Consider the following 56,419-nt stretch of genomic DNA (forward strand, 5'->3'; position numbering starts at 1 on the left):
TAGCCGCCGGGCTCGGCGGCCTCGGCGCGCAGCACGTTGGCCGAGAAAGCGCACAGCTGGCCGGGCAGATCACGCTTGTCGAGGCCGTCGAACGGCCCGGCCACCACGTGCCGGACCAGCACGCCCGGGGCGGCGTGCACCACCGGCGCATCATCGGACGACGTCGCCCGCGTGAAGATCTCGACCTCGATCCCGCGGCGCGCCAGGCGGGTCGCGGTCTGCCACACGTAGACGTTCATTCCACCGGCATCGCCGATACCCGGCTGCGCGAGGGGCGAGGTGTGCACCGAGATCAGCGCGAGGCGTCGCGGCCGCAGTCCACCGGTCATGGATCCAGCCTATGGCATGTCGCCCAAGTCTCTTTCCGGTCCTCGGCGCCCCGGCCCCACCGCGAACGTCTTCCCCGGGCACATCTATGCACGGTTGGAGATTAGTGGTGCACCGCACCTCTCCCTAGACTGCTGTCAGCAACGATTGTCATTATCGGAAGGTTCGGACTCGCTGATGAAAGCCACCCTCACCCGGCGCGTCGCGCTGCGTCGTCTCGCCGCCACCACTCTGATCGCCGCGACCGGCTTCGCCGCCGTCGCCTGCGGCAGCGACAGCGAGGTCCCGAAGGAGACCGACAACCCGACCGTCGTCGCCTCCACCGACGTCTGGGGCTCGGTGGCGAGCGCGGTGGTCGGCGACCACGGCACCGTCACCTCGCTGTTCCACTCGCCCGGCTCCGACCCGCACGAGTTCGAGCCGTCGATGGCCGACACCGCCAAGATCGAGGACGCCGACGTCCTGGTGTTCAACGGCCTCGACTACGACGCCTACATGGAGACGGCCGCCAAGAACTCCAAGGCGTACAAGGTGAACGCCGTCTCGCTGCTCCCCGGCGGCGCGGGTGACGCCACCCAGGACGACCACGACCACGGCGACGAGGGCCATCACCACGACCACGGCGGTGTGAACGAGCACGTCTTCTACGACCTCACCGTCGTCGGGAAGGTGGCGGACCAGACCGCCGAGAAGCTCGGCAAGGTCTCCCCCAAGAACGCCCAGTACTACAAGGACAACGCCGCCAAGTTCAACACCGGGATCACCGGCCTGCGCGATCGGCTGGCCGCGATCAAGGCCCGCCACGACGGCGCGAAGGTCGCCGCCACCGAGCCGCTGGCGGGCTACCTGCTGACCGAGGCCGGCCTGGTCGACGTCGCCCCGGCGTCGTTCACCGCCGCCGTCGAGGACGGTCAGTCGCCGTCGGCCGCCGACGTCGCCAAGTTCAACGATCTGCTGACCGGCCGCCAGGTCCGCGCCCTGATCTACAACACGCAGGCCGTCGATCCGGCGACCGAAGCGCTGCTGAAGGTGGCGCGCACGTCGAACGTTCCGGTGGTCCAGGTGACCGAGTCGCTGCCCGCCGGTGTCACCGACTATCTTGCGTGGCAGTCCGCGCAGATTCAGCAACTGGAGCAAGCACTCAACGCATGAACCCCGTCATCGAGTTCTCCGGGGCCACCCTGGCCATCGGCGACCGCGTCCTCTGGCACGACCTGAACCTGGACGTGCGACCCGGCGAGTTCATCGCCGTGCTCGGCCCCAACGGCTCGGGCAAGACCACCCTCCTGCGGGCGATCCTGGGGCGGCTGCCGCTGACCTCGGGATCGCTCGCGGTGCACGGCCGACTCGGGTACGTGCCGCAGCAGCACGCCGACGACTCCGACACGATGGCGCTGCGCGGCCGCGACCTGGTCGGCTTCGGCGTCGACGGCGCGTCGTGGGGCATCGGTCTGCTGCGCCGCACCGAACGACGCCGGCGGATCGACGCCGCCGTCGCCGAGGTCCACGCACAGGACTTCGTGGATCGCCCGTTCGGGCTGCTCTCCGGCGGCGAGCAGCAGCGTCTGCGTATCGCGCAGGCGCTCACCGACGATCCGGCGGTCCTGCTGTGCGACGAGCCGCTGGCCAGCCTCGATCTGCGGAATCAGCGCACGGTCGTCGATCTGCTGGACGAACGTCGGCGCCGCCGCGACACCGCGGTGCTGTTCGTGACGCACGAGATCAATCCGGTCCTGCCGTTCGTGGACCGCGTCCTCTACCTGGTCGACGGCCGGTTCCGGATCGGTACCGTCGCCGAGGTGATGAACTCGGCGACGCTCTCCGAGCTGTACGGCAGCCGCGTCGAGGTGATCGAGGTGGCCGGCCGCCTGGTGGTGGTCGGCGGCGAGGGCGAGCACTATCACTGCGAGGAACACCCCTACGACGAGAACACGGAGGAGCCCCGGGTGATCACCCGATGACCACGTACACGGTGGCCGCCCAGATGGGCCAGTTCTGGAACTTCTCGCAGACCGGCGATCTCCTCTCCCGCACCTTCGTCCAGCAGTCGCTGTTGGCACTGGCCCTCCTCGGACTGGTCGGCGGCCTGCTCGGGCCGATGATCGTGTCCCGGCAGATGAGCTTCGCCGTGCACGGCGCCTCGGAGCTGAGCTTCACCGGCGCGGCCGCGGCCCTGCTCGTCGGGATCAACGTGAACCTGGGCGGCGTGATCGGCGCGGTCGTGGCCGCCGCCGTCTTCGGCTGGCTGGGCAACCGTGCGCGTGAACGCGACTCGGTGATCGGCGTGGTGATGGCCTTCGGGCTCGGTCTCGGCGTGCTGTTCCTGCACCTGCACGGCCGTACCGGCACCGGTTTCGCACTGCTGACCGGCCAGGTGGTCAGCGTCGGCTCCGGCGGCCTGCTGGCGGTCGCCGTCACCGCGGCGGTGGTGGTCGCGGTTCTCGCGGTGATCTATCGCCCGCTGCTGTTCGCCAGCCTCGATCCCCGGGTGGCGACCGCGTCTGGTGTCCCGATGCGCGGCCTGTCGGTGGTCTTCGCCGTGCTGGTCGGCCTCGCCGCCGCGCAGGGCGTGCAGATCATCGGCGCGCTGCTGGTGATGTCGCTGCTGATCACCCCGGCCGCCGCGGCCGCACGCCTCACCGCTTCGCCGGCCAAGCAGGTCGGTCTGTCGGTGCTGTTCGCGCTGATCGCCTCGGTCGGCGGCCTGATCCTGTCGCTGGCGCCGGAACTGCCGGTGTCGGTGCTGGTCACGACCATCTCGTTCGTGATCTATCTGATCTGCCGCGCGGTGGGCATGCGCGCCCGCGACTGAACCGAGTAGCGGGCCCGGCTGACCGTACTGTGACGTCCAGGCAGTACCGGCACTCTCGCCACCCGCACCGACCACGGCGTTTCCGTTCGGGTCGGCCGTCCGCGGCGAAGTTACGTCACGGTTGGGACAGATTCGTCAGGCGCTCCTCGGCGAAGCCGGGATTGCAGCGGGTGGCGATCATCTCGGCCACCCCGACCACCGGCCGGTTCGGCTCCAGATTCCAGCTCGCCTTGTTCGGATCGACGAGCCGGGCGAACACCCAGTGGCAGTCGAACTGCGCCCGCATACCCGGGCCGCCGCCGTCCGGAGCGAGCGCCAGCACCTCGCGCCACGCCGCATCCGGGACGCCCCAGCCCGTCGCACGGCGGCCGGCCGCGGTGGGACGGATCTGCAGGCTCGGCCCGGTCGGCAGCGTCACCCACGTGACGGCGGCGACGTAGGGACCGGGACGGGTGGCCGGCCACGGCAGACCGGGGAAACCGCGCTCCCCGGAGTTCCCGGCCCGGTAGGCGTCGAACTCGGCGGCCAGATCGCGCTGCTGCTGGGTCCGCGGAACGGCAGCGGCGGGCGCGCCGACCACCACCGGCACGCCCACGAGCAGCCCGCAGGCGAGAAGGCCGCTCACCACGCGGCCGGACAAGGTTCGCATCGATCTCACTTCGTCCCCACATCGTCCACCAGGAAAATCTGCAGAAACGGTCTCACGGCCGAGCGGTCGACACGCGGGATTCGGCCGAACCGCCGGCCGTCACTCCTCGGCGAAACCGGGGTTGCACCGGGTGGCGATCATCTCGCTCTGCGACACCACCGGCCGGCCCGGTTCCAGATTCCAGCTGGGCTTGTTCGGATCGACCAGCCGCGCGAAGGTCCAGTGACAGTCGAACTGGGCGCGCATACCCGGGGTGTCGGCGTTCGGTGACAGTTTCAGCACCTCGGACCAGGCCTCGTCCTGCGTGCCGTCCCCGGTGACCGTGCGGCCGGCCTGCGTCGGGTGGATCTGCAGGCTCGGGCCGACGGCGGTCTGCACCCACTCGGTGTAGTCGATGTACGGCGGCGGGAGACTGGGCGGCGTCGACGTGGACGGATACTCCTCGGACTCGGCAGCACTCGTCTCGGACGACGGCGCGACGGCGCTCGTCGACGACGTGGCGGGCGACGATGCCGGCGCCGAAACCGGGCCGGAGTCCGACCCGCAGCCGGCCAGCAGTGCGGCCGCCGCGGCGAGTGGCACCGCGACGGCGACGAACCTCGACCGGCGCACGTTCACGAGTTCCGCAGTTCCAGGTGGACTCGTTCCCAGGCGGCGCGACGGGCGCCGTCCGGGTCGTCCTCGACGGTCACCGGGTGATCCAGCACCAGCACGCGGCGGTCGTCCGCGCTGTATCGCGGCCAGTTCTCCGCGGGCACTCCGGTCCGGGCGAACCACGTCCACATCGACTGCATGGTGCCGGTGATGCGCTTGGTGGAGAACCAGCTTCCAGCAGCGGCCAGCCCGATGCCGATCGGGTGCCGGTAGACGCCGAAGATCGCGAGCAGTTCGGTGGCGTGCGTGGCCCCGATTCCGGTGAGTTTGAGCGCGCGGACGGCGTAGTCGTACCGGTAGACGTACGTCGGCGAGTGCTTGGCGTGGTTCTCGGCGAAGATCATCGTCGGGATCCAGAACACCGCATCCGCCGACAGCCGCACCTGATCGCGGGTGCCCGGATAGAGCCTGGTCAGCTCCTCGCGGACCTCCGGGTCGTGCACACCGACCAGGTAGTGCGTGGGCTCGGGCAGGATGCTCCAGAACCGGGCGAACAGCTCGCCCTCGTCGCGGTTGCTGCCGGCGATCAGCGGCACGCGGTGCGTCGTCCCGGCGCGGGCGGCGTCGACCGGGGCCAGCGGCAGATAGTCGCCGTCGACGGCCGGCGCGAACGGCATCGGGTCGGACAGTTCGGCGTGCTTGGTGAACCCGAGGAGCCGGTTCCCGGCGGCGAGCAGCGCGTACGGGTCGGCATCGTCGATGAGCGCGGCCACCTTCTCCGGGGACATCGGCGGTTCGGTGCGCTGCGGCCCGCTGCGCCGTCCCGGGTTCTCCAGCTGACGCACGAATTCGTCGGCGAGGACGGCACGGTTCTCCTCGTGCACGACGAGCTCGGCGGCCGGGCTCTGCGCGATCGCCCGCGAGAAGAGCCCCTCGGCGGCCGGGGTGGACAGCAGGGTCAGCACCGCCGCACCGCCCGCGCTCTCGCCGAAGACGGTCACTCGGTCCGGATCACCGCCGAAGGCCGCGATGTTGCGCTGCACCCACTCCAGCGCGGCGACCATGTCGCGCAGGCCGCAGTTGCTGTCGAACCTGCGCTCGGGCGTCGAGTACTCGGACAGGTCGAGGAAGCCGAACGGCCCGAAACGGTAGTTCACGGTCACCACGATCACGTCGCGGGCCCGGGCCAGGAACGACCCGTCGTAGATGGGCGTCGACGATCCGCCCAGCACGTAGGCGCCGCCGTAGTTGAAGACCATCACCGGCCGCGGCGTCGCCGACACCGTGTCCGGCGCGAAGACGTTGACCGTCAAGCAGTCCTCGCTGCGCGGCTGGAACGTCCCGTCGGCGCGGGCCGTGAAGAGCTTGTCCTGGATCGGCGAGAAGCCGTAGTCGAAGCACTCGAGCACGCCGTCCCACGGCTGCACCGGCTGCGGGGCGCGCAGCCGCAACGGCCCGACCGGCGGCGCCGCGTACGGGATGCCCAGCCACGACACCGTGCCGCGCCTGCTGCGCCGGCCCCGCTTGCCGTCGACCGTGCCCTCGACCGTGTCGACCGTCGTGTCCATCTGCGTCATGGACACCAACCTTATCGCCGGACGATGACAGCCTCCCAGCCGTCTCCGGCGTTCGTGATACGCGCCGCACGACACCGCCCGCGGGACGCACGACACCGTCCCGATCGGGGCGGGCCTACCATGAAGCAATGGCCATCACCAGCGTCGATCTGAACGCGGATCTCGGCGAAGGCATCGGCGACGACGCCGCCATGGTCGCCCTCGTGACCAGCGCGAACGTCGCCTGCGGCTTCCACGCCGGCACCCCTTCCCTGCTGCGCCGCACCTGCGCGGAGGCGGTCGCCGCCGGGGTGCGGATCGGCGCGCAGGTGTCCTATCCGGACCGGGACGGATTCGGCCGCCGCTTCATGGAGATCGAGCCCGACGACCTGGTCGCCGATGTGCTGTTCCAGATCGGCGCGCTGTCGGAGATCGCCCGCTCGGTGGGCGGCACCGTCGACTACGTGAAACCGCACGGCGCGCTCTACAACGCGATCGTCGGGCACCGGGAGCAGGCCCGGGCCGTGGTGTCCGCGGTGGCGCAGGCCGGGCTGCCGCTGATGAACCTGCCCGGGTCGGTGGCACTGGAGTTCGCGGTGGCCGCGGGCGTCCCGATCCTGACCGAGGCCTTCGCCGATCGCGCGTACACCCCGCAGGGCACGCTGGTGCCGCGGACGACGCCCGGTGCGGTGCTGACCGACACCTCCGCGATCGCCGAGCGGGTGGTGCGGCTGGTGACCACCGGCGAGGTCACCGCCATCGACGGCACCGACGTGGCCGTGCACGCGGACTCGGTCTGCCTGCACGGCGACACCCCCGGCGCCGTCGAGCACGCCCGCGCGGTACGGGCCGCGCTGGAGGCCGCGGGCATCGACGTGCGCGCCCGATGAGGGCCGAACGGGCGACGGCGGGCATCGCCGCCGGGTTCGCCGCGTACGGCATCTGGGGTGTCTTCCCGATCTACTTCGACGCCCTGCGCCCGACCGGCCCGTGGGAGATCCTCGCCAACCGCATCGTCTGGACCGCGGTCTTCTGCCTGATCGTGCTGGCGCTCTCCCGCGACTGGGCGTGGCTGCCGCCGCTCGTGCGCCAGCGCAGGCTGATGATCGGCGTGACCCTGGCCGCGCTCCTGATCGCCGTGAACTGGGTGGTCTACGTCGCCGCGGTGACGTCCGGGCACACCAGCGATGCCGCCCTCGGCTACTTTCTGAATCCGCTGGTCACCGTGGCGCTCGGGGTGGTCGTGCTGCGCGAGCGATTGCGGATGCTGCAGTGGATCGCGGTCGGGATCGGCCTGATCGCCGGCGTCTATCTGTCGGTGGCGGGCGGGTCGTTCCCGGTGACGGCGCTGACCCTGGCGACGTCGTTCGCCCTCTACGGTCTGGTGAAGAACCGGGTCGGCGCGACGCTGCCCGCGCTGCACAGCCTGAGCCTGGAGACCTTCATCCTGCTGCCGATCGCCGCGGGCATCCTGGTCTTCATCGCGGCCGACACCGGGCTCGACTTCGGCCGTCACGGGCCGGTCCACGCCGGGCTGCTCGTGTTCAGCGGCGTCGCGACCGCCGTCCCGCTGCTGCTGTTCGCCGCCGCGGCCCGCCGGATTCCCCTGACCACCGTCGGCCTGATCCAGTTCATCACCCCGGTGATCCAGCTGATATGCGCGGTGACCATCCTCGGTGAGCACGTCACCACGGCTCGCTGGATCGGCTTCGCGATCGTCTGGGTGGCGCTGGTGGTGCTGACCGCCGACGCCCTGCTGGCCGGTCGTCGACGCTCCCGCGCCCGCCGGATCTCCGAGTGCGAGGAACTGCCGGGCTGAGCGCGCGGCGCGTCGAGCTTTCGACCAGGTCAGGCGATCCGTTCGACACGGGGGCTGTCAGACGGCCCATTGAGCCGTCCCGAGCCCGCAGGGCGCCCTTCGACGCCGCGTCGTCGCGTGCGGTTCCCGAGTATGACAACGGCACTGTGGGCGGTCACGCGGGCATATATGGATCGTGGCTCGCTATGGTGCCGTTGTCGTGTGAGGCCCCCGTCCACCTCCTGGGTCCCTCCGACTCGTTCCAGCCCGATGAGTCGTTCCCGAACCCGCCCATCCCCTTAAGCCGATCCGAGCCCGTCCGGCCCGTTGCGTCGTTCCGGGCCCCGTCCAGCCCGTTGAGCCGATCCGAGCCCGCAAGGGCGCCCTTCGGCGCCGCGTCGTCGCACGCTCCGCCGCGCCAGCTCAGGACCCGGAGCGTGTCGAAACGCCCCCGGGTCAGGCGGAGGCGATCCGGCGCTGACGGGCGAACTCGGCGAGGACCACGCCCGCGGCGACCGAGGCGTTGAGGCTCTCCACATCGCCGGCCATCGGGATCGACAGGATCGAGTCGCAGTTCTCCCGGACCAGGCGCGACAGGCCCTTGCCTTCCGAGCCCACGACCACCACGGTCGGGCCGGTGCCGTCGTAGTCGTCGAGGGTCACATCGCCGTCGGCGTCGAGTCCGACGATCTGGCAGCCGGCCTTGGCCCACTCCACCAGGGTGCGGGTCAGATTCGGGGCCTGGGCGACGGGCAGCCGCGCGGCCGCGCCGGCGCTGGTCCGCCAGGCGACGGCGGTCACGCTGGCGCTGCGCCGCTGCGGGATCAGCACGCCCTGGCCGCCGAACGCGGCGACGCTGCGGATCACCGCGCCGAGGTTGCGCGGGTCGGTGATGTTGTCCAGCGCCACCAGCAGCGGCGGAGTCGGCGAGGCGAACGCGTCGGCCAGCAGATCGTCGGGATGGGCGTAGGTGTACTCGGGCACCTGGAGCGCGAGCCCCTGGTGCAGTCCGTTGGTGGTGAGCCGGTCGAGTTCGAGCTTGCTCGCCTCCAGGATCGCGATGCCCATGTCACCGGCGGTGGCGACGGCCTCGCGGACCCGGTCGTCGGCGTCGATCGTGGTCATCACGTAGAGCGCGGTGGCCGGGACGTCCGCGCGCAGGCACTCGACCACGGGATTGCGGCCGACCACGTACTCCGGGCCGCCCTCACCGCGCCGGCTGGTCTTGCGGTTGGCGACGGTCTTCGTCTTGGCCGCGGCCTTCGCCTTCTTGTGGGCGGGGTGATAGGTGCGGTCGACGGCCTTCGGCGTCGCGCCGCGGGCTTCCAGACCGCGACGACGCTGGCCGCCGGAACCGACGACCTGCCCCTTCTTGGAGCCACCCTTGCGGACGGCTCCCTTGCGCTGCGAGTTGCCTGCCATGTCAGGAGTCCTTCTCTGCCAGCGCCCACTGGGCGCCGTCGGGGGTGTCGGTCACTTCCACGCCGGCCGCGGCGAGGCGATCGCGCACCTCGTCGGCGACCGCCCAGTCCTTCGCCGCGCGCGCCGCGGCGCGTCGTTCCAGTTCGGCGCCGACCAGCACGTCGAGCGCGGCGGTCGCGGCCTCGTCCACGCCCGCCGACGCCCAGTGCGGGTCGAGCGGGTCGGTGCCCAGGATCGCCGTCATACCGCGGACCTGCGCGGCCAGTTCCCGCGCCCGCTCACCGTCGCCGGCCTCCAGCGCGGTATTGCCCTCACGCACCGTGTTGTGCACGACGGCCAGCGCGGCGGGCACACCCAGGTCGTCGTCCAGGGCCGCGGCGAAATCGGCGGCGACACCGCCGATCCCGACCTCACCCACCCGGTCGACGACGCGCTGGACGAACGACTCGATGCGCCGGTAGCCCGCGGCGGCCTCGTGCAGCGCGCCATCGGAGTACTCCAGCATCGAGCGGTAGTGCGCGCTGCCGAGGTAGTAGCGCAGTTCCACCGGGCGGACCTTCTTGAGCATCTCCGGGATCGCGACCACGTTGCCGAGCGACTTGCTCATCTTCTCGCCGCTCATCGTCACCCAGCCGTTGTGCAGCCAGTAGCGCGCGAAAGCGTCGCCGGCGCCGTGCGCCTGGGCGATCTCGTTCTCGTGGTGCGGGAAGATGAGATCCATTCCGCCGCAGTGGATGTCGAACTCACCGCCGAGCAGCGACGTGGCCATCGCGGAGCATTCGAGATGCCATCCCGGCCGGCCCGGACCCCACGGCGTCGGCCACGACGGCTCCCCGGGTTTGGCTGCCTTCCAGAGCGTGAAATCGCGCGGGTCCCGCTTGCCGGTGCCTGCGCTCTCGCCCTGATGGACGTCGTCGAGCTTGAAGCGCGAGAGGCTGCCGTAGTCCGGCTGGCTGCGGACGTCGAAGTACACGTTGCCGTCGGCGGCGTAGGCGTGCCCGCGCTCGATCAGTCGCTCCATGTATTCGACCATCTGCGTGACGAAGCCGGTGGCGCGCGGCTCGGCCGACGGCGGCAGCACACCGAGGGCGTCGTACGCGGCGGTGAACTCGCGCTCGTGCGTGGCCGCCCATTCCCACCAGGGCCGGTCGTGCTCGGCGGCCTTGCGGAGGATCTTGTCGTCGATGTCAGTGACGTTCCGGACGAACAGCACGTCCAGGCCGCCGTCCGCGCGATCGGGCGAGGCCAGCCAGCGCCGCAGCACGTCGAAGGCGATACCGCTGCGCACGTGGCCGATGTGCGGAACGCCCTGCACGGTGGCACCGCAGAGGTACACGGTCGCGATGCCGGGCCGGAGCGGAACGAAGTCGCGGACCTCGCGGGACGCGGAGTCGTACAGGCGGAGAGTCACGACCTGCAATGTTACTTCAGGGCCACCAGTGCCGTCGCCACCGCGGCGATGCCCTCGCCGCGGCCGGTCAGCCCCAGGCCGTCGGTGGTGGTCGCGGACACCGAAACCGGCGCACCGAGCAATCCGGACAGCGTGTCCTGGGCTTCGACGCGCCGCGGGCCGATCTTCGGCCGGTTCCCGATCACCTGCACGGCGCCGTTGACCGGGACCATGCCGTTCTCGTCGAGGAGACGGGCGACGTGGGTGAGCATCTGCGCGCCGGTCACCCCCCGCCATTCGGCGCGATCGACGCCGAACACCGAACCGAGGTCGCCGAGCCCGGCCGCCGACAGCAGGGCGTCACAGAGCGCGTGTACGCCGACGTCGCCGTCGGAGTGGCCCGAGCAGCCGTCCTCGCCCTCGAAGAGCAACCCGACCATCCAGCACTCCCGGCCAGGTTCGATCACGTGCACATCGGTGCCGATACCGGTTCTCACGACGACTGCTCCTCCGGGTCGGGTTCGACGACATCCGGTGTGCCGCACAGCAATTCGGCCAGCCGCAGGTCGAACGGGGTGGTGATCTTGAAAGCACGTGCCTCACCGGGCACCACGACCACCGGCTCACCGAGGGCTTCGACGAGGCCGGCGTCGTCGGTCGCGTCGGCGGCACTCGCGTGGGCCCTCCGCAGCAGTTCGGCGGTGAAACCCTGGGGGGTCTGCACGGCGCGCAGCTCGGCGCGATTCGGGGTGTCGATCACGACTTCGGTGTCGTCGACACGTTTGAGGGTGTCGGTCACCGGCAGGCCGGGGACGACGGCCCCGGCACCACCGCGCAGCGCCTCGACGACGCGAGCGAACAACGCGGGGGGAGTGAGGGCGCGTGCGGCGTCGTGCACCAGCACCAGTTCGGTGTCCGGGTCCGCCGCGGCCAGGCCAGCGCGGACGGAGTCACTGCGTTCGGCGCCACCGGCGACCACCGAAACCTCCGGAAAACGCGCGCGGACGTCGTCGACCAGTTCCGGTGGCACGATCACCACCACCTGGTCGACGACGCCGCTGGCGCGAACCGCATCGATACTGCGGTTCAGCAGGGTCTGGCCGTCGAGTTCGACGAAGGCCTTGGGCCGGTCGAGCCCCAGTCTGGTCCCCTGGCCGGCCGCCGGAATCAGTGCGACGATCCGGCCCTGTACATCGTCGGTCAGGACGCCGCAGCCAGGATCTCGCCGAGGATGCTGTCGGCGCGAGCCTCGTCGGTGTCCTGGGCGAGCGAGAGCTCGTCGACCAGCACGCGGCGCGCACGGGTCAGCATGCGCTTCTCGCCGGCCGACAGGCCGCGGTCCTGCTCACGACGCCACAGGTCGCGCACGATCTCGGCCACCTTGATGATGTCGCCGGAGATCAGCTTCTCCTGATTGGCCTTGAAACGACGCGCCCAGTTGGTGGGTTCCTCGGTGTGCGGTGCGCGCAGCACCTCGAACACCTCGTCCAGCCCCTCGGCGCCGACCACGTCGCGAACACCGACGTACTCGAGCTTGCTCGACGGGATCTGCACCGTCATGTCACCGTCGGTCACCTTCAGGACCAGATACTCGACTTCTTCGCCCTTGATGGTCCGTACGACGATGTCTTCTACCCTGGCAGCACCGTGATGCGGGTAGACAACGGTGTCGCCAACTTTGAAATTCAATGTTCCGTGCCCCTTTCGAGTGTTACCAGTCTAACACGCGCCCACCGACGGAGATCTCGACGGTGCAGGTCAGGGCACTGTGCGAGGCCCGAAGCAGCCGCGTCCGACCCGCCTCCGATGCCCCGATCACCGCAGGCCATCGGCCCGCGGACACGGCCCGTCACGCACCAATTCGGGCCAATGTGGCCACCCCGTCTGACTTTTGCCGGTCGCGCCCACTACGCTGCGTAGTGAAGCGTCACGCACGACTTGCGTGGCGCGCGAGTCGACTCTCGGAGGATTCAGGTGTCAGTCTTCACTCGGACCACCCGCCGCATCGCCAAGGGCGCCACGATCGGCGCGCTCGGCATCGCGGTCGCCATGGGCACCACCGCGTGTGGAGCAGGCAAGATCTCGCAGACCAATAACCAGGATGCGGCGATCAACGGCGCCAACGGCACCATCAAGCTCGATCCGGCCGAGCAGCTCGGCGATCAGACGGTCGAGGCCGGCACCATCGCGATCCGGAATCTGCAGATCATCTACCCGGTCGACAAGGCCTCGGAGATCTGGGGCGACGGCGGCCCGTTCAAGCTGGCCTTCACCATCGCGAACGACAGCAACATCCGCACGATCAAGCTGACCGGGATCACCGCGGGCAAGGGCACCGTCCAGTTCCTGACCCGCGACGCCTCGGGCAACGTGACCCGCTCGGCGACGCCGGGCGACGCCGGCACGATGGCGCCGAACACCGCGATCAGCACCGGCAATCCGCAGGATCCCGCCAACGCGGAGGCGCTGGCCAAGGCGGCGGATGTGACCTACATCGAGGCCGAGCTGTCCGGCACCGGCGACACCGTCGCCGCGGGCCAGACCACCCCGCTGACCCTGCACTTCGACGTCTACGACCTCGGCAAGGGCGGCGCGGCGCCGACCAAGCTGGGCCCGAAGCAGAAGACCATCGAGGTCCCCGTCGACGCCAGCGCGCTCGACCGCCAGGACGTGGTGCGCGACGCCCAGCCGGCGGAGCAGGAGGGCGAGGGCGGCCACTGAGCCCCTTCCCATCGCTCGTCGCCGCGGGCCCCGATCCACACCGGATCGGGCCCCGCGGTCGTCTCCGGCCCTGTCGGAGGCGGCCACTACAGTGAGCGCGTGGCGAAGACGAAATCGGTGTACCGGTGCGCGGCCTGCGGATACCAGGTCCCCAAGTGGGTCGGCCGCTGCCCCGAGTGCGGCGAGTGGGGCTCCATCGAGGAGGGCGCCCCGGCGGTCGCGGCGAGCGGCGCCGCCGCGGTGGCCCCGCGCAGCCCGGCCGTGCGCATCACCGAGATCGACGCGAACGCCGCGGGCGCCGTCCCGACCGGGATCGGCGAGTTCGACCGGGTCCTCGGCACCGGCGTGGTGCCCGGGTCGGTGATCCTGCTGGCCGGCGAGCCGGGCGTCGGCAAGTCGACGCTGCTGCTGGAGACCGTCAAGCACTGGGCGCAGGCCGGCCGGACCGCGCTCTACGTGACCGGCGAGGAATCCGCCGGACAGGTGCGGCTGCGCGCCGAGCGCACCGACGCCGTGCGCGAGAACATCTTCCTGGCGTCGGAGACCGATCTGGCCACCATCCTCGGGCATGTCGAACAGGTGCGGCCGACGCTGCTGATCGTCGACTCGGTGCAGACGGTGGTCGCGACCGGAACCGACGGGGTCACCGGCGGCGTCACGCAGATCCGCGCGGTCACCACCGCCCTGGTGTCGCTCGCCAAGAACAGCGGCGTGGCCGTCGTGCTGGTCGGACACGTCACGAAGGACGGGAACGTGGCCGGTCCGCGATCACTGGAACACCTGGTCGACGTGGTGCTGTCGTTCGAGGGCGACCGGCATTCGTCGCTGCGGCTGATCCGCGGCATCAAGAACCGCTTCGGGGCGTCCGACGAGGTCGGCTGCTTCGAGCAGCGCAGCGACGGTATCCACGAGGTGGCCGATCCGTCCGGGATCTTCGTCCAGGCCCGCAACGGGCCGGTCGCCGGCAGCGTCAACATGGTGGCGATGGACGGACGGCGCGCGATGGTCGGCGAGATCCAGGCGTTGCTGCACAAGACCGAGGCGCACAATCCGCGCCGCGCCGCGTCCGGGCTCGACACCGCGCGGATGGCGATGATGCTGGCCGTCGCGGCCAAGCACGCCGGCGTCCGGGCCCACGACCACGAGGTCTATCTCTCGACCGTCGGCGGCATGCGGGTGACCGAGCCGGCCGCCGATCTCGCGATCTTCCTGGCGCTGGCGTCGTCCAAACACGATTCCGCACTCCCGGACGGGACCGTCGCGATCGGCGAGGTCGGGCTCACCGGCGAGGTGCGCCGGGTGTCGTCCACCGCCCGCCGGGTGGCCGAGGCCAAGCGCCTCGGCTTCACGCACGCGATCATCCCGGCCGGGTGCGGCGAGGAGATGCCGCGCGGCATCCGGGTCACCGAGGTCAACACGCTGGCCGAGGCCGCCGCCGCGGCGAGGATCCGCAGCGGCGGCGGCCCGGCCGGGGACGACGATCACGACGAGGCACCGTTCTGAGGGCGCCTCGCCGTCGCCCGTTCGCCGGTCAGTACGACGGTTCCGGAATCTCGTCCTTGCCCACCTCGATGTGGTAGTTGACGTCGGTGCCCTCGACCGCGGTCACGGTCGCCGTGACCGGCAGCCACGAACCGCCCGATTCCAGCGCGCACTGCTGCGTCGCACCCACCCGCGCCTCGAGGTTCCCCGCGCAGCGCACCTGGTCGGGAGTCTGCCCGACCGTCTCGGTGAGCTGATCGCGAACGCCCGCGGCGAGCTTCTCGGTGCTCACCGCGGGCGCCGTCGAGGTGGTCGTCGTCGACGCGTCACCCACGCTGACATGTGCCTCGCACCCGCTCAGCGCGACGGCCGCCGCGACCAGTCCGGCCAGCGTGATCCCCTTGATCGCCTTCTTCATGTCGCACCACTCCGTCCACTTCGGCGTCCCCGACGATCGGAGACGGTCGACTATTGGACGGGTGCGGCGACCGGAAATGTTCCCCGCTATCCGGAGACCTGCTCCGGGTGATCGGCCTTGATGTCCCAATTCACGGTCTTGCCGTCGACCTTGGTCACGGTGGCGGTGTAGTCGACCCAGCGTCCACCGCCGACGTCGACCTTGCACTTCTGCGTCGCGCCCACCTCGCCCTTCAGCCCGCCGTCACAACGCACTTCGGGCTTGTGCTCGGGATCCAGCGCCAATTGCGTCGATGATCCGTCTTCGAGTTGCTTCTGCGACAGCTCAACCGATGTCGAGCACCCGGTGATGGCGAGGACGACGGCGGCGACGGCCGCGATACCGGCCCGGCTGACAAGACGATTCATGGCACTGCCTCCTGAGGATCGAGTCAGTGCCAAGTATCGCCGCGACGGCACGGAATCGGCGCGGAACGGAGCTTTCCGGCGGCTACCGCGCCACCTTCACCGCGGTGTCGCGGTACCGGGAGAAATGCTCGCGGACGTCGATCGTGACGAAGATGCCGTGCGCGGCCGCGACCGGCCGCTCGGGGTCGTCGAGGTGGGCGGTGGCGCGCAGGTAGACCTTGCGTCGCTCCTTGGCGAGCACCTCGCCCCGGAAGTGCAGGGTGGACCCGAGCGGAATGGGCTCGGCGAAGTCGATCTCGAGGTGGGCGGTCACCACGCCCGCGCCGATCAGCAGCGGCGCGGTGCCGAGGACCTCGTCGAACGCGGCCGCCAGCAGCCCGCCGTGGATCACACCGGGTCCGCCCTGCATCCACGGCTCGACCTTCATCGACGCGGTCACCGTGAAGCCCTCCCCCGCCACGACTCGCACACGCAGTCCCACCGGAGCGTCGTCGCCGCAGGCGAAGCACAGGGAGTGATGCAAGCGGATCTCTTCGCCCGCGGACGGCGCCTTCGGGTGGCGCGTCATCGGTTCGGGGTGTGCGGGCAGATCGAGGGCGTCGTTCACATCGGGCTACGCTAATCCATGTGGCTGTGCGACGGCCGCGCCGCCCGCGAACCGAAAGACGACGATGACCCTGAGCGAGCCCACGTCCGACGAGACGCGGTCCATGCTGCGCCGGGTGGCCCCCGGCACGGGGTTGCGCGACGGCCTGGAGCGCATTCTGCGCGGCGGGACCGGCGCGCTGATCGTCCTCGGCTACGACGAGGACACCGAGCGGCTGTGCGACGGCGGTTTCCACCTGGACGTCGAGTTCGCTCCCACCCGGCTGCGCGAGCTCGCGAAGATGGACGGCGCGGTCGTGCTCTCCGGCGACGGCACCCGGATTCTGCGCGCCAACGTGCAGCTGGTGCCCGACCCGACCATCCCGACCGTCGAGTCGGGTACCCGCCACCGCGCCGCCGAGCGCACCGCGATCCAGACCGGAACGCCGGTGATCACGGTCAGTTCATCGATGTCGATCGTCAGCCTGTACGTCGGCGGCAACCGGCGCGTCGTGGAGAACCCGGACGCGCTGCTGTCGCGGGCGAACGTCGCGCTGTCGACCCTGGAACGCTACAAGGCCCGGCTCGACGAGGTCAGCGCTCAGCTCTCCCGCGCGGAGATCGAGGATTACGTGCTGCTGCGCGACGCGTGCAGCGCCGCCCAGCGGATGGAGATGGTGCGCCGTGTCGGCGTCGAGATCGAGGAGTACGTGCTGGAACTCGGCGTCTACGGACGTCAGGTGGCACTGCAACTCGAGGAACTGAGCAGCGACAACGACATCATGCGCGAGTTGCTGGTCCGCGACTACCACTCCAGCCCCGAGGCCCCGAACACCGAACAGGTCCGGCAGATCCTGGACGCGCTGGAGAACCTGTCGAACGTGGACCTGCTCGATCTCACCCTGGTCGCCGGCGCCTTCGGCTACCCGACGAAGGTCGAAGCGCAGGACCTCCCGATGAGCCCGCGCGGCTACCGGCTGCTCGCCCGGATCTCCCGGTTGCAGTTCGGGCACATCGACCGGCTGGTCCGCGAGTTCGGGACCCTGCAGGCCCTGCTCGCGTGCAGTGCGGCCGACCTGCAGGCCGTCGAGGGCATCGGAAGCATCTGGGCCCGCCACATCCGCGAGGGCCTGTCCCGGCTGGCCGAGTCGAGCCTGGAACGTTTCGACTAGCTACTGCTGCGCCGGGGCGACGACGTTGAAGGTGATCGGCGCCGACTCCTTGGCACCGATCTTGGCGATCGCCTGGTAGGCGCCGACCGGGATCGCGACGCGCGGCTTGTTGCAGCCCGGGTTGCTGGTGGTGCCCGACCAGGTGAGGGTGTCGGTGACCTGCTGGCCCGGTGCGAGGACCTGCTCGTTCACCGTCTTGTCCGGGGCGCAGTCCTGCGCGGTCCACAGGGTACGAGTGCCGTCGAGCGAACGGACGACGACGTTCTGGCTGGCCTTGCCGACGTCGCGCGAGCACGCGGCCAGACCGGCGTTGGTGACGACGATGGTGAACACCGGCTGATCACCCTTGGTGTAGGTGGGCTTATCGGTGTAGAGCACCACCGAGATCGCCTGATCCGAGCAGGGAACCGTGCCCTGGCCGTCGGTCGGGGGCGTCTGCGCACCGGCGGCCGGATCGCTCGACGACGGCGGCGCGACCGGCGTGCTCTCCGGCTGCTGGCCGTCGCCCGGCTTCGGCGCCGCGGAGCTGTCCCCGGTGGGTGCGGGTGCGACCGGCGTCGTGCCGGTGGCCGACGAGGTGGCGGCGGTGTTGGCGGCCTTGTTGTCGCCGCTTCCCCCGGAGCCGGCCCACACGATCAGCCCGACGACCACCGCGATCGCGACCACCCCGACGGCGATGGCGAGCAGCCGGCGCCGCCAGTACACCTCGGGAGGCAGCGGTCCTTGTGGTTCGATCACGCCTGCCACGGTATCGCCGCACGCCAGAGGCCTCGCCGACCTGCGGCGGCGTGTCGCGAGTTGCCGGCACAGATCACAGCTTCACCTCAGGCGCGCGGCGCGGCCGAGCGGCTATTCTCCGATGTCGCCGATCTTCCCGGACATGCTGACCTTGCCGTCCGCGAGGTGGTAGTTGAGGCCGACGATCGCGAGCTTCCCGGCCTCGACGCGCTCCGCGATGATCCGGCTGCGCTCCATCAGCAGCTTGCCGGTCTCGTTCACGTGGCGCGCTTCGAGTTCGTCGACCCTGGTCAGGCCCTCGCTGCGACCCGCGATGACGCTCGGCGCCACCCGCTCGACGATGCTGCGGACGTAGCCGGACGGCAGTTCGAGCTGGTCGAGCGCGCGCAGCGTCGCCGAGATGGCACCGCAGCTGTCGTGCCCGAGCACGACGATCAGCGGCACGTCGAGGATGTCGACGCCGAACTCGATGGAGCCCAGCACCGACGAGTCGATCACGTGCCCGGCGGTGCGGACGACGAACATGTCGCCCAGCCCCTGGTCGAAGATCACTTCGGCGGCCACGCGCGAGTCGCCGCAGCCGAACAGCACGACGTGCGGCGCCTGGCCGTCGATCAGCTTCGCGCGGTCGGCGATACCCTGACTGGGATGTATCGACTCGCCCCGGACGAAACGCTCGTTGCCCTCTTTGATGACTTGCCAGGCCTGTGCGGGGGTGAGATTCTTCATGACTTCTAGTGTTACACCGCCCACATGCGACGACGTGAATGCGGGCCACTGGAACCGGGCGATTCTGGACTGGTTCCGTCTGGTCCGGCGCGATCTGCCGTGGCGCGCGGCCGGCGTCTCCGGCTGGCAGATCCTGATCAGCGAGATCATGCTGCAGCAGACCCCGGTGTCGCGGGTGGTGCAGCCGTGGCAGAGCTGGGTCCAGCGGTGGCCCGTTCCGTCCGCGATGGCCGCCGAGACCGGCGGCGAGGTGCTGCGCGCCTGGGGCAAGCTGGGCTATCCGCGCCGCGCCCTGCGCCTGCACGAGTGCGCGAAGGTTCTCGCCGCGGAGCACGACGACGTGGTCCCCCACGATGTCGGCACGCTGTTGGCACTGCCCGGCATCGGCGACTACACCGCCCGTGCCGTCGCGTGCTTCGCCTACGGCCAGGCGGTACCGGTCGTGGACACCAACGTGCGACGGGTGATCGCCCGCGCGATCCACGGCCGCGAGCCGGGAAACCCGTCGAAGGCGGACCTGGCCGATGCCGAAGCTCTGCTGCCCCGCGATTCGGCCGGTCTCCCGACCACCGAGGCGCCCGAGTTCTCGGCCGCCCTGATGGAACTCGGCGCACTGGTCTGCACCGCGCGGAACCCGAAGTGCGAGGTGTGCCCCGTCAGCGACTCCTGCCGGTGGCTGGCGCGCGGGCGGCCCTCGTACGACGGTCCGGCGCGCCGCACCCAGAAGTACGAGGGCACCGACCGGCAGGCCCGCGGCCGGCTGCTGGACGTTCTGCGCGGCAGCTCCGGCCCGGTCGAACGACCTGCTCTCGACATCGCGTGGACCCGGGATCCCGCCCAGCGCGACCGCGCCCTCGATTCCCTGCTCACCGACGGCCTGGTGGAGCTGACCGACGACGGCCTGTTCTGCCTCGCCGGCGAGGGATAGCCCCGTGGCCGTCCCCACTGCGGCGTACGAGCCCGAGCCCGTCGGTCCCGCCGGGGACGAGCATTTCGACGGAGCTCAATGTGAACTTCACGGGAAGCCGTGTCGAAATCCAGCCGCGCCGATCCGGAAGTCGCCCGAGTCCCAGCACATGTCGCGGCGTTTCGACTCGGAACTCCGCTAACGCTCCGTTCCGGCTCAACGGGCTTCAAGGGCCGTCGGACTCCTTTTTCAGCGGATTCCTAACGCTCCGTTCCGGCGGGGCGGGCTTCAAGGGCCGTCTCACCCGTATTTCAGCAGTCTCCAAGCGCTCCGTTCCGGCATGGGCGGGCCGTCGTAGGCCGCCCGCCCATCATCGCGGCACCGACCTCGGCGCAAGGCCACTTCGCGAGGCGTCACCAGCGGCCCTCTTCGAACCGACCGGCCAGCAGCCACGGCGCTGAGCCATGTCAGGGGGCGGCGGACGGCCGGGGTCGAATTCGAGCCCTCCGCAGCCCATCTAGCAGGCAGCGAGCCGGCTCGAGTCCAGTAGCGAGGACTGCCGAGAATCGACCCCGGCCGTCCGCCGCAGCCACTCAGGCAGACACAGCGCCGGAGACGGACAGGATCCAGGCGAGCTCGAAGGCCGCCTCCTCCCATTGCCGGTACCGCCCGCTCGGCCCGCCGTGGCCGCCGTTCATCTCGGTGCGCAGCAGGACCGGCTTGCCGGACGTCGTCGACTCCTGAAGGCGCGCGGCCCATTTCGCGGCCTCGGTGAAGAGGACCCGGGTGTCCTGGAACGACGTCAGGATCAGCATCGCCGGATACGGCAGCTCGGCGACGTTCTCGTACGGCGCGTAGCTGCGGATATAGGCGTAGATCTCCGGGTCGTGCAGAGGGTCGCCCCACTCGTCCCATTCGGTCACGGTCAGCGGCAGCGACGGATCCAGGATCGAGGTCAGCGGGTCGACGAAGGGCACCGCCGCCAGGATTCCGCCGAACAGCTCGGGTGCCAGATTGGCGACCGCGCCCATCAGCAGACCGCCCGCCGAGCCGCCGTCGGCCACCAGCTGTCCCGGCGTGGTCACCCCCGTCTCGACGAGGTGCCGGGCGACGGCGACGAAGTCGGTGAACGTGTTCTTCTTGGCCAGGACGCGGCCCTCTTCGTACCAGTCACGACCCATCTCGCCGCCGCCGCGGACGTGCGCGGTCGCGACCGCGACACCCCGGTCCAGCAACGACAGCGCCTGCACCGAGAAGCCCGGGTCGGAGCTGATCTCGTACGCGCCGTATCCGTTGAGCAGCACCGGCGCCGGCACGCCGCGGTCGGCGTCGGCCCGCCGCACGATCGACACCGGGATCCGGGTGCCGTCGTCGGCCACGGCCCACTCGCGTTCGGCGACGTAGTCGGCCGGGTGGTACTCGCCGAGCACGACGGCCCGCTTCAGCAGCGTCCGCTCGCCGGTGCTCACGTCCAGGTCGAGTACCTCGGTCGGGTCGACGTAGCTGCCGTAGACGATCCGCAGGTGCGGGGTGTCCCACTCCGGATTGGGTCCGAGGCCGACCGAGCACAGCTCCTGGTCGAAGGTGACCGGCACGAAGTCGTCCGCGCCGGGCAGCGCGTCGCGCCCCCGCAGGTCGGCGATCGCGAGCCGCGGCAGCGCGTCCTCCCGGTACGACAGCACCAGATAGTCGGCGAAGCAGTCGACGTCCTCGATCCGGAACGACGGCCGGTGCGGCAGCAGGTTCCGGCGCGCGGACGGGTCGTCGACCGGCATCACGTCGACGGCGAAGTCCACGGCCTTGACGCCGTCGATCTCATCGTTGTGCACGATCAGGAAGTAGTCGCGGCCACCCAGCCGGGCGTGCTCGGCGTTGTACTCGACGCCCTCGGTACGACCGGCGACGCTGGTGAACTCGCCGGTCGGGTCGTTCATGCTCAGCGCGAAGATCTCGCTGGTCAGCTTGGAGCCGGCCGCGATCATCAGGTATTCCTCGCTGTGGGTGGCGCCGAAGCCCACCCAGTAGCGCTCGTCCGGCTCGTGGAACACCCGGACGTCGTCGGTGCCCGATCCGGTTCGATCGGGCCCGCTCGCCGCATTCATGCTGAGCGAAGTCGAAGTGCTCCCGGCGCCCACGGTGTGGCGCCAGACGGTGTCGGGACGCCAGGCGTCGTCGACCGTCAGGTAGAAGAGGTACTTCGCGTCCTTGGACCAGGTGGCCCCGCCCGCGGTGCCCTCGATGACGTCGGGCAGCAGTTCGCCGGTCTCCAGGTCCTTGATGCGGAGCGTGTACCGCTCGTCGCCGACGGTGTCGGTGCTGTACGCGAGCCAGCGGCCGTCGTGGCTCACCGAGTGCGCGCCGAGCGAGAAGAACTCGTGCCCCTCCGCCTCGACGTTGCTGTCGAACAGGATCTGCTCGCCCTCGATGGGTCCGTCGCCGGCGATCTCGGGCGGCGTCCAGTCGTCGTCACCGGCGATCGGACGACGGCACCGGATCCCGTACGACTTCCCCTCCTCGGTGCGCACGTAGTACCAGAACCGGCCCGAGCGCACCGGCACCGACATGTCGGTTTCCTGTGTGCGGGAACGGATCTCGTTGTAGATGTCGCTGCGCAGCGGGGCCAGCGACGCGGTCTGCGTCTCGGTGTACGCGTTCTGGGCTTCGAGGTAGGCGACCACCTCGGGATCGTCCTTGTCACGCAGCCACTCGTAGTCGTCGACGAAGACGTCGCCGTGGTGCTCGCGGCGGGCGGGGATCTTCTTCGCGACGGGTGGGGCAGACGACGTTTCGACTCGGTTCGTCACTTCGTTCCTCACCGGCTCAACGGGCTGTTGCCACCCGGCCAGTCGGCGAAGCTGCGGCCCGAGATGCGCTCGTACGCGTCGATGTAGCGCGCGCGGGTGCGTTCGACGACGTCGTCGGGCAGCGGCGGGGGCGGAACCGTGCCGTGGCGGTCCCAGCCGGATTCGGCGGAGGTGAGCCAGTTCCGGACGATCTGCTTGTCGAAGCTCGGCTGCACCTCGCCGGGCTTCCAGGTGGCGGCCTCCCAGTAGCGGGAGGAGTCCGGGGTCAGCACCTCGTCGGCGAGGACCAGCGAGCCGTCCGGCGCCCGGCCGAACTCGAACTTGGTGTCCGCGAGGATGATTCCCCGATCACGCGCCAGGTCGGCGGCGCGGCTGTAGATGTCCAGGGTCACGTCGCGGAGCGTGCGCGCGAGGTCGTCGCCCACCTGCTCGGCCACCTGGTCGAAGGTGACGTTCTCGTCGTGGTCGCCCAGTGCGGCCTTGGTGGCCGGGGTGAAGATCGGCGCGGGGAGCCGGTCGGCCTCGGTGAGTCCGGCGGGCAGCCGGACGCCGCAGACCGCTCCGGTCGCGCGGTAGTCGACCAGGCCGGAGCCGGTCAGGTAGCCGCGCGCGACGCATTCGACGGGCACCATCGGGAGCTTGCGCACCACCATCGAGCGGCCGACCAGCCCGGCCGGGATCCGCTCGTCCTCCGGCCCGCCGGCGAGATGGTTCGGCACACCGAGTTCGTCGAACCAGAAGAAGCTGGCCGCGGTGAGGATCGCCCCCTTGTCCGGGATCGGGGTGTCCAGGATGAAGTCGTACGCGGAGATCCGGTCCGAGGTCACCAGCAGCAGCGTCTCGTCGTCGATCTCGTAGATGTCGCGGACCTTGCCGGAGGCGACGTGGGGGTAATCGGACAGTGCTGGACGCATGGCGGTCAATCCTCTGGTGCGGGAAGGGCTTACAGAATCGGTGCCGGGGCGTAGGCGGCGGCCTGCGGGTCGCTCTCGATGACCGCCGCCGCGGCGGCGAGCACCTGCCCGACCTGCGCCTCCGCGGCGCCGACGAAGGCGGACTTGTCGGCGATCAGCGCGTCGAGCGCGGCCCGGTCGAGCGGGATCCGCTCGTCGGCGGCGAGCCGGTCGAGCAGGTCGGGCTCGCGACCCTCCTCACGCATGGCGAGGGCGACCGCGACGGCGTTCTCCTTGATCGCCTCGTGGGCCGTCTCGCGGCCGACGCCCGCGCGCACCGAGGCCATCAGCACCTTGGTGGTCGCCAGGAACGGCAGGTACCGGTCGAGCTCGTTCGCGATCACCGCGGGGTAGGCGCCGAACTCGGCGAGCACCGTCAGGAAGGTCTCCATCAGGCCGTCGATGGCGAAGAAGGCGTCGGGCAGCGCCACGCGGCGCACCACCGAGCAGAACACGTCGCCCTCGTTCCACTGCGCACCGGCCAGTTCGCCGGTCATCGAGGCGTAGCCGCGCAGGATCACCGCGAGACCGTTCACCCGCTCGCAGCTGCGCGTGTTCATCTTGTGCGGCATCGCCGAGCTGCCGACCTGGCCGGGCTGGAAGCCCTCGGTGACCAGCTCGTGCCCGGCCATCAGCCGGATGGTGGTGGCGAGCGACGACGGCGCCGCGGCCAGCTGCACCAGCGCCGAGACCACGTCGTAGTCGAGCGACCGCGGATACACCTGGCCGACGGAGGTCAGCGCCCGATCGAAACCGAGATGCTGCGCCACCTTGCCCTCGAGGGCGTCCAGCTTGGCCGCATCGCCGTCGAGCAGATCGAGCATGTCCTGGCTGGTGCCCATCGGCCCCTTGATGCCGCGCAGCGGGTAGCGGGCGATCAACTCGTCGAGCCGGGTGAGCGCGGTCATCAGCTCGTCGGCGGCCGAGGCGAAGCGCTTGCCGAGGGTGGTGGCCTGCGCGGCCACGTTGTGGCTGCGACCGGCCATCACGGTCGACGAGTACTGCGCGGCGCGCTCGGTGATCCGGGCGAGCAGGGCGACACCGTGTCCGCGCACGTACCGCAGCGAGCTGAGGATCTGCAGTTGCTCCACGTTCTCGGTCAGATCGCGGCTGGTCATGCCCTTGTGGATCTGCTCGTGCCCGGCGAGATCGTTGAACTCCTCGATGCGGGCCTTCACGTCGTGCCGGGTGATCCGCTCGCGGTCGGCGATGGATTCCAGGTCGACCTGATCGACGACCCGCTCGTAGTCGTCGACGGCACCGTCCGGCACGTCGATGCCCAGGTCGCGCTGGGCCTTCAGGACCGCGATCCAGAGGCGGCGCTCGAGGATGATCTTGTTCCGCGGCGACCAGATCTCGGCGAGGCCTTCGGAGGCGTAGCGGCTGGCCAGGACATTGCTGATGGCAGGTTTACCCACGTCGAGCCAGTCTAGTGGCTCGACGGACGCTCGGGAGAATCCGCGATCCCGCGCGGCAGACGACCGCACCCGGCGCGCGGTCAGGAGACCTCCCGCGGACCGAGTCCGGCCGGCAGGTCGTCGATGTCCGCCGGTGCCAGGCACCCGAGTTCCAGCAGCTTCGGCGGGATCCCGAACATCGATCTGCACACCCGCGTGAAATGGGAGCCGTCGTAGAAGCCGGCGTCGTGGGCGGCGCGCGTGCACGACGCGCCGCCGGCGATCAGATCGATCGCCAGTCGAAGTCGCTCCCAGCGGACCACGCACGCGAAGTTCACCGCCAGCTCCTCGCGCAACGACCTGCTCACGGCGGCGCCGGAACGGTGGAAGTGCCGGGCGACGTCGGCGAGGTACAGCGGCGAATGCGGCGCGCGGCGTACCCGATCGCCGATCCAGAGCACGATCTCGTCGGCGATTCCGGCGCCGGCGTGGTCGTCGGGCAGCGTCCAGGCGTGCGCACCGCTCCGGGCGGCCGTCCGATCGGCGGTGGACACCAGCGCCTCGCCATCGCCGTCGGTGCGCAGCCGATTCCGCAGCGCCCGGCCGTGCGCCGAGTGCGGCGCGACGTACACGAAGGTGCCCTCGCCGCCGGAGGTCAGCCGGTGGGGCACGCCGGAACCGATGAGCGCGGCGGTCGCGCCGGTGTGGCTCGTCGCGCCGACGCGCAGCGACAGCCCGCCCGGGCAGTCGATCAGCTGGATCGCGTAGTGCCGGTGCTGCGCGGTCGGGCAGAAGGCGCCGACGTACATCGCCGCATTCGTCCCGTAGTCGACCACCTCGCCGCGCCAGGCCACCGTCATCGACAACTCCCTACTCGCCGCGTCCGGCACCCCGGCGTCCGGTCGCCGACGGTAGTCCCCCGCGGGCCGACGGCGCGACCGCCGGCGCCCCGCGCTCAGCGACCCAGCACCTCGTCGTAGGCCGCCCGCTCGGCGTCGTCGGTGTCGACGAGCGCCCGATCGGCACCGAGGAGGCCGAACACCCGGTCGCGGACGGCCGACGGGACGGCTTGCGCCAGACCGGACAGCGGCGCCAGGGTGCGCGGGATGTAGGTCGCCGGCGCCGGACTCGCGATCGCGGCCACGATCGCCTCGGCGATGTCCTCGGGATCGCTCTTGCGCACCATCTTCACGCCGGAGACGCCGGATCCCAGCCGGGTCTTGGCGATGTTCGGGAGCACGGTCGTGAACTCGATGCCGGTGCCGGAGTATTCGCTGCGCAGGGCCTCGGTGAAGCCGTAGACGAAGTGCTTGGTGCCGGTGTACGTCGCGATGTTCGCGAAGGCGTTGCGGCCCGCCACCGAGGCGATGTTCACGACATGCCCGGAGCCCCTGTCCTCGAAGACCTCCAGCGCGACCCGGGTGCCGTTCACGACGCCGCCGACGTTGACGGCGAGCTGCTTGTCCGTGAGGGCGACGGCCTCCTCGCGGAAGGGTCCGACGAGCATGATCCCGGCGTTGTTCACCATGACGTCGATGGCCGTGCCGTGGAAGTCCCCGGCCGCGGCCAGGAACCGCCGGAAGTCCGGTTCCGCGCGCACGTCCAGCTCCGCGGCGAAGCAGCGGCCGCGGCCGTGCGCGGCATCGATCGCGGCCGCCTGCGCGGCGGCCGCGGGCACGTCGACGTCGCCGATGCTCACGGCGGCGCCCCGCGCGGCGAGCCGGCGGGCGGTGGCCGCACCGATGCCCTGCGCTCCGCCGGTGACGGCGACGTGCAGGTGCGACAGGTCGTGCTCGGTCATGGGTTGCCTTTCTGTCGGTGGTGCCGCGCCGGTCGCGCGGCACCTCGTTGCGGTGCGATGTCGCCGGGCGGATCAGTCGGCCACGGCGGCGATCGGCTTGCGGCCGTCGCCGGCTTCCGGTCCGCACTCGGCGGCCGGTCCCGCACCGTGGGAGAGCCGGAAGCGCTGGTAGACGGGGTCGAGCCAGGACGGCCGATACCAGACGGCGTCGCCGAAGATGCGCATCGCGGCGGGCAGCAGATACAGGCGGACGACGAAGGCGTCGACCAGCACCGCCGCCGCCAGGCCGAACCCCAGGATCTTCAGGTACGTCAGGCCCGAGGTGGCCATCGCGGCCAGCACGACGGCGATCAGGACGGCCGCGGCGCCGATCACCCGGCGGGTCGCCGAGATGCCGACCTGGATGGCCTCCTCGCTGCTGCGTCCGGCGGATCGCTCCTCGGCGATCCGGGACAGGATGAACATCTGGTAGTCCATCGACAGCCCGTAGGCGATGCAGAAGAGCAGGATCGGGGCGGTCACGTTGATCGCGCCGAACGCGGTGAAGCCGCCGAGCAGCCCGGCGAAGTGCCCTTCGGAGAAGATGAACACCAGTGAGCCGAAGGTCGCGCCGAGCGACAGCACCGACAGCGCGACACCGATCAGCGGAAGCACCACCGAGCCGGTGAGCAGGAACAGCAGCACCGCCGTGACCACGACGATCGCCGCCAGGGCATAGGGCAGGTTCTTCTTGATCCCCTCGGTGCTGTCGACGAGGGCCGCGGTCTGCCCACCGGCCAGCCCGCCGTGCTCACTCACCACCTCGCGGATCGCGCGGACCGCGGCCGCCGCCCCGGGCGATTCGGGATCCACCGACAGGTCCACTCGCATCCAGCTCGCACCGTCCGGTGCCGTGAACACCATCGCGTCGAACGGACTGGGCGGCGCGGTCGCCGTCGTCGCCGGGCCGTGCGACGCCGGGACGGTCGTGGTCGTGCCACCCGCCCAGCGCACCGCGCGGACGTCGTCCACGCGTGCGAGCCGATCGGCGACCGCGCCCAGCGTCGCCGGGTCGGGCGTGTCCGGGAAGGCGATGTTCACCGCGTTCCGGCTCAGCTCGGGGAACTCGTCCGCCAGTTGCTCGGTACCGGCGCGAGCGAGGTCGCCCGAGGGCAGCTCGCGATAGTCGCGCAGGACGAAGTCGGCGCTCAGGAAGGGTGCGGCGACCGCCAGCAGCGCACCGGTGATCAGCACCGCGCTCGTCCAGACGCGCGCCCGGCTCGGCGGTCGCTGAACGACGACCGCGGACGGGTCGTGCTCGACGGCGGCCCACCGGCTCCACGCGTAGCGGCGGACGGCCCGCTGGTCGAGGGCGACCAGCATCCACGGGACGATCAGCACCGTCACGACCATCACGGTGGTCACCGTCAGGATTCCGCTGTAGGCCAGGGACTTCAGGAAGTAGCCGGGAAAGACGAGCAGGGCGGCCATCGCGATCACCACGGTGACGCCGGAGAACACGATGGTGCGCCCCGAGGTACGGATGGTCAGCGCCCGCGCCTCTTCGGCGGACATGCCGAGCATCCGGCCCTCCCGCCACCGGGCGATGATGAAGAGCGAATAGTCGACGGCCAGGCCGAACCCGATCGCGGTGGCGAGGTTCAGGGCGAAGGTCGACACCTCGGTCACCCGGGCGAGGACGCTCAGCCCCAGCATGGCGATGGCGACGGCCGCCCCTCCGGCCACCAGCGGCATCAGCGCCGCCCACAGCGACCCGAAGACGACGACGAGGATCAGCCCGACCAGTGGCGCCGCGATCAGCTCGGCCCGCACCAGCGATGCCTCGGCGATCGCGTCGATCGAGCCGTCGATCACTCCGTTTCCGCTGGCGGTGACCGTGACGTTCCGCGCATGCCCGGTGTCGCGAGCGTCGTCGACGATCGTCAGCAGATCGGCCGGCGAGGTCCCGGGCCGCACGGTGACGAAGGCGAGACCGGTGTCGCCGGAACGGAGTTCGTCGACGGGAAGATCGGTGAAGGAGGAGTGCACCTGCGTCACCTCCGGCCGCTTCGCCACCGCGTCGAGGACGCGCCGAGCCGCGGCGGAGTCGCCGCCGGCCGGGGTCAGGAGCAGAACCACGTCGGGGTCGGCCGCCGGGAACCGGTCCTTCAGCAGCCGCTCGGCCCGCACCGATTCGGCCGAGTCGGCGGTCATGCCGCCCGAGCCGAGCCGAGCGATCGTCGACGGCAACAGCAGCACTCCGGCAACCGCGAGCAGCAGCACCACGGCGGTCGTGACCAGCCGTTTCCGGCTCCTCCGGGTAGTTGATGTCAGCACCGACTCAGTGTTCATCGCCGGTGCTCGCGGCCGCTTGTACAGATCGCGCAACTGCCGCGGGACCTGCGTCACGGCCCGACGGCCGCCACGCGTCCAGATCGCAGCCTTGTCCCCCTATACCCTCAGGGGTATATTGGCCGTCAGTCATATACCCCCATGGGTATTACGAAAGGTCATCGCATGAGCATCGACGTCCCGCCGGCCCCGGCCGGCGACACCCCCGACGAACAGTCCGGCACCACAGCCACCACGACCGGCCCCGGCCCCCTCGCCCGGCTCGGAACCTGGGCGGCGACCCATCGCCGGTGGGTCTTCGGCATCTGGGCGATCCTGGTGATCGGCCTCGGCGCGGCGGCACCGTCGGTGTTCTCGTCGCTCGCCGGAGCCGGCTGGCAGGCGAACGGCTCCGAGTCGGTCCACGTCCGCGAACTCGCCCAGGAACACTTCGGCGGCAACTCCTCGGCGGCGATCCAAGTCGTCCTGCATTCCGAGTCCGGGCCGCTGAACCAGACCGGAGAGTCCCAGATCCTCGCCGGGCTCGACCGGATCGCCCACGCCGACGACCGCTTCGCGGCGGTGATCCCGCCGCAGCCCGGCATGACCGTGAGTCCGGACGGGCGCACCGCCATCGCGATCATCGGCGCGAACGCGAACACCGACGAGATGGTGAAGGCCGTCGACGACCACAAGAAGGAGATCACCGCGCTCTCCCGCGACGGGATCGACGTCTATCCGACGGGCTCGTCGGCGCTGTGGAGCGACTTCAACAAGGCCAACCACGACGCGATGATGAAGGCCGAGATGTTCTCGTGGCCGCTGACGCTGGCCATCATGATCGTGGCCTTCGGTTCCATCGTCGCCGCCGGACTTCCGCTGCTGCTGACGCTGGCGGGTCTGGTCGCGTCGGCGGGTGCGCTGGTGCTGCTCAACATGATCACGCCGATCTCGGTGTGGGCGATGAACTTCGCCATGATGTTCGCCCTGGCCCTGGGCATCGACTACGCGCTCTTCATGGTCGCGCGGTTCCGCGCGGCCTACGCGCTGCAGGAACCCGACGGGCTCGACGACGCCGGCAAGAGACGTGCCGCGGTCCGTGCGACCTCGGAGACGATGGACACCGCGGGTAAAGCGATCCTGCTGTCCGGGCTCACCGTTCTGGTCAGTCTGTCCGCGGTGCTGATGGTGCCCGCGCCGTCGGTCCGGACCATGGCGGTCGGCATCATGCTGGCCGTGGTCTTCGTCCTCGCGGCGAGCCTCACCCTGCTGCCCGCCACCCTGGCCGCACTCGGCGGCAAGGTGAACGCCGGCTCGCTCCCCTGGTCCAAGGGCCACCACGGCGCGTCGCCGCTGTTCACCAAGTGGGGACACTTCCTGCACCGCCACCCGTGGGGACCGGCCGTCATCGCCATCGGCATCCTGGTCGCCCTCGCCGCGCCCGTCTTCGGACTCAAGGTCGCCATGCCGTCGATCGCGGTGGTCCCCCAGGACGCCCCGGTCCGCCAGGGCTACGAGATCATCGCCCAGGAGATGGGCCCCGGCGTGCCGGGCATGCTGACCGTCATCGCCCCGGCCGGCGAGGCGGCGCAGGCGTCGTCCGTCGCGGCGAAGAACCCCGGGATCGCCATGGTGATGCCCGCCGCACCCGCCGCCGACGACTCCGGCCTGGTGATGATCCAGGCCGTGCCGAAGGCCGATCCGTCGGATCCCTCGATGCGCGGCACGCTGCACTCGCTGCGGCGGGCCATGCCGGACGGTGCGATCGTCGGCGGCCCGTCCGCGGAGAACCTCGACCTGCAGGACGCACTGAACACCTGGTTCCCCCGGGTGGCCGGAACCATCCTGGCGCTGGGATTCCTGCTCCTGCTGGTCGCCCTGCGCGCACCGGTGATCGCGCTCCTCGGCACCGTCGTCAGCCTGCTGTCGACCGCGGCCGCGTTCGGCGTCGCCAAGCTGATCTTCGGTGACGGTATCGGCGCCAGCCTGCTCGGCTTCCAGCCGCAGGGCTTCCTGAACGGCTGGGGCCCGGTGTTCTTCTTCGCGATGATCTTCGCGATCGCGATGGACTACACGGTGTTCCTGCTGGCCACCGCCAAGGAGCACTACGAACACCACGACGACCCGCACCAGGCCCAGGTCGACGCGATGGCCTACTCGGGCCGGATCATCTTCGCCGCCGCCGCGGTGATGGTGGCCGTGTTCTTCTCGTTCGCCCTCGCCGATCCGCTGCCGCCGAAGGAGATGGGCATCATCCTCGGCGTCGCGGTGCTGCTCGACGCGCTCCTGATCCGCCTGATCCTGCTGCCCGCCATTCTCCGGATCTCCGGGCACGGCGCCTGGTGGAGCCCGCGGTGGCTGGATCGGCTGCTGCCGAAGATCAGCTTCAAGCATTGAGACCGTCGGCGAACGACGCTCCCACCGTCGATACCCCGGCGGGCATAGAATGCGGGAGACGAACGAAAGGACTCACCATGATCGGCGACGACGAGGCCACCGCCACCATCATCAACCGCCTGCGCCGGGCGCACGGACAACTGGCCGGCGTCATCAACATGATCGAGGACGGCCGGGACTGCAAGGACGTGGTGACGCAGCTCGCCGCGGTGTCCCGGGCGCTCGACCGCGCCGGATTCAAGATCGTCGCCACCGGCCTGCGCGAGTGCCTCGCCGAGGACGAGCGGCCCGACGGCGAGAAGACCGGCGAGAGCCTCAATGTGGACCAGCTGGAGAAGCTGTTCCTGGCGCTGGCCTGACGCGCGCCGACCCCCACCTTCCGGAAATGTAAGGAGAACCCCATGCAGATCGCCCTCTCCACCGCCGTCCCCGGCACCGTTCCCGAGGTGGCCGGCCGCGTCCGCGCCGCCCTCGCCGAACAGGGTTTCGGCGTGCTCACCGAGATTGACATGTCGGCCACGCTGAAGAACAAGATCGACGTCGATATGGAGGACTACCTCATCCTCGGCGCCTGCAACCCCCCGATGGCGCACCGCGCGGTGAGTGCGGAGAAGCAGATCGGGCTGCTGCTGCCCTGCAACGTGGTGGTCCGGCAGGATCCCGCCGAGGCCGGCCGCGTGCTGGTGGAGGCGATGAACCCGCAGATCATGGTGACCGTCGTGGACGACAATCCGGCACTGGCGGAGGTCGCCGACGAGGTGACGACCCGGCTGCAGGCCGCGATCGACGCCCTCTGACCGTATCTCGGCGGACAGCTGTCCCTACTGTGGCGTAGATGTTCCGGCCGTGCGCATGACCTGGGGAGATCCCGGATCCGGCCGCGAGTCGCCTCGTCTACGCCACGGTCGGGACAGCCTGGCACGGCGCCCCGGGCACGGGGCCGCGCTCGTCCGCGCGGCACCGCTCGCCTACAGCGAGATCCGGCCCTCCTCGGCGGCGAGGCCGATGTCGGTGCGGAAGTGTGAACCGGGGAGCGTGACGGCGGCGAGCCGCTGGTAGGCCTGCGCGCGAGCGGCGGCCAGATCGGGGCCGCGGCCGACCACCGACAGCACGCGGCCGCCGGCCGAGAGCACCTCGCCGTCGGCGCCGAGCTTGGTGCCCGCGTGCAGGATCCCCTCGCCGTCCGCGCCGGTAATGGCGTCGCCGGTGCGCGGGGTGCCCGGGTAGTTCTCGGCGGCCAGTACGACCACCACCGCACTGCCGTCGTACCAGCGCAGCGGCGCCAGGTCGGCGAGAGTGCCGGTGGCGACGGCGTTCAGGGCCTCGCCGAGGGGGGATTCGAGCAGGTCGAGCACGGCCTGGGTCTCCGGGTCACCGAAGCGGCAGTTGAACTCGACAACGGCCGGCCCCTCGTCGTCGATCGCCAGACCCGCGTAGAGGAGACCGGAGAACGGGGTCCCGCGCCGGACGAGTTCGGCGGCGACCGGGGCCACCACCTCGTCGACGATCCGCTGGACCATCTCGGGCGGCAGCCACGGCAGCGGCGTGTACGCGCCCATGCCGCCGGTGTTGGGGCCCTGATCGCCGTCGCCGACGCGCTTGTGATCCTGGGCCGGCAGCAGCGGCACCACGGTGTCGCCGTCGACCAGGCAGAACAGCGAGACCTCCGGGCCGGACAGGAAGCTCTCCAGCAGCACCGGATGACCGTGCTCCAGGCAGTCCGCGGCGTGAGCGCGGGCGGCGGCGCGATCCGGCGTCACCACGACGCCCTTACCGGCGGCGAGACCGTCGTCCTTGACCACCCAGGTGGGGCCGAAACGGTCGAGCGCGGCGTCAAGCCCGGCCAGCTCGTCGACCACCTCGGCGCGTGCGGTGCGCACCCCGGCGGCGGCCATGACGTCCTTGGCGAAGGCCTTGGAGCCCTCGATCTGGGCGGCGGCGGCACCCGGACCGAAGGTCGCGAAACCGGCGTCACGCAGCGCATCGGCGACGCCGTGGACCAGCGGCACCTCGGGTCCGATCACCACCAGATCCGCCTCGACGGAACGGGCCAGCCCGACGACCTCCTCCGGTGACGCGACGTCGACCGGGTGGTTGACGGCCACCGCGGCGGTGCCGGCGTTACCCGGTGCCGCGTGCAGCTGCGTCACCGAAGGGTCGCGGTCCAGACCGAGGAGGAGGGCGTGTTCGCGGCCGCCCGAGCCGATCACGAGTACTCGCACGCAGGTCAGCCTAGGGCATCGCTCTCGTCGGTCGCGACCTCGGCGATCACCACCGGTATCAGTGGCGCCAGGCACACCACCACCGTGCCCACCAACACCGGTGCTCCCACCGCCGCGAGCACCAGACCCAGCACGATCGGCGCCGTCGCACCGATACCCATCGGCCACAGCACCCGATGTCCGCCGACCAGCCATCCGTGGATCCCGATCAGCCCCAGGCAGAACACCGCCAGCGGAACCGCCGTGGTCGCCACGACCGCGACCGGGCCGATGGTCGCGTGCCGCTCGATCCACAACGCCACCACGTGCAGGCCGCCGCCGACGGCCGCGCACGCCATGAACAGCGGCAGATAGCCGTAGCCGAATCCGAAGCACTTCTCCGGGCGCCGCGCCAGAATCGCACCGTTGGGCATCAGGAAGAACAGCCACCACATCATGAACGTCACGCCCATCGCGGCCAGTCCGAGAACCGCCGTCTCGTGACTCCAGCCCTCCCGGCCGACGACCGCCTGCAGCACCGCGACGGTGCCCACCACTCCTTCGCCGAGGGTGATCACCATCAGCGTGGCGTAGCGCTCGGCGATGTGCTCGGGATTCCACGGCGTGGCCCGGATGCGCGTCTCGGCGACGAACGGGCCGGCCATCTCCACTCCGACCAGCACCAGCCCGATCGCCAGGGTGGCCCAGAGCCCGGTCGGCAGGAATATCAGGATCACCCAACCGACCTGCGCGATCGCGGTGAACAGGGCGTAGGCGAGTGCGGTCCGCCGGTAGTCCGGGGCCTGCAGCGCCGCCCGCAGCCATTGGGTGATCATCCCGAGCCGCATCACGATGTAGCCGATGACCAGCACGGTCACGTCCACATGGCCGCCCTCGTGGATCGACGAGAAGACGGGCGGGATGCCGATCGCGATGATGCTGACGCCGATCATCTGCAGCAGGGTGAGCAGCCGGTAGAACCAGTCGTCGGTGTCGAAGGCCGACGAGAACCAGGCGAAGTTGATCCACGCCCAGATGGTGGCGAAGGTGGTCAGCAGATAGCCGGCGATCGCGGGCAGCCAATGTCCCTCAGCGGCGTACTCGGCCAGCTGCACCCCGGCCACCGAGAAGGCGACCACGAATACCAGGTCGTACAGGATCTCCAGGCTGCTGCCGGCGCGCCCCTCTTCATGAGGGTCGCGGCCGGTCATCTTCATCAGCTGTGAACGCACTGGCACGCGCCTACGGTAATCGGTGCCGTAGGCGCGTGCCAGCGCAAGAGCCGCGAGTTCGCGACCGGGCGGTTACTTCTTCGGAGCGGTCAGGTCGTACAGGGTGACCCCGTCGACCGTGGTCGGCGTGAAGTTCGCCTCGACCCACTCGCGGATCTCCGACGACGTCCCGGAGCGGCCACCGCCGCCGAAGCCGCCGCCGAAGCCCTCACCGAACTCGCTGTTCCCGCCGATGAAGTAGTGGATCTTGTGCTGCTCGACGTACTTCTGGAACTGCGCCAGCGTCGGCGACGGGTCGGTGCCGTTGAATCCGCCGATCGGCATCACCGAGTAGCCGGATTCGATCTGGTACCCGGAGGCCTCGTTGGACCCGACCGCCGCAGCCACCCAGGTGAACCGGTCGGCGTCGGTGCGCAGCGTCGCGATCACCTGTTCGCTCGGCTTGGAGCCCATCAGCAGGCCACCGCCGCCACCGCCGCGGCGACTGCCGCTCTGGTGGCCCGTGCCGAAGCCGGGCATCGTCATGCCGTGCTGCCCGGTACCGCCGGGCATGCCGGGCATCCCCGCGCCGCCCGGGAAGCCGTTCGGCATACCGTTTCCGCCGCCGAAGCCGCCGCGTCCACCGGGCATGCCGCCGCGCATTCCGGGCATGTGACCGCCGCCGGGGCCGAACCCGCCGGCCACTCGCGGACCCGCGCTGATGATCGAGCCCTCGGCGGGCGTGCCGATCGTGTCGAACGTGTAGGCGGCCGGGCCGGCCAGCGCGGCGACGATCGCCGCCGCCGCGACGGCGTATCCGGCGACACCCTTGCGCACGACGATCAGCGCCACGGCGGCGAGCACGCCGACCATCAGCACCACCCAGCGCAGCCACGGCACGAAGTCCGGCGCACGGTTCAGGAGCACATAGCCCCAGATCGCGGCCGTGGCCGCACCGGCGGCCAGCACCAGCCGCACCCACAGCTTGTCTCGCTGTCCCCAGCAGACGGCGGCCGACGCGGCCACCAGGCCGGCGAGCGCGGGGGCGATCGCCGCGGTGTAGTAGCTGTGGAAGATGCCCTGCATGTAGCTGAACACGACCATCGTGGTGAGCATCCAGATCGCCGAGAGCACGATGAACGCACGACGGCGATCCGTGCGCGGCGCACGCCCGATCAGGACCAGCGCGGCCACCGCGAAGATCAGCGCGGTCGGGATCAGCCAGGCGATCTGGCCGCCCTGCTCGGGCTGGAACATCCGCCAGAAGCCGGCCTGCCCCCACATGCCGCCGCGGCGTCCGCCGGGGAAGCCGCCACCGGGGAAGCCCTCGGCGCCGGTGCCGCCGAACATGCCGCCGGCCCCGTACGACCCGCCGTGCCCACCGAGCACCACCGGTCCGCGCTCGTTGCCGTCGAGCCGGCCGAAGCCGTTGTACCCGAAGGTCAGTTCCAGGATCGAGTTGTGCTGCGAGCCGCCGATCCACGGCCGCGAGCCGGCCGGCCACAGTTCGACGGTGAGAATCCACCAGCCAGCGCTGACGATCAGCGCGCCGAGCGCCGCGAACAACTGCCCCACCCGGCGCAGCCAGGTGCCCGGAGCGAAGGCGAAGAACGCGATCACCAGCGCGGGCAGCACCAGGAACGCGGCGAACTGCTTGGTGAGGAAGGCGAAGCCGACGGCCACGCCGCTCCAGATCAGCCACTTCCATCTGCCGGTGTCGATCGCCCGCATGATCGCCCACACCGAGGCCGTCAGCAGAAGCAGCAGCAGCGCCTCGGGGTTGTTGAACCGGAACATCAGGGCCGCGACCGGCGTCAGCGCGAGCACCAGGCCCGCGCCGATCCCGGCCCAGTGGCCGAAGTACCGCTTCACGATCACATACAGCAGCCAGACGGTGGCCACGCCCATCAGCACCTGCGGCACCAGCACCGACCACGAGTTGAGGCCGAACACCCGCACCGACAGCCCCGGAATCCACAGCGAGGCGGGCGGCTTGTCGACGGTGATCGAGTTCGCCATGTCCGACGACCCGAAGAACCACGCCTTCCACGACTTGGAGCCGGCCTGGATGGCGGCGGTGTAGAACGAGTTGGCCCAGCCGTTGGCGGACAGGTTCCACAGGTAGGCGATCAGGGTACCGACCAGGAGCGCGCCGAGACTCAGCCGCTCGACCAGCAGGGTCCGCGGACTCGACTGCGGCGCGGCGCTGCCCGCCGGTTCCGCCGCGGCGGGCGGCTCGGCGGGCGGGGCCGGCGGAGCGATCGTCGTACTCATGAAAGAACCTCCAGGTTCGGGTTGCGTCGTACGAAGACCCAGCGGAGTCCGACGAAGCGGGTAACGGTCGCCACCAGGTTGGCGACGATGAGAACGGTCAGTTCGAGGCCACGGCTCGCGTGCGGGATCCCGGCGTGCAGTCCGGCGAGCGCCCCCGCGGTCACCGCCCAGCCGAAGAGGAAGACCGCCCAGCCGAACACGTGGTGCCGGACCATGCCGGACCGGCCGCGGATGCCGAAGGTGAAGCGCCGGTTGGCCGCGGTGTTCAGCACGGCGGTGATCGCCAGCGCCAGGAAGTTGGCGATCTGCGCGCCGACGTAGCCGTGCAGCAGCAGATACAGCAGCGCGTAGGCGGCGGTGGAGACGACGCCGACGGTGACGAAGCGGATCACCTGGCCGGTCATGCCGGTCGGCACCCCGCGCAGGTCGGGGCCGTCGTCGCGTTCGCGGCCGAGATTGCGGCGCAGCTGATCGATCGGCAGTCGTCCGGCGGCCAGCGCCCAGCCGACGCGGGCGCAGCCCTTGAGGTCGGCGACGGCGGTGGCGACGATGTCGACGGAGCTGTCCGGGTCGTCGACCCAGTCGACCGGGACCTCCGCGATCCGCAGACCGATCCGTTCGGCGAGCACCAGCATCTCGGTGTCCCAGAACCAGCCGGTGTCGGCCACGTACGGGAGCAGTTCGCGGGCGACGTCGGTGCGCATCGCCTTGAAGCCGCACTGCGCGTCGGAGAAGTGCGCGCGCATGCCGAGCCGCAGGATCAGGTTGTAGCTGCGGGAGATGAACTCGCGCTTGGCGCCCCGGACCACGTGCGACGACCGGCTCAGCCGGGTACCGATCGCGACGTCCGAGTGGCCGGAGATCAGTGGCGCGATCAGCGGCATGAGCGCGTTCAGATCGGTCGACAGGTCCACGTCGCAGTAGGCGACGATCTGCGCGTCGCTGCTCCCCCACACCCGGGTGAGCGCCCGGCCACGCCCCTTCTCGTCGAGGTGCACCACCCGGACGGCGGCACCGTCGCGCCCGTCGAAACGCTCGGTGAGCCGCTGCGCGATCGCCAGCGTGGCGTCGGTGCTGGCGTTGTCGGCGACGGTGATGCGCGCGGTGTACGGCACCTGCGCGGCCAGATGCTCGCGCAGCCGCAGGACCGTGCGTTCGAGGTCGCGCTCCTCGTTGTAGACGGGAACGACGACGTCGAGCACCGGTGGCGGTGGCGCCTTGGGCTCCGTCTCCGCCGGCTCGGGATCGATGGTGGTTGTCATGGTGCAGAGCCTGTTCGACGCCGCTGGAGCCCGCCTGGACTGTTGCTGGGAGCTTCCTGTGTGCGCTCAGCTGCCTGTGGACAACCGGGCATCACTCGTGCGGGCCTGTGGACGACGCCGCCTGGTTGTCGGCGGTGACCGATAGATTCGGGGCATGACGGAGTCGAGCATGGCGGGGCCGATCCAGCTGAATCCGGCCCAGCAGGAGGTGGCCGGCCGGGTGATCGCCGCCCTGGCCGGGCCCGACGCCCGGCTGCGGCCCGACCAGGAGACGGCGGTCGCCGCGCTGGCGACGCCCGGCGCCCGCGCGCTGGTGGTGCAGGCGACCGGCTGGGGCAAGTCAGCGGTGTACTGGGCGGCGACGGCGGTGATCAGGCAGGCCGGCGCCGGGAACGCGGCGAGCGGGCCGAATCCGACCGGCGGTGGCCCGACGCTGATCGTGTCACCGTTGCTGTCGTTGATGCGCGACCAGGTCGCGGCGGCCACGCGGGCCGGTCTGCGGGCGGCGACGCTGAATTCGTCGAACGTCGACGACTGGGCGGCGATCGAGCACGACCTGACCGCCGGGGAGCTCGACGTTCTCCTGGTCTCCCCGGAACGACTCGCCAATCCCGGCTTCGGCCGCCGCGTGCTCGACACCCTCGCCGGGCGGCTCGGGCTGGTGGTGATCGACGAGGCGCACGCGATCTCCGACTGGGGCCACGACTTCCGGCCCGACTACCGGCGCGTCGCCGACGTCCTTCAGCGACTCAATCCGCAGACCTCGGTGCTGGCCACGACGGCCACCGCCAACGAGCGGGTGACCCACGACGTCGCGCAGCAACTGCAATCGGGCGGCGGTACCGAGACGCTGGTGCTCCGCGGGCCACTGGCCCGGAAGTCGTTGCACCTCAACGTGATCGATGGTCTCTCGCCGATCGAGCGGTACGGCTGGGTGGCCGACCAGCTGCCGTCGCTGCCGGGTTCGGGGATCGTCTACGTGCTGACCGTCGCCGACGCCGACCGGCTGGTGACGGCGATCCGGGCGGTGCACGGCGACGACTATCCGGTCGCCGCGTACACCGGCCAGCTGCCGCCGGACGAGCGTCACCGGCTGGAGGACGATCTGCTCGCCAACCGGGTCAAGGCCCTGGTCGCCACCTCCGCGCTGGGGATGGGTTTCGACAAACCCGATCTCGGCTTCGTGGTGCACGTGGGCGCACCGCCGTCACCGGTGTCGTACTACCAGCAGGTGGGTCGTGCCGGCCGTGCGCTCGACGAGGCCGTCGTGGTGCTGCTGGCGTCGGCGATGGACGAGGCCGTGTGGGAGTACTTCGCGACCGCCACCATCCCCGACCCGCAGCGGATGGAACGGCTGCTGTCCGCGATGGCCGCCGAGGACCGTCCCGTCAGCGTGCCGCAGTTGGAGGCGCTCACCGGCATGCGGCGCACGCGGGTGGAGTTGATGTGCAAGCAGCTCGCGGTCGACGGCGCAGTGGAACGGACCGCCGACGGCTGGGTCCGCACCGGGCAGGGCTGGTCGTATGACGCCGAGCACTACGCCGGGGTCCTGGCCGTGCGGCGGCGTGAGGCCGACATCATGCGCCGCTACATCGGCGGCCGCGACTGCCTGATGAAGCTGCTCACCCAGGCCCTTGACGATCCGCGCGCCGCCGATTGCGGGCGCTGCAGCGTGTGCCGCCGCGCCCTGACGCCGCCGCTGACCGAGACCGTTCCACGTGAAGCATTGGGTACGGTCTCCGCGGCGCTGCGACGGCAGGCGCAGGTCCTGGAGCCGCGCAAGATGTGGCCGGGCGGCGTCTTCGGTACCCGCGGCCGGATCCCGGCCGGACAGCTCGCCGAGACCGGGCGGGTGCTCGCCTTCGCCGATGCACCGCAGTGGGAGGACACCCTGCGGGCGATCCGGGGCTCCGGCGACGCCGCCGCACGCGAGCAGGCGTGGGACGAGCTGACCCGGGCCGCGGTCGAGGTGCTGGCCCAGTGGGGCCGGGCCGGGATCCGGCCGGAGCTGATCTGTGGGCTCGACCTCGGCACCGGTATGGCGACCGAACTCGCCGCGAGGTTGCGGGCGGTCGGCCGGCGTGGCGGCGACGACTATCCGGTGCAGCCGGGCCCCGGGCCGGGCCGGGACTCCAACGGCGCCGCCGAGGCGGCGCACTGGCGCGACCGGCTCGGCGAGCCGCCCGCCGGGACCGGCGAGAGCGTGCTGCTGGTCGTGGACGAGACCTCCTCGACCTGGCCGATCGCTCTCGCCGCGGCGGCGCTCCGCGAGGCCGGCGCGGGACCGGTACTGCCGCTGCTGATCCACCAGTCGGTCTGACGGCCCGGCCGCGCGATCGTGCGGATCTGGACGGTGCGGGCGAACTTGGACGGTGCGAGCGAACTTGGATTGTGCGGGCGCTACCTGACCAGCGGCGTCCGGAATCGCCCGCAGGATGGCGAAACGCCAGCACCGCCACCCGGACGAGGTCGCGTCGTCGACGACGCCCGGGGCGATCTGTCGCGGATCCTGCCGGGGCCGAAATCTGTCGCGGATTCGCCGACGGATCCGACAGGATCCGCGACGTCTGCCGCCCGGCGACAGGATCCGCGACGGATCACCGGCGCGGTGCGGCTCGGAGGTGGGTTCACACCTCAGCCAGCGGCCGACGAGCCGGCCCGCGGAAGGCTACGATCTGCGCATGACGTCGAACATCGTGATCGGGATCGTCGCCATCCTCGTGGGTGCCGTCTTCTGTCTGCGCGGCGTGGTGGCGATGCGCATCGTCATCACCGTCTGGGGCGCCTTCGTCGGCTTCAACTTCGGCGCGGGTCTGGTCTCTGCGATCGGCGACCAGGGATTTCTCACCTCGGCGCTGGGGTGGGTCGTCGGTATCCTGCTCGCGGTCGTCTTCGCGCTGCTGGCCTACCTCTACTACGCGGTGGCGGTCCTGCTGGCGATGGCGTCGATCGGCTTCGCGCTGGGCACCGCGGTGATGGCCGCCGTCGGCGTCGACTGGAACTGGCTGGTGATCGTGGTCGGCGTCGTGGTCGGCGTCCTGCTGGCCTGGGCCGCGCTCGCGATGAACCTGCCCGCCATCCTGCTCGTGGTGCTGAGCGCGCTCGGCGGCTCCACGGCCATCGTCGGCGGCCTGATGCTGCTGTCCGACACCATCCGCACCTCGGAGTTCAGCGACGGCGACGTGACCGCGCGCGTCTCGCACGGCTGGTGGTGGTACCTGCTGTACTTCGTGTTCGTGATCACCGGGATCATCGCGCAGGCCAAGGTGATCGGCCGCAACAGCGACCTGCAACAGCAGTGGTGACCGCGCCGGGGCGCGGCCACCGCGGCCGTCGTCGTCAGGAAGCGGGCTCGTCCGGCACGTTCTCCTGGTAGCCCATCGCCCGCAGCGAGGCGCGGATCCGGCGGGCGGACTCGTCCAGCACGTCCGGATCCGGGTTCTTCTCCGCGGCCCGCAGGTCGAACAGGTCCTCGCTCCACGCGGGGAACACGTGGATATGCAGGTGCGGCACCTCGAGGCCGGCGATCAGCAGACCCATGCGCGGGGCGTCGTAGGCCTCCTTGATGGCCCGTCCCAGCTTCTGCGAGACATCCGAGAGATGCGTGAACGTGGGGGTGTCGATCTGCTCCCAGTGGTCGATCTCCTTGCGCGGCACCACCAGCACGTGCCCCGGCGTGACGGGGTTGATGGTCAGGAACGCGACGCACTGGCCGTCCTTCCAGACGAAGCGCCCGGGCAGTTCTCCGTTGATGATCTTGCTGAAAATCGAAGCCATGACCTCAGCCTAGATGGCGCGGGCGGTGTCGGCACCCGGACCAGACAAGGGGCGGCCGGGCGACTCAGACCGCGCGCAGTATCGACAGGATCATGTCGGCGTGGACCTCGTACACCGGCGTCAGCAGCGTGTCCGAACCGTAGATCCAGGGACCGGAGCGGTCGCTGATCGACACGTGCGCGCCCTGCCCCTCCACGCGCGCCCGGATCGTCAGCGGAAGGTTCTCGCGGCCGAACCGATTGCACACGCCGAACAGCCGGTACAAGAACGCCGAACCGACCCAGCCCGACACTTCCCCGGACCCCGACTCGATGACGTGCGTGGCGACCCGGTGGAGCCGGACGACGATTTCGCGATACGGATCGGGCGCGTCGATCGCGATGTACTCGTCGTGCCGGTATCGGACACCGCCCCATCCCATACGAGTCACCGCCTTCTCAGTCGTCAGAGGAAGAGTAGGGCACGCATCCCACTGTGGTTCATCTCACGCGCCCGGCCCGGGCCGAAGGTCACTCCGGCAGATCGAGCCGTGGCAGGACGAACCAGAACCGCGCGCCCTCCCCCTGCCGGGACGCCACGCCGACGGTGCCGTCGTGCGCGGCGATCAGCGCGGCCACGATGGACAGGCCGAGGCCGCTGCCGCCGGACGACGAGTCACGGTGCCGGGAGTCGTCGCCCCGGTAGAAGCGCTCGAAGACGCGGTCGGCGTCGTCCTCCGACAGGCCCGGCCCCTGGTCGATCACTTCGACGCGCACCCGATGGTCGTCGGCGGACAGCTCGACGATGATCGGCGCGGGCTCGGGCGCGTGGGTGATCGCATTGCCGATCAGGTTCCGCAGCACCTGGGTGAGCCGGGCGGGATCGCCCTCCACGTACGGCGGCCGGTCACGATCGGTGCGGTCGACGACGATGATCTCCCGGTCGGTCGCCGCCGCGCGGGCCGCGGCCACCGCGTCGTCGACCAGACCCGGAATGTCCACCGGCGACTTGGCCAGCGGCCGCTGCGCGTCGAGCCGCGCGAGCATCAGCAGGTCCTCCACCAGCAGGCTCATCCGGTCGGCCTCCGCGGAGATCCGGGCGACGCCGTCCGCCGGATCGGGCATCATGCCGGCCCGGATCAGGTCGGAGAAGCCCTTGATCGAGGTCAGCGGGGTCCGCAGCTCGTGCGAGGCGTCGGCGACGAAGCGCCGCATCCTGTCCTCCGAGCCCCGGGCCCGCTCGGCGGACGCCCGGGCCTGCTGCTCGGACGCGCGCGTCGCGGCGAAGGCCGAATCGATCTGGCTGAGCATCGCGTTGAGCGACGACGCCAGGCTCGCGACCTCGGTCCCCTGCCGGAACTCGGGGACGCGCTGGTTGGACTCGCCACCGGCGATCGCGTGCGCGGTCTCCTCGACCCGCCGCAGCGGCCGCAGCGACGAGTTGACCAGCAGATAGCTGAGCAGGCCGAGCGCGGCGACCACCAGCAGGCCGATCCCGGCCTGCAGCCAGATCAATCGGCTGAGGGTGTCGTCGAGGTCCTTGAGCGGGGTGGCGACCACCACGCTGCTGGTGCCGTTGGTCCGCTGGATCACCCGCCAGTCCGGGCCACCGCTGGCCGACGGCACGGTCCGGGGACCGATGTCGCCGTTCGGGAGGCTGGACAGGTCCGGCAGCCAGTCGTAGTCGCTGACGGTGAACTGCTCGTTCCCGGCGCTGAGCTGGACGAAGAAGTTCGACGGCGGGCGGCGCGGTCCGGGACGGTGATCCGGGGTGCCGTCCCCCGGTTGCGGGAGGGGCCGGGCCCAGGTGTTGGTCGCCTCGATGAGGCTGCCGTCGACACGGTTCATCAGGTCACTGCGCATCGCGGAGGTGACCGCGACACCGGAGGCCACCAGCCCGACCACGACCAGCGCGAGGGTCAGCGCGACGAGCGAGATCCGCAGCGGGATCCCGCGTCGCCGGGCACGGGCCGGGGGTGGCGGGACGACCGACGGGGGCGCCGGAGCGGCCGGCGGCGGAGCGGCGGTCACGGCCCGGTCATTCCCGCGGCTCGCGCATCACGTAGCCGACCCCGCGCAGCGTGTGGATCAGCCGCTTGGGCCCGGTGTCGATCTTGCGCCGCAGGTACGACACGTACGACTCGACGACGTTCACCTCGCCGCCGAAGTCGTAGTTCCAGACGTGGTCCAGGATCCGCGGCTTGGACAGCACGGTCCCGGCGTTGACCATGAAGTAGCGCAGCAGGGTGAACTCGGTCGGCGAGAGCGCGACCAGTTCGCCGTTCTTGAACACCTCGTGCGTCTCGTCGTCCAGTTCCAGATCGGCGAACCGGATCCGGGTGGGCTCGGCGGCCTCGTCGCCGAAACCGCTGCGCCGCAGCAGCACCTCCAGCCGGGCGATCACCTCTTCCAAGCTGAACGGTTTGGTGACGTAGTCATCGCCGCCGATGGTCAGGCCATTGACCTTGTCGGCCACCGAATCCCGGGCCGAGAGGAACAGCGCGGGCGCCGAGATGCCGTCCGCCCGCAGTCGCCGCAGCACCCCGAAGCCGTCCATGCCCGGCATCATCACGTCGAGCACGACGACGTCCGGCCGCACCGATCTGGCCAGGTCGACGGCATTCGGCCCGTCGGTGGCGGTGGTGACGTCGTAGCCCTGGAACTTCAGCGAGACGGACAGCAGCTCGCGGATGTTCTCCTCGTCGTCGACGACGAGGACCTTCGCGGGCCGGGCAAGGCTCGATGAACTCATGGTCACCACAATCTACCGAGCCGCTGCATCCCGCCTGGATGATTCCTGTGAGGTCGCTGTCAGCGATGCCTGCGCGTCTGCGGCGACGGATAGCCGGTGACCAGCTTCTCCTCGCCGAGCCACGCGGCCAGTTCTTCGGCGCGCAGATCGAGCGCGCGACGCGCCGGTGCGGGCACGTCCTCCAGCAGCAGCACCTCGACGGACGACGACTCCGGGCGCCGGATCCAGCCGCCGACGATCCGGCCGTCCCACCACGCCGTCTGCCCACCGTTGCCGGTGGCGTCGAAGATCTCGGCGGCGTGCGGCCCCAAGTAGAAGTCGCGCTTCTTGTAGCCCATCGTGGTGGGATCCAGCTCCGGCAGGAGCAGGGCGCGCGGTGGCCCGGGCTCGACGTCGTCGAGGTCGTCGGGCAGCAGGTAGCCGACGTCGCCGGAGTCCAGGGCCACCTCGACCGCGTCGACTGCCGACAGGGTCTTGCGCACCGCGGTCTTGGTGGAGCCGAGCCACCAGACGAGGTCTTCTTCGGTACCCGGGCCGTAGGTGCGCAGCCAGCAGCGCACCAGCTCGGCATGGCCGTCGTCGGGCGTGGCGTGCGGCAGTTCCGCGCCCAGCCACGAGGTCATAGTGGTCCACGTGTTGCGGGCGGTGTTCCACGACCCGGCGCCGTCGCCGCGGACGATGTCGCCGCGGGCCGAGAGGTGATTCAGCAGGCGCGGCAGCATCGGCGCCGCCCCGCCGTAGGTCTTGCCCGGGTGCACGTCGACGGACAGGTCGTACTCGGGCAGCGCGGCCCGCAGCTGCGCAGTCGTGAGCGACTCGGCGGCGAGCGTCGCGAGCACCGCCTCGCTCGCCGCGGCGATCCAGCCCTCGGGGTCGGGTACCGCGGCCTCGGTGCCGCTGACCGGGCTCCGCCGCAGTTCGCGCAGCATGTTGGTCCGCTCCGACGCCGCCACCCGAGCGCCGATCGCCCCGACCGCGGCGGCCAGCAGCGGCCGGGTCAGCACGAACAGGGTGCGCCGCATCGCGAGCTGTTTGACCAGCGCCCGGTCGGCGTAGAGGGCGGACTCCAGGTCGCCGGGGCGCACGCGCGGGTCGCGGGCCCAGGCCGACAGGTGCACGGTCGACGACGTCGTCGCGTGAAGCCCCGCGAGCGTGCCGGCCAGTGCGACGGGCGAGTCCGCGGGCCGCGGTCCGGGCGCGGGGAACTGCCGGAGTTGCAGCCGGGCGCGTCGCTGATCGTCACCGATGGACGGACGCAATCGCCTCCACCTCCACCCGCTGACCCCGGTACGGGAGCGCCGCGACACCGAGCACGATCGCCGGCGGGGTCACCGCGAACCACTCGTCGACGATCCGCCAGACCTGGCCGAGCACGTCGTGGTCGTCGGTGACGACGTAGACGGTCAGCTTGACCAGGCCGTCCGGGCTCGCACCCGCGGCGGCGAGGACGGTGGCCAGATCGGCCAGGCAGCGGCGCGTCTGGGCCACCGGATCGCCGGGCGAGTCGAGGGCCCCAGACGAGTCGAGCGGCGAGATGCCCGCGGTGAACAGCGTGTCCCCCGCCGGCGCCACCGCGGCGTGCGAGAACCCGCCGTCGTGCAGTCCCGCGGCGTGGATCCGCCGGACGCCGGGCCCGCTCACCGGAAGCTCAGCACGTCGGAACCCCAGGCGCGCAACAGGTTCCGGTCCAGTTCGGTCACCGCGGTGTCCTCGGCGCCGATCAGGAGGGAATGCTGACCGTCGGTGGTGTACGGCTGCCAGAGCGCCGGGGAGTCGGCGACGGGATCACCGCCGGCGGCGAAGCCGAGCCAGCGCTGCTGCATCCGCCGGCGCACTTTGGCGCCGGTCTTGCGGCCGCCGAGCCGGTAGCTGATGTCGAGCTTGGTCGACGCCGGGTTGCCCCACACGTACGGCAGCTCGGTGGCGTGGGTGGCGCCGATCCCGAGGACCCGGAACAGCGGCGTAGCCCAGTCGTACCGGTAGAGGTGGACCGGGGCGCGGCGGCTGTGCGCTTCGGCGATCCAGAGCGCGGGCATCCGGAACGCGAGGTCGCGGGAGATGCCCATGGACTTGGCCGAACTGCGGCCGCGGTACGCACCGGAGACCTGGTCCTCGGGCGGGATGGCGAGCTCGGGCTGCTCCTGCGCGATCAGGTCGAACATGGCGCCGACCTGCTCCTGCGTGACCGGCATCAGCGGCGCCTTCATCCATTTGAAGAGCGACGTCTCGTCGCGGTTGGTGCCGATCATCAGCGGCACGTCGTGCGCGTCGCCCGCCTGGATCGCCTCCACCGGATCGCGCGGCACCAGATCGCCGTCGACCACCGGCGCGTAGGCGATGGTGCCCGGGTAGCGGATCGGGACGTCGTTGAAGACGCGGGTGCTGGCCGTGACCAGCGCGGCCACCGGCAGGCCCCGCAGTTGCTCCGCGGTGGCGCCTTCCGGCGCGTGCAATTCGGAGAGCAGGAGTTCGGTGTGGCGGACCCCGCGCTCGTGGTCGTAGATGCTGGTCGCCGGGGAGCTCTGGGCGATCGCGCGGGCGAACAGGCCCTCCGCGGCAGGGACGGCGAGCAGCGTGGTGACCAGGCCGCCGCCGGCCGACTCGCCGAAGACCGTGACGCGGTCCGGGTCGCCGCCGAAGCGCTCGATGTTCGCCCGCACCCAGCGCAGGGCCTGCACCACGTCCGACAGGCCACAGTTGGCGTCGAATGCGGCCTCGTCCCCGGTGAGATCGCCGAAGTGCGCGAAGCCGAGCGCGCCCATCCGGTAGTTGAGGGTGACGACGACGGCGGGCAGTTCCTCGTCGAGCGAGGCCCGGACCAGCGCGGTGCCGTCGTACAGGGGCTGACTCCCGGAGCCGCAGATGTACGCCCCGCCGTGCAGCCACACGAGCACCGGGCGGCGCTCGCCCTCGGCGGCGGCGCCCGCGGGCGACCAGATGTTCAGGTAGAGGCAGTCCTCGTCGCTCGTAGTGCCCGGCCCGAGATCGATCACCGGCATGGTCGGCTGCGGACAGACCGGCCCGAAGCCGGTGGCATCGCGCGGCTCAGTCCACGGCTGCGGGTCGCGAGCGCGGCGCCAGCGCAGCGGGCCGACCGGCGGTGCCGCGAACGGAATACCGCGCCAGACGTCCACGTCGGCGTCGCGGGATCCGCGCACCGGGCCGAAGGTGGTCTCGACGGTCACTGCGTCTGCACTCACGGTCTCCAGTGTGCCGCACCGGGAGTCGACCGGCCCGGGAGAGATGTGGATCACTTTGTTTCCCGATTCGAGATACGCCCCACTCGCGCGCCGCCGATCACCGCGCCGGGCGCCCGCCCGAAACCCGCGACACGCTGGGCATTCGCCGTCGGGCGACGCGGTACCGGCACCTTACCGGCAGGTAACACGGACGTGACTCCGCAACGACCGTGTGGTCCACTGACCACCGCGACAATAAGACAGTTACCGAAATCTGTCTCATTGTCCTGATCGCACCGTTCGTTCCGGGCCGGTGCGCAATCGGCACGACACCGAAGGACCCCGTCATGTCTCGCACGGCCACCCGCCGCCACACCCGCCTGGGCGCCGCAGCCCTGGCGCTGGCCACCGCCGTCACCGTCGTCGGCTCCGCGCTCACCGCCGCACCCGCGACGGCCGCCCCGCTCGACCGCTACCTGAACCTGCCGACGGTCAACCGCGACGCCGCGCACGGCCCGGGTGGCATCAACCCGATACTGCCCACCGACGTCCCGACGCTGAAGAAGCTGGTCGAGGCGGCCCGCGCCGACGGCGACGCCCCGTCGTCGTACCGGGCGCTGCTCCTCCAGTACTGGCTGGCCGAGGCGACCCACGCGGCCGGGATCGACCTGAAGTCGTGGGATCCGCGCGCCGGCGTGACGGCCAACCGCGGCAATCTGATCAAGTCGTACCGCTACTACGAGAACCTGCAGCTGGCGCACCGCGAACTGCAGTGGGCGGGCATGGCGGGCATGGTCGGCGCCGACTTCGGCGGCGGCCTGGCCGACTTCGAGCTCGCCACCAACGTCTACCGGATCGGGCAGCTGCAGCCGATCGCCAACGCGATCGTCTCCGAGACCAACCGCACCCTGGGTCCGGTCTTCGTCGACAAGCTCCCGGCCGGCCTGCGCGCCCTGGCCCGCGTCGGCGCCGTCATCTCCGCCGCCGACCTGTACAAGGTCCAGGGCGACATCCTGGTGATGCAGAAGAACATCTTCACCGACCTGATGCCGCAGCACCGGGCGTACGTCACCGGAGGCCTGCCTGCGCTCCGCGAGATGCACGCGGCCGGGCTGATGAGCGACGACATCCTGCATGCCTGGGAGCAGATCGCCTCCAAGCAGCCCGACGCCGTGGCCGCGGGCAACGCCCGCCTGCTGCGTCGTGAGCAGGGCGAGGTGATCAAGGACCAGTGGGACGCCGTGCGCGCCTACAAGGGCGACATCGGCGAGGCCCTCACCTACGCCACCACCATCGCCGGATCGCCGTCGGTGGCCGGCGTGGTGCCGCCCCGCTCGTTCCACCCGATGCAGGTGACCGGTACCGGCCCCGACGGCCGGACCGCCACGCTCACCCTGCCGCTGGCGACCTGGAACTGGTCGGTGTACCCCGAGCGCTGGGAGTACATCACCGAGCAGCTGCTGCCCAAGTACAAGAACCTGGTCGACAACCACTGGGCCACCCTCCGCGCCCAGCTGCAGGTGCCCTACGAGCAGCAGTTCGAGTCGCACCGGCCGATCTGGAACATCGGTCCGACGCTGCAGTCCGCCCTCGACACGATGAAGGTGACCTACCAGTGAAACGCGCTCTCACCACCGCTCTCGCGACGGTCGGCACCGCCGCCGTCCTCGTCGGCGCCGTCGCCGCACCGGCCGCCGCCACCCCCAACCGCACGCCCGGCCTCGGCGAGGTGTTCAACGGCTACGTCGTCGGCACCTTCACCGGAGCGAAGCTCGCGAGCCCCGAAGAGATCCTGCGGCCGCTCTCACCGGGCGACCCGTTCTATACCGAGCCCGCGCTGAAGCCGTCGGACACCCCGGGCACCGTGCTCAAGGCGAAGAAGGTCGACGTCCAGTTCCTCGGCGTGAAGCCGGGCAAGCTCGACGCGTGGAAGACGATGTACGTCACCACCGATCTGCAGGGCCGCCGCGACATCAGCACCGGCATCGTGATGATCCCGCGCGACGGCCGGAAGAACTCCGAACGCAAGGTCGTCGGCTACCAGATGGCCAACGACAGCGTCGGCGGCAACTGCCACCCCTCGGCGATGTGGACCGGCGCCGATCCGATGGACGGTGCGTCGTGGTCGGCGCTCGGGCCGCTGGCCCAGCTCCTCGGCAAGGGCTACGCCGTCGTGATCTCGGACGTCGGTAACAACGGCGACCTGAGCCCGCACGGTGTCTTCGCCGGCCGGTACAGCGCGATGACCACGCTCGACGGCCTGCGCGCCGCGCTGAGCCTGCACGACGCCGGGCTCTCCGCGAAGGCCCCGATCGGACTGTTCGGGATCGCCGGCGGCGGCGTGGGCGCCGGTTTCGCGAGCGAGCTGGCACCGTCGTACGCGCCGGAGCTGAACATCCGCGCCACCGTCTTGGAGGGCATGGTGGTGAACTACCGCAACTTCATCCGCACCGCCGACGGCTCGGTCGGCTCCGGATTCGCGATGGCCACCCTGCTCGGCCTGGAACCGCATTACCCGGAGATGAAGATCGACGCCAAGCTCAACCCCACCGGCCGGGCGATCGCCGACTACTACCGCGGCCAGTGCCAGACGCCCGCCTACTTCACGATGCCGATGGTCCCACTGCGCACCCTGTTCAACGGGCGGAACCCCGCCGACATCGGCGACTTCCAGCACGCCTACCGCGACAATCTCCTCGGCAAGGGCACGCCCGCCAAGAGCAACCGGATCCTGATCGCGTCGTGCGGGGCCGACGACTCCCCGATGTCGCTGGTGCCGGCCGCCGATTCGCGGAAGCTCGCGGGTCAGTGGCGCGGCCGTGGTGCCCGCGTCGACTACCAGCCGACCGACTGCAGCATGGTGAAGTTCCTGACCGACATGTACGGCTGGGGCACCGACCTGTTCGGCATGCAGACCGTCGACTGGCTGAACGCCGCACTGAAGGCCTGACCCGACAGGCCGATCCCCCCGGACGGGCCCGCCGTGGAGAGTCGTGACGACTCCTCTCGGCGGGCCCGCGTGCGTGTCGCAGGACGGCGCTACCGTGGTCGCCATGAACGTTCCGTTGATCCTGCGCGACGAGCCCTTCACCGAACCGACCGAGGTGACGCTGCCCGAGGGCGTGGTCACCGTGAACGAGTTCTCCGAGGCGGTCTCCCTCGCCGACCTGCCGGCCATCTTCGACGCCGGCTACTCCTCGCTCGCCGAGGCCGGCCCGATCGGGCCGGGCTACGCCCTGTACTCCGGGCCGCCGAGCGGCTGGTTCGACCTGGAGATCGGCTTTCCGGTCGCGGCCGCGCCCGCCGGCTTCACCGCGGGCACCTTCCCGGCCGGTCGTGCGCTCGCCCTGAGCCACGTCGGCCCCTACGACACCCTCGGCGATTCCTGGGGCTCGCTGATGGAGTCGTTCGCCGCGCGCGACCTGGGTGAGCCCCGGCTGATCGCCGAGGTCTACGCCACCGATCCCTCGGTCACTCCCGCCGCCGACCTCCGGACGGATCTGTTCGTTCTGTACTGAGCCGCGAGCGCGGGCAGCACGGCGCGGTAGCGCGGGTAGCACTGCACTGGCATACCGAAACGCGATGACCTGGGCCGATGTGGAGCCCCCTGTCGGGTTTGAACCGACGACCTACGCTTTACAAGAGCGTTGCTCTACCGCTGAGCTAAGGAGGCAGGTGCGTGCGTGAGTATATCCGCCGTGGCCTGAACCGTATCCTCGGCTCCGACCAGGCGACGATCGACACGATCGAGCCGGGCCGCATCGTCGTCACCCCGCGGAAGCCGATCGACCTGCACGACGAGGCCGCGATCACCGAGGTCCTCGACCTCGCCGCCCGCATCGGCGCGGTCCTGCTCGACTCGGGCACCGGGGCGATCGACACCCGCGACCAGGTGGCCTTCGTCGCGGGCATCTACGGGCTCGACGACGTCGACGTGGACGTCACCTTCAACACCGTCCTGATCTGCGCCCGGCGCGGCAGCACCCTTCCGCCGATCACCGCCTCGCGCACCGTCGCCTACCGATCCCTCGACTTCACGCGCCTCGCCGAGACGGACCGCCTGGTGCGCCGCATCCGCAGTCTGGCGATCAGTCCGGCGTCGGCGCACCGGATCGTCGACGTGATCATCGCCGCCCCGCACCCGTACGCGCGGTGGATCTCGACGCTCGCGTGGGGCGTGATGGCCTACGGCGTCGCGGTCTTCCTCGCCGCGGGCTGGCTGATCGGCCTCACCGCGTTCCTGTCCTCGGTCTCGATCGTGGTGATCAACCGCTACCTCAACCGGATCGGCACGCCACCGTTCTTCCAGCAGATGACCGGCGGGTTCGTGGCCGTGCTCCCGGCGGCCGTGCTGTTCCGGATACTGGAGTTCACCAGCTACGACATCAATCCGGCGAAGATCATCGCCGCCGGGATCGTGGTGCTGCTGTCCGGGCTGTCGCTGGTCGGCGCCGTGCAGGATGCGATCACCGGGGCCCCGATCACCGGCACGGCGCGGTTCACCGAGGTCCTGGTGATGACCGGCGGCATCCTGGTGGGTGTCGCCCTGGCCGTGCGGTTCGTCGGACTGTTCGGCATCGAGCTGCCGGAGCTGACCACCATCGCCCCGTTCGGCGCCTCGGATCTGCCGGCCCGGATCATCGGCGGCGCGATCGTCTCCGGCGGTTTCGCCGCGGCGAGTTACGCCGAACGACGCGCCCTGCCCGCGGCGATCGTGTCCGGCGCACTCGGTTCGGGCGTGCAGGGCGTCATGGCCGTCTACAGCACCAGCCCGCTCATCGGCTACGCGGCCGCCGCGGTGGTGGTCGGCCTCATCGGCGGCGTCGCCGCCCGCCGCGCCCTCACCCCGCCGCTGGTCATCGCCATCGCCGGCATCACCCCGATGCTCCCCGGCCTCGCCATCTACCGCGGCATGTACGGGCTGCTCAACAACGACCCCGGTCGCGGCGGCGCCGAGATGGCGACCGCCTTCGCACTCGGCTGCGCCCTGGCCGCCGGTGTGACCCTCGGCGAGTTCATCGCCCGCCGCCTGCGCAGACCGCATCTGTCACCGGCCATTCCGGACGCGCTCCGCCACGTCCGTCCTCCCGTGCCCCCGCTGACGCCCCGGCGGATCCGCGATCGGGCCCGCCGGCGCCGGCCCCCGCCACGCGGTCCCGCATGACAACGGCACCGGGGCGGGTCACGCGTGCAGACAGCGATCGTGAGTCGCCGGGGCGCCGCCGTCGTGCACGGGCGGCACGCGGCACTTGACCCTCCCGCGACGTCAGGGCTCACGATGGTTCCCATGACGGCTTCCTCCCGCGGCGACGCTCAGTGGACGGTCGGCCGGCTCGCCGAGCTGACCGGCGTCACGGTGCGCACCCTGCACCACTACGACGCGATCGGCCTGCTCACGCCGAGCGGCCGCTCCACGGCGGGCTATCGCCTATACGACGCCGCCGACCTGGCGCGGCTGCAGCAGGTGGTGCTCTACCGGCGGCTGGAACTGCCGCTGGACGAGATCGCCGAGCTGCTGGATGCGAACATCTCGCCCGAGGCACACCTGGCCAGGCAACGGGCCGCCGTCATCGCCCGGCGCGACGAGCTCACCGAGCTGGTCGGCGCCATCGACCGAGCATTGGAGAGAACCATGGATCAGCGACCGGCCACCGACACCGAACTGCGCGAGATATTCGGCGACGGTTTCGCCGACGAGTACCAGGCCGAGGCGCGGGAGCGCTGGGGCGACACCGACGCCTGGAAGCAGTCGGCCGCGCGCACCCAGCGGTACACGAAGGCCGACTGGGCCGCGATCAAGGCGGACATGGACGCGATCAACGACGCCTTCGCCGCGGCCAAGCGGGCGGGCGAACCGGCCGACGGCACGGTCGCGACGGCCGTCGCCGAACGCGCCCGGCGGCACATCGACGACCGCTTCTACGACTGCCCGCCGTCGTTCCATGCGTGCCTCGGCGAGATGTACGTCGCCGACCCCCGATTCGCCGCCACCTACGACGACCTCGAACCGGGTCTCGCCCGGTACGTCCGGGATGCGATCGTCGCCAATGCGGGCCTCGCGAACCGGCCGAGCGCTGAGCATCCGGCGACGGGCGGGTAGAATCGCGGCCATGCCTCCCAAGACGACCGACCTTGTCGATGACGAAGAACTGGATCCGGTAGCCGACGAGACCGCCAACTCCGCACGCCGCGTGGTCGCGGCCTACGCGACCGACGCCGACGAGTGCGTGATGCTCTTCAACATGCTGGGCATCGCGCCGGGGGAGACCGACTGACGCGATGGCGGGCTCACAGTTCGTCGTCGTCGCCAATCGTCTCCCGGTCAATAAGCAGGTAGCCCCGGACGGCACCGTCTCCTGGACGCGCGCCCCCGGCGGCCTGGTCACCGCTCTCGCCCCGGTCTTCGACCGGCAGCCGGGCGCGTGGGTCGGGTGGACCGGTAGCCCGGACTGCGCCGACGACCCGCAGGTCGACGGCATCGACATCCACGCGGTGCCGCTCAGCGCCGCCGAGGTCGAGGACTACTACGAGGGCTTCAGCAACGCCACCCTGTGGCCGCTGTACCACGACGTTCTGGTGAAACCCGCCTACCGGCACGACTGGTGGGACGCCTACGTGTCGGTGAACCGGCGGTTCGCCGAGGCCGCGGCCGAGGCCGCCGCGCCCGGTGCCCTGGTCTGGGTGCAGGACTACCAGCTGCAGCTGGTGCCCGCCATGCTCCGCGAGCTGCGGCCCGATGTGAAGATCGGCTTCTTTCTGCACATCCCGTTCCCGCCGTACGAGCTGTTCAGCCAGCTCCCCTGGCGACGGGAGATCCTGGAGGGACTGCTCGGCGCCGACCTGGTGGGCTTCCATCTGCCCGGCGGCGCGCAGAACTTCCTGGCCCTGTGCCGCCGCATCCTGGGAGTGGACGCGTCGACCGGGCCCGTCGGCGTGCGGGAGGACTTCGGCACCGTGCCCGTCGGCGACCGCATCGTGGCGGCCGGCTGCTTCCCCATCTCCATCGACTCGGCCGGGGTGGCCGGACAGGCCGCCGGTGCGGCCGTCCAGCGCCGCGCGATCGCGATCCGCGAGAGCCTCGGCAACCCGCGCACGCTGCTTCTGGGCGTCGACCGGCTCGACTACACCAAGGGCATCGACGTCCGGCTCGCCTCGCTGGAACGGCTCTTCGCCACCGGACGGCTGGACCCGGCCGACACCGTCTTCGTGCAACTCGCCAGCCCGAGCCGGGAGAACGTCGACAGCTACGCGGCGTTGCGCGACGAGGTGGAACGCACCGTCGCCCACATCAACGGCACCTACGGGACGGTCGACGCACCGCCGGTCCGCTACCTGCTGCAACCGGTCCCCCGCGACGAGTTGCTCGCCTACTTCGTGGCCGCGGACGTCACCCTGGTGACCCCGCTGCGCGACGGCATGAACCTGGTGACCAAGGAGTACCTCGCGGCCCGCCACGACCTCGGCGGCGCACTGGTGCTGAGCGAGTTCACCGGCGCCTCGATGGAACTCGGAGAGGCGTACCTGATGAATCCGTACGACGAGGTGTCGACGGACGACGCGGTGGTCGCCGCCGTGACCGACGACGACGCGGAGCGCCGCCGCCGCATGACGGCGCTGCGCGAGCAGGTGATGACACACGACGTCGACCTGTGGGCGCAGAGCTTCCTGACCGCCCTGCAACAGCAGTCCAGCTGAGGGAGACGACGGTGACCGCGAACGGAATCACTGCGGAACTGCGTGCGGCGCTCGACGACTTCTGCCGGCTCGACCGGGTGCTGGTGGCCTCCGACTACGACGGCTGCGTCGCCCCGATCCAGCCGCGGCCGGAACTCGCCGTGCCCAACCCGGCGTCGATCGACGCCCTGCGGGCATGCGCGTCGCGGCCCGGCACGCTGGCCGCACTGGTGTCCGGACGCGCCCGTGACGATCTGGCCGCCATGTCCGGTGCCGCCGCTCCCCTCGTGCTGGTGGGCAGCCACGGCGCCGAGTTCGAGAGCGGCTTCGACGCGCCGCTCACCGAGGACCAGGGCCGGCTGCTGGCCCGCATCGTCGCCGAGTTCGATTCCCTCGCTTCGCGGTTCGCCGGCACCAGCGTCGAGGTGAAGCCGGCCAGCACCACCCTGCACGTGCGCAACGCCTCCGCCGACGACGCCGCTGCCGCGATGGCTCTGGCGGAGTCCGGACCGGCCGGCTGGCCCGGCGTGCACGTGACCCGAGGCAAGGCGGTGATCGAGCTCGCCGTGATCGAGACCAGTAAGGGACTCGCGCTCGACCGCCTCCGGAAGTCGTTCGATGCGGCGGCCGTCCTCTATCTCGGCGACGACGTGACCGACGAGAAGGCCTTCGCCCATCTGCGGCGCCGGGACGGCAGCCCGGCCGGTCGCGACGTCGGCATCAAGGTCGGGGCGGGCGACAC

At 70.8% G+C, this 56,419-nt stretch carries 53 protein-coding genes and 1 tRNA gene (2 of these 54 cut by a window edge); 22 read left to right on the forward strand and 32 right to left on the reverse strand.

Annotated elements, in window-relative coordinates; translation table 11 throughout:
* On the reverse strand, window positions 1–329 hold the 5' portion of the coding sequence (gene mshA / locus ACSEEN_RS10450) for a D-inositol-3-phosphate glycosyltransferase (RefSeq protein ID WP_440713130.1). It extends 994 nt beyond the left edge of the window; the window shows 329 of its 1,323 coding nt (coding positions 1–329); the start codon lies at window positions 327–329; its stop codon lies beyond the left edge, outside the window.
* Window positions 330–504: 175 nt separating this feature from the next.
* Between mshA and ACSEEN_RS10455 the strand changes: the two genes are divergently transcribed.
* The 3 genes from ACSEEN_RS10455 to ACSEEN_RS10465 are packed head-to-tail and all read left to right on the forward strand — an operon-like array spanning window position 505 to window position 3,139.
* Window positions 505–1,479, forward strand: coding sequence for a metal ABC transporter solute-binding protein, Zn/Mn family (locus ACSEEN_RS10455; RefSeq protein WP_440713131.1), 975 nt, complete (start codon window positions 505–507; stop codon window positions 1,477–1,479).
* A complete protein-coding gene (locus ACSEEN_RS10460; protein ID WP_440713132.1) occupies window positions 1,476–2,288 on the forward strand; it encodes a metal ABC transporter ATP-binding protein in 813 nt (270 codons plus the stop codon). The genes ACSEEN_RS10455 and ACSEEN_RS10460 overlap by 4 nt, the downstream gene beginning before the upstream one ends.
* Window positions 2,285–3,139 carry a metal ABC transporter permease gene (locus ACSEEN_RS10465; protein ID WP_371307199.1) on the forward strand — a complete coding sequence of 285 codons (855 nt, stop codon included), beginning with the start codon at window positions 2,285–2,287 and terminating at the stop codon, window positions 3,137–3,139. Before ACSEEN_RS10460 ends, ACSEEN_RS10465 begins: the two co-directional genes overlap by 4 nt.
* 115 nt (window positions 3,140–3,254) lie before the next feature.
* Here ACSEEN_RS10465 and ACSEEN_RS10470 read toward each other — a convergent pair whose 3' ends face one another.
* The 3 genes from ACSEEN_RS10470 to ACSEEN_RS10480 form a co-directional block, all read right to left on the reverse strand.
* Window positions 3,255–3,788, reverse strand: coding sequence for a DUF2599 domain-containing protein (locus ACSEEN_RS10470; protein ID WP_298442784.1), 534 nt, complete (start codon window positions 3,786–3,788; stop codon window positions 3,255–3,257).
* Window positions 3,789–3,887: 99 nt separating this feature from the next.
* Entirely contained in the window at window positions 3,888–4,406 is a 519-nt protein-coding gene (locus ACSEEN_RS10475) for a DUF2599 domain-containing protein (RefSeq protein WP_349306143.1), read from the reverse strand.
* Window positions 4,403–5,959: a carboxylesterase/lipase family protein gene (locus tag ACSEEN_RS10480; protein WP_247865172.1), complete on the reverse strand. Its 1,557-nt coding sequence runs from the start codon at window positions 5,957–5,959 to the stop codon at window positions 4,403–4,405. Before ACSEEN_RS10480 ends, ACSEEN_RS10475 begins: the two co-directional genes overlap by 4 nt.
* 128 nt (window positions 5,960–6,087) lie before the next feature.
* Between ACSEEN_RS10480 and ACSEEN_RS10485 the strand changes: the two genes are divergently transcribed.
* Together ACSEEN_RS10485 and rarD are read left to right on the forward strand one after the other, a co-directional pair.
* Window positions 6,088–6,828, forward strand: coding sequence for a LamB/YcsF family protein (locus tag ACSEEN_RS10485; RefSeq protein ID WP_247865173.1), 741 nt, complete (start codon window positions 6,088–6,090; stop codon window positions 6,826–6,828).
* A complete protein-coding gene (gene rarD, locus ACSEEN_RS10490; RefSeq protein WP_440713133.1) occupies window positions 6,825–7,757 on the forward strand; it encodes an EamA family transporter RarD in 933 nt (310 codons plus the stop codon). Before ACSEEN_RS10485 ends, rarD begins: the two co-directional genes overlap by 4 nt.
* Window positions 7,758–8,192: 435 nt before the next feature.
* Here rarD and rlmB read toward each other — a convergent pair whose 3' ends face one another.
* The 5 genes from rlmB to ACSEEN_RS10515 are packed head-to-tail and all read right to left on the reverse strand — an operon-like array spanning window position 8,193 to window position 12,237.
* Complete coding sequence (rlmB, locus tag ACSEEN_RS10495; protein ID WP_247865175.1) at window positions 8,193–9,158, reverse strand: 23S rRNA (guanosine(2251)-2'-O)-methyltransferase RlmB; 966 nt, start codon at window positions 9,156–9,158, stop codon at window positions 8,193–8,195.
* A gap of 1 nt (window position 9,159) precedes the next feature.
* Window positions 9,160–10,569: a cysteine--tRNA ligase gene (gene cysS, locus ACSEEN_RS10500; protein ID WP_440713134.1), complete on the reverse strand. Its 1,410-nt coding sequence runs from the start codon at window positions 10,567–10,569 to the stop codon at window positions 9,160–9,162.
* An 11-nt stretch (window positions 10,570–10,580) separates the two neighbouring features.
* Window positions 10,581–11,045 carry a 2-C-methyl-D-erythritol 2,4-cyclodiphosphate synthase gene (gene ispF, locus ACSEEN_RS10505; protein ID WP_247865177.1) on the reverse strand — a complete coding sequence of 155 codons (465 nt, stop codon included), beginning with the start codon at window positions 11,043–11,045 and terminating at the stop codon, window positions 10,581–10,583.
* Window positions 11,042–11,752, reverse strand: coding sequence for a 2-C-methyl-D-erythritol 4-phosphate cytidylyltransferase (gene ispD, locus ACSEEN_RS10510; RefSeq protein WP_440713157.1), 711 nt, complete (start codon window positions 11,750–11,752; stop codon window positions 11,042–11,044). Before ispD ends, ispF begins: the two co-directional genes overlap by 4 nt.
* Complete coding sequence (locus ACSEEN_RS10515) at window positions 11,749–12,237, reverse strand: CarD family transcriptional regulator (RefSeq protein ID WP_247865178.1); 489 nt, start codon at window positions 12,235–12,237, stop codon at window positions 11,749–11,751. The genes ispD and ACSEEN_RS10515 overlap by 4 nt, the downstream gene beginning before the upstream one ends.
* Before the next feature lie 285 nt (window positions 12,238–12,522).
* Between ACSEEN_RS10515 and ACSEEN_RS10520 the strand changes: the two genes are divergently transcribed.
* Both ACSEEN_RS10520 and radA read left to right on the forward strand, forming a co-directional pair.
* Window positions 12,523–13,269 (forward strand): copper-binding protein, encoded by a 747-nt coding sequence (locus tag ACSEEN_RS10520; RefSeq protein WP_247865179.1) that lies wholly within the window; start codon window positions 12,523–12,525, stop codon window positions 13,267–13,269.
* Between the two features lie 99 nt (window positions 13,270–13,368).
* On the forward strand, window positions 13,369–14,772 hold the full coding sequence (radA, locus tag ACSEEN_RS10525) for a DNA repair protein RadA (protein WP_371307203.1): 1,404 nt from the start codon (window positions 13,369–13,371) through the stop codon (window positions 14,770–14,772).
* 28 nt (window positions 14,773–14,800) lie between these two features.
* Here the strand turns inward: radA and ACSEEN_RS10530 are convergent, their stop codons facing one another.
* The 3 genes from ACSEEN_RS10530 to ACSEEN_RS10540 form a co-directional block, all read right to left on the reverse strand.
* Complete coding sequence (locus ACSEEN_RS10530) at window positions 14,801–15,169, reverse strand: DUF4333 domain-containing protein (RefSeq protein ID WP_440713135.1); 369 nt, start codon at window positions 15,167–15,169, stop codon at window positions 14,801–14,803.
* Window positions 15,170–15,255: 86 nt separating this feature from the next.
* Window positions 15,256–15,576: a DUF4333 domain-containing protein gene (locus ACSEEN_RS10535; RefSeq protein WP_371307205.1), complete on the reverse strand. Its 321-nt coding sequence runs from the start codon at window positions 15,574–15,576 to the stop codon at window positions 15,256–15,258.
* 82 nt (window positions 15,577–15,658) lie between these two features.
* Complete coding sequence (locus ACSEEN_RS10540) at window positions 15,659–16,144, reverse strand: PaaI family thioesterase (protein WP_440713158.1); 486 nt, start codon at window positions 16,142–16,144, stop codon at window positions 15,659–15,661.
* A 103-nt stretch (window positions 16,145–16,247) separates the two neighbouring features.
* Between ACSEEN_RS10540 and disA the strand changes: the two genes are divergently transcribed.
* On the forward strand, window positions 16,248–17,333 hold the full coding sequence (gene disA / locus ACSEEN_RS10545) for a DNA integrity scanning diadenylate cyclase DisA (protein ID WP_247865183.1): 1,086 nt from the start codon (window positions 16,248–16,250) through the stop codon (window positions 17,331–17,333).
* On the opposite strand, the gene ACSEEN_RS10550 is transcribed toward disA, so the two are convergent.
* Together ACSEEN_RS10550 and ACSEEN_RS10555 are read right to left on the reverse strand one after the other, a co-directional pair.
* Entirely contained in the window at window positions 17,334–18,071 is a 738-nt protein-coding gene (locus tag ACSEEN_RS10550; RefSeq protein WP_247865184.1) for a hypothetical protein, read from the reverse strand.
* 111 nt (window positions 18,072–18,182) lie between these two features.
* Window positions 18,183–18,800 (reverse strand): carbonic anhydrase, encoded by a 618-nt coding sequence (locus ACSEEN_RS10555; RefSeq protein ID WP_247865185.1) that lies wholly within the window; start codon window positions 18,798–18,800, stop codon window positions 18,183–18,185.
* Between ACSEEN_RS10555 and ACSEEN_RS10560 the strand changes: the two genes are divergently transcribed.
* A complete protein-coding gene (locus tag ACSEEN_RS10560) occupies window positions 18,799–19,728 on the forward strand; it encodes an iron-sulfur binding domain-containing protein (protein WP_440713136.1) in 930 nt (309 codons plus the stop codon). The two genes, ACSEEN_RS10555 and ACSEEN_RS10560, sit on opposite strands and share 2 nt — an antisense overlap.
* Window positions 19,729–20,300: 572 nt before the next feature.
* Here the strand turns inward: ACSEEN_RS10560 and ACSEEN_RS10565 are convergent.
* The 6 genes from ACSEEN_RS10565 to ACSEEN_RS10590 all read right to left on the reverse strand — a co-directional run bounded on the left by ACSEEN_RS10565 (window position 20,301) and on the right by ACSEEN_RS10590 (window position 28,993).
* Window positions 20,301–22,511, reverse strand: coding sequence for a S9 family peptidase (locus ACSEEN_RS10565; protein ID WP_440713137.1), 2,211 nt, complete (start codon window positions 22,509–22,511; stop codon window positions 20,301–20,303).
* An 8-nt stretch (window positions 22,512–22,519) separates the two neighbouring features.
* Complete coding sequence (locus ACSEEN_RS10570; protein WP_298445138.1) at window positions 22,520–23,425, reverse strand: phosphoribosylaminoimidazolesuccinocarboxamide synthase; 906 nt, start codon at window positions 23,423–23,425, stop codon at window positions 22,520–22,522.
* A gap of 29 nt (window positions 23,426–23,454) precedes the next feature.
* A complete protein-coding gene (purB, locus tag ACSEEN_RS10575) occupies window positions 23,455–24,882 on the reverse strand; it encodes an adenylosuccinate lyase (RefSeq protein WP_298445144.1) in 1,428 nt (475 codons plus the stop codon).
* An 80-nt stretch (window positions 24,883–24,962) separates the two neighbouring features.
* Complete coding sequence (locus ACSEEN_RS10580; RefSeq protein ID WP_440713138.1) at window positions 24,963–25,721, reverse strand: helix-turn-helix transcriptional regulator; 759 nt, start codon at window positions 25,719–25,721, stop codon at window positions 24,963–24,965.
* 95 nt (window positions 25,722–25,816) lie between these two features.
* On the reverse strand, window positions 25,817–26,662 hold the full coding sequence (locus ACSEEN_RS10585) for an SDR family NAD(P)-dependent oxidoreductase (RefSeq protein ID WP_440713139.1): 846 nt from the start codon (window positions 26,660–26,662) through the stop codon (window positions 25,817–25,819).
* Window positions 26,663–26,734: 72 nt separating this feature from the next.
* Entirely contained in the window at window positions 26,735–28,993 is a 2,259-nt protein-coding gene (locus tag ACSEEN_RS10590) for an MMPL family transporter (protein WP_440713140.1), read from the reverse strand.
* 165 nt (window positions 28,994–29,158) lie between these two features.
* Between ACSEEN_RS10590 and ACSEEN_RS10595 the strand changes: the two genes are divergently transcribed.
* The 3 genes from ACSEEN_RS10595 to ACSEEN_RS10605 all read left to right on the forward strand — a co-directional run bounded on the left by ACSEEN_RS10595 (window position 29,159) and on the right by ACSEEN_RS10605 (window position 32,166).
* Window positions 29,159–31,369: an MMPL family transporter gene (locus ACSEEN_RS10595; protein ID WP_440713141.1), complete on the forward strand. Its 2,211-nt coding sequence runs from the start codon at window positions 29,159–29,161 to the stop codon at window positions 31,367–31,369.
* A 77-nt stretch (window positions 31,370–31,446) separates the two neighbouring features.
* On the forward strand, window positions 31,447–31,728 hold the full coding sequence (locus ACSEEN_RS10600) for a metal-sensitive transcriptional regulator (protein ID WP_247865195.1): 282 nt from the start codon (window positions 31,447–31,449) through the stop codon (window positions 31,726–31,728).
* A 42-nt stretch (window positions 31,729–31,770) separates the two neighbouring features.
* Complete coding sequence (locus ACSEEN_RS10605) at window positions 31,771–32,166, forward strand: DUF302 domain-containing protein (protein WP_440713142.1); 396 nt, start codon at window positions 31,771–31,773, stop codon at window positions 32,164–32,166.
* A 171-nt stretch (window positions 32,167–32,337) separates the two neighbouring features.
* Here ACSEEN_RS10605 and purD read toward each other — a convergent pair whose 3' ends face one another.
* The 4 genes from purD to ACSEEN_RS10625 all read right to left on the reverse strand — a co-directional run bounded on the left by purD (window position 32,338) and on the right by ACSEEN_RS10625 (window position 38,317).
* A complete protein-coding gene (gene purD, locus ACSEEN_RS10610) occupies window positions 32,338–33,591 on the reverse strand; it encodes a phosphoribosylamine--glycine ligase (protein WP_247865197.1) in 1,254 nt (417 codons plus the stop codon).
* Window positions 33,592–33,596: 5 nt separating this feature from the next.
* Complete coding sequence (locus ACSEEN_RS10615) at window positions 33,597–34,808, reverse strand: low temperature requirement protein A (protein ID WP_247865198.1); 1,212 nt, start codon at window positions 34,806–34,808, stop codon at window positions 33,597–33,599.
* Window positions 34,809–34,874: 66 nt separating this feature from the next.
* On the reverse strand, window positions 34,875–37,055 hold the full coding sequence (locus ACSEEN_RS10620; protein ID WP_440713143.1) for an ArnT family glycosyltransferase: 2,181 nt from the start codon (window positions 37,053–37,055) through the stop codon (window positions 34,875–34,877).
* A complete protein-coding gene (locus ACSEEN_RS10625) occupies window positions 37,052–38,317 on the reverse strand; it encodes a bifunctional glycosyltransferase family 2/GtrA family protein (RefSeq protein ID WP_247865200.1) in 1,266 nt (421 codons plus the stop codon). Before ACSEEN_RS10625 ends, ACSEEN_RS10620 begins: the two co-directional genes overlap by 4 nt.
* 154 nt (window positions 38,318–38,471) lie before the next feature.
* Here ACSEEN_RS10625 and ACSEEN_RS10630 point away from each other — a divergent pair, with 154 nt between their 5' ends.
* Both ACSEEN_RS10630 and ACSEEN_RS10635 read left to right on the forward strand, forming a co-directional pair.
* Window positions 38,472–40,637, forward strand: coding sequence for a RecQ family ATP-dependent DNA helicase (locus ACSEEN_RS10630; RefSeq protein ID WP_440713144.1), 2,166 nt, complete (start codon window positions 38,472–38,474; stop codon window positions 40,635–40,637).
* A 361-nt stretch (window positions 40,638–40,998) separates the two neighbouring features.
* Window positions 40,999–41,622, forward strand: a complete 624-nt coding sequence (locus tag ACSEEN_RS10635) for a TM7S3/TM198-like domain-containing protein (protein WP_440713145.1) — start codon at window positions 40,999–41,001, stop codon at window positions 41,620–41,622.
* Between the two features lie 34 nt (window positions 41,623–41,656).
* Here the strand turns inward: ACSEEN_RS10635 and ACSEEN_RS10640 are convergent, their stop codons facing one another.
* The 7 genes from ACSEEN_RS10640 to ACSEEN_RS10670 form a co-directional block, all read right to left on the reverse strand.
* Entirely contained in the window at window positions 41,657–42,094 is a 438-nt protein-coding gene (locus ACSEEN_RS10640; RefSeq protein WP_247865203.1) for an HIT family protein, read from the reverse strand.
* A gap of 64 nt (window positions 42,095–42,158) precedes the next feature.
* On the reverse strand, window positions 42,159–42,524 hold the full coding sequence (locus tag ACSEEN_RS10645; protein WP_440713146.1) for a hypothetical protein: 366 nt from the start codon (window positions 42,522–42,524) through the stop codon (window positions 42,159–42,161).
* Between the two features lie 79 nt (window positions 42,525–42,603).
* Complete coding sequence (locus tag ACSEEN_RS10650; protein ID WP_440713147.1) at window positions 42,604–44,103, reverse strand: sensor histidine kinase; 1,500 nt, start codon at window positions 44,101–44,103, stop codon at window positions 42,604–42,606.
* A 7-nt stretch (window positions 44,104–44,110) separates the two neighbouring features.
* The gene (locus ACSEEN_RS10655; protein ID WP_247865206.1) at window positions 44,111–44,824 is read right to left on the reverse strand and encodes a response regulator transcription factor; all 714 of its coding nucleotides are present in this window, start codon (window positions 44,822–44,824) and stop codon (window positions 44,111–44,113) included.
* A 59-nt stretch (window positions 44,825–44,883) separates the two neighbouring features.
* Complete coding sequence (locus ACSEEN_RS10660; RefSeq protein ID WP_440713148.1) at window positions 44,884–46,083, reverse strand: winged helix DNA-binding domain-containing protein; 1,200 nt, start codon at window positions 46,081–46,083, stop codon at window positions 44,884–44,886.
* Window positions 46,064–46,465 carry a RidA family protein gene (locus ACSEEN_RS10665; protein WP_440713149.1) on the reverse strand — a complete coding sequence of 134 codons (402 nt, stop codon included), beginning with the start codon at window positions 46,463–46,465 and terminating at the stop codon, window positions 46,064–46,066. Before ACSEEN_RS10665 ends, ACSEEN_RS10660 begins: the two co-directional genes overlap by 20 nt.
* Window positions 46,462–48,024 (reverse strand): carboxylesterase/lipase family protein, encoded by a 1,563-nt coding sequence (locus ACSEEN_RS10670; protein WP_440713150.1) that lies wholly within the window; start codon window positions 48,022–48,024, stop codon window positions 46,462–46,464. The genes ACSEEN_RS10665 and ACSEEN_RS10670 overlap by 4 nt, the downstream gene beginning before the upstream one ends.
* Before the next feature lie 326 nt (window positions 48,025–48,350).
* Between ACSEEN_RS10670 and ACSEEN_RS10675 the strand changes: the two genes are divergently transcribed.
* The 3 genes from ACSEEN_RS10675 to ACSEEN_RS10685 all read left to right on the forward strand — a co-directional run bounded on the left by ACSEEN_RS10675 (window position 48,351) and on the right by ACSEEN_RS10685 (window position 51,521).
* On the forward strand, window positions 48,351–49,622 hold the full coding sequence (locus ACSEEN_RS10675) for a hypothetical protein (RefSeq protein WP_440713151.1): 1,272 nt from the start codon (window positions 48,351–48,353) through the stop codon (window positions 49,620–49,622).
* Window positions 49,619–50,953, forward strand: coding sequence for a lipase family protein (locus ACSEEN_RS10680; RefSeq protein WP_440713152.1), 1,335 nt, complete (start codon window positions 49,619–49,621; stop codon window positions 50,951–50,953). The genes ACSEEN_RS10675 and ACSEEN_RS10680 overlap by 4 nt, the downstream gene beginning before the upstream one ends.
* Window positions 50,954–51,056: 103 nt before the next feature.
* Window positions 51,057–51,521, forward strand: coding sequence for a GyrI-like domain-containing protein (locus tag ACSEEN_RS10685; RefSeq protein ID WP_247865211.1), 465 nt, complete (start codon window positions 51,057–51,059; stop codon window positions 51,519–51,521).
* 80 nt (window positions 51,522–51,601) lie between these two features.
* On the opposite strand, the gene ACSEEN_RS10690 is transcribed toward ACSEEN_RS10685, so the two are convergent.
* Window positions 51,602–51,676 (reverse strand) — tRNA-Thr (locus ACSEEN_RS10690).
* 6 nt (window positions 51,677–51,682) lie between these two features.
* Here ACSEEN_RS10690 and ACSEEN_RS10695 point away from each other — a divergent pair.
* The 5 genes from ACSEEN_RS10695 to otsB all read left to right on the forward strand — a co-directional run.
* Window positions 51,683–53,167 carry a threonine/serine exporter family protein gene (locus tag ACSEEN_RS10695; protein ID WP_298444198.1) on the forward strand — a complete coding sequence of 495 codons (1,485 nt, stop codon included), beginning with the start codon at window positions 51,683–51,685 and terminating at the stop codon, window positions 53,165–53,167.
* 123 nt (window positions 53,168–53,290) lie between these two features.
* A complete protein-coding gene (locus ACSEEN_RS10700) occupies window positions 53,291–54,103 on the forward strand; it encodes a MerR family transcriptional regulator (protein ID WP_371307217.1) in 813 nt (270 codons plus the stop codon).
* A 10-nt stretch (window positions 54,104–54,113) separates the two neighbouring features.
* On the forward strand, window positions 54,114–54,278 hold the full coding sequence (locus tag ACSEEN_RS10705; RefSeq protein ID WP_247865235.1) for a hypothetical protein: 165 nt from the start codon (window positions 54,114–54,116) through the stop codon (window positions 54,276–54,278).
* Between the two features lie 4 nt (window positions 54,279–54,282).
* Entirely contained in the window at window positions 54,283–55,698 is a 1,416-nt protein-coding gene (locus tag ACSEEN_RS10710) for an alpha,alpha-trehalose-phosphate synthase (UDP-forming) (protein WP_298444202.1), read from the forward strand.
* An 11-nt stretch (window positions 55,699–55,709) separates the two neighbouring features.
* Window positions 55,710–56,419, forward strand: partial view of a trehalose-phosphatase gene (gene otsB / locus ACSEEN_RS10715; RefSeq protein WP_298444204.1) — the 5' portion only. It continues 79 nt past the right edge of the window; the window shows 710 of its 789 coding nt (coding positions 1–710); it begins with the start codon at window positions 55,710–55,712; its stop codon lies off the right edge, out of view.

Origin of the sequence: Gordonia marina (genome assembly GCF_052036135.1) — a bacterium.
GTDB lineage: Bacteria > Actinomycetota > Actinomycetes > Mycobacteriales > Mycobacteriaceae > Gordonia.

What these genes read in the sequence shown, in the direction of transcription:
- ACSEEN_RS10630 (WP_440713144.1), top strand. Translation starts at nt 38,472, where the DNA reads ATGACGGAGTCGAGCATGGCGGGGCCGATCCAGCTGAATCCGGCCCAG.
- ACSEEN_RS10635 (WP_440713145.1), top strand. Translation starts at nt 40,999, where the DNA reads ATGACGTCGAACATCGTGATCGGGATCGTCGCCATCCTCGTGGGTGCC.
- ACSEEN_RS10480 (WP_247865172.1), bottom strand. Translation starts at nt 5,959, where the DNA reads ATGACGCAGATGGACACGACGGTCGACACGGTCGAGGGCACGGTCGAC.
- ACSEEN_RS10640 (WP_247865203.1), bottom strand. Translation starts at nt 42,094, where the DNA reads ATGGCTTCGATTTTCAGCAAGATCATCAACGGAGAACTGCCCGGGCGC.
- ACSEEN_RS10530 (WP_440713135.1), bottom strand. Translation starts at nt 15,169, where the DNA reads ATGAAGAAGGCGATCAAGGGGATCACGCTGGCCGGACTGGTCGCGGCG.
- ACSEEN_RS10570 (WP_298445138.1), bottom strand. Translation starts at nt 23,425, where the DNA reads ATGCGTCCAGCACTGTCCGATTACCCCCACGTCGCCTCCGGCAAGGTC.
- ACSEEN_RS10685 (WP_247865211.1), top strand. Translation starts at nt 51,057, where the DNA reads ATGAACGTTCCGTTGATCCTGCGCGACGAGCCCTTCACCGAACCGACC.
- disA (WP_247865183.1), top strand. Translation starts at nt 16,248, where the DNA reads ATGACCCTGAGCGAGCCCACGTCCGACGAGACGCGGTCCATGCTGCGC.
- ACSEEN_RS10705 (WP_247865235.1), top strand. Translation starts at nt 54,114, where the DNA reads ATGCCTCCCAAGACGACCGACCTTGTCGATGACGAAGAACTGGATCCG.
- ACSEEN_RS10655 (WP_247865206.1), bottom strand. Translation starts at nt 44,824, where the DNA reads ATGAGTTCATCGAGCCTTGCCCGGCCCGCGAAGGTCCTCGTCGTCGAC.
- ACSEEN_RS10600 (WP_247865195.1), top strand. Translation starts at nt 31,447, where the DNA reads ATGATCGGCGACGACGAGGCCACCGCCACCATCATCAACCGCCTGCGC.
- ACSEEN_RS10485 (WP_247865173.1), top strand. Translation starts at nt 6,088, where the DNA reads ATGGCCATCACCAGCGTCGATCTGAACGCGGATCTCGGCGAAGGCATC.
- ACSEEN_RS10560 (WP_440713136.1), top strand. Translation starts at nt 18,799, where the DNA reads ATGACTTCTAGTGTTACACCGCCCACATGCGACGACGTGAATGCGGGC.
- ACSEEN_RS10620 (WP_440713143.1), bottom strand. Translation starts at nt 37,055, where the DNA reads ATGAGTACGACGATCGCTCCGCCGGCCCCGCCCGCCGAGCCGCCCGCC.
- ACSEEN_RS10700 (WP_371307217.1), top strand. Translation starts at nt 53,291, where the DNA reads ATGACGGCTTCCTCCCGCGGCGACGCTCAGTGGACGGTCGGCCGGCTC.
- ACSEEN_RS10585 (WP_440713139.1), bottom strand. Translation starts at nt 26,662, where the DNA reads ATGACCGAGCACGACCTGTCGCACCTGCACGTCGCCGTCACCGGCGGA.
- ACSEEN_RS10470 (WP_298442784.1), bottom strand. Translation starts at nt 3,788, where the DNA reads ATGCGAACCTTGTCCGGCCGCGTGGTGAGCGGCCTTCTCGCCTGCGGG.
- ACSEEN_RS10460 (WP_440713132.1), top strand. Translation starts at nt 1,476, where the DNA reads ATGAACCCCGTCATCGAGTTCTCCGGGGCCACCCTGGCCATCGGCGAC.
- ACSEEN_RS10540 (WP_440713158.1), bottom strand. Translation starts at nt 16,144, where the DNA reads ATGACGCGCCACCCGAAGGCGCCGTCCGCGGGCGAAGAGATCCGCTTG.
- rarD (WP_440713133.1), top strand. Translation starts at nt 6,825, where the DNA reads ATGAGGGCCGAACGGGCGACGGCGGGCATCGCCGCCGGGTTCGCCGCG.
- ACSEEN_RS10595 (WP_440713141.1), top strand. Translation starts at nt 29,159, where the DNA reads ATGAGCATCGACGTCCCGCCGGCCCCGGCCGGCGACACCCCCGACGAA.
- ACSEEN_RS10675 (WP_440713151.1), top strand. Translation starts at nt 48,351, where the DNA reads ATGTCTCGCACGGCCACCCGCCGCCACACCCGCCTGGGCGCCGCAGCC.
- rlmB (WP_247865175.1), bottom strand. Translation starts at nt 9,158, where the DNA reads ATGGCAGGCAACTCGCAGCGCAAGGGAGCCGTCCGCAAGGGTGGCTCC.
- ACSEEN_RS10605 (WP_440713142.1), top strand. Translation starts at nt 31,771, where the DNA reads ATGCAGATCGCCCTCTCCACCGCCGTCCCCGGCACCGTTCCCGAGGTG.
- ACSEEN_RS10580 (WP_440713138.1), bottom strand. Translation starts at nt 25,721, where the DNA reads ATGACGGTGGCCTGGCGCGGCGAGGTGGTCGACTACGGGACGAATGCG.
- ACSEEN_RS10535 (WP_371307205.1), bottom strand. Translation starts at nt 15,576, where the DNA reads ATGAATCGTCTTGTCAGCCGGGCCGGTATCGCGGCCGTCGCCGCCGTC.
- ACSEEN_RS10590 (WP_440713140.1), bottom strand. Translation starts at nt 28,993, where the DNA reads ATGAACACTGAGTCGGTGCTGACATCAACTACCCGGAGGAGCCGGAAA.
- ACSEEN_RS10625 (WP_247865200.1), bottom strand. Translation starts at nt 38,317, where the DNA reads ATGACAACCACCATCGATCCCGAGCCGGCGGAGACGGAGCCCAAGGCG.
- ACSEEN_RS10465 (WP_371307199.1), top strand. Translation starts at nt 2,285, where the DNA reads ATGACCACGTACACGGTGGCCGCCCAGATGGGCCAGTTCTGGAACTTC.
- ACSEEN_RS10455 (WP_440713131.1), top strand. Translation starts at nt 505, where the DNA reads ATGAAAGCCACCCTCACCCGGCGCGTCGCGCTGCGTCGTCTCGCCGCC.
- ACSEEN_RS10710 (WP_298444202.1), top strand. Translation starts at nt 54,283, where the DNA reads ATGGCGGGCTCACAGTTCGTCGTCGTCGCCAATCGTCTCCCGGTCAAT.
- ACSEEN_RS10555 (WP_247865185.1), bottom strand. Translation starts at nt 18,800, where the DNA reads ATGAAGAATCTCACCCCCGCACAGGCCTGGCAAGTCATCAAAGAGGGC.